The following is a 57442-nucleotide window of genomic DNA, read 5'->3' as shown; positions in this document are numbered from 1 at the left end:
AGGTCGCAGTGGGCTCCACCGGCAACCTGGGGCTGAGCATTGGCGTGGTGGCGTCGGCCTTGGGCTTCAGGGCCGCGGTGCACATGTCGGCCGATGCCAAGGAATGGAAGAAAGAGCGCCTGCGCCAGCGTGGTGTTCAGGTGGTGGAGCATGCGGGCGACTACGAGCGCGCCGTGGCTGCCGGCCGTGCGCAGGCGGGCAGCGACCCGCTGTGCCACTTTGTCGACGACGAGCAATCTTTCTCGCTGCTGCTGGGCTACAGCGCAGCGGCCCTGCACGTCCCCGCGCAGCTGGCAGAGCAGGGCATCGTGGTGGACGCCGAGCACCCGCTCATCGTGTACCTGCCCTGCGGCGTGGGCGGCGCTCCTGCAGGGATTGCGTTTGGCCTGCGGCAGGTGCTGGGGCCGCATGTGCATTGTTTCTTTGCCGAGCCGGTGCAGTCGCCGTGCTTCATGGTGCAGATGCTGGCGGATCAGGCCACGCAGTCGGGTGGTGGCCAGGCGCACCCCTCGGTCTACGACTGGGGCCTCACCAACCAGACCGAGGCCGACGGCCTGGCCGTGCCCCGTGCGTCGCTGCTGGCGGCGCAGCTGATGGGGCCGCTGCTGTCGGGCGTGTTCACCGTGGCAGACGACACCTTGTTTGCCCACCTGGTGCAGGTGCTGGACGCACTGGGCGAGCGCATCGAGCCCTCGGCGGCAGCGGGCTTCAGTGGCCCGGGCATGTTGACCGGCACCGATGCGGGCCAGGCCTGGCTGCACCGCGCGGGGGTGGGCGCAGCGCTGCCCAACGCCACCCATCTGGTGTGGACCACGGGCGGGCTGCTGGTGCCCGATGCGCAGTACGAGGGTTTTGTGCAGCGTGGGCGGGCCCTGCTTGCGGCCCGTGGCTGACGCTGCCGACGCCCGTCCATTGCACCGGCATTCCGCCTTCGCGGCCCACCGAATCCGTCCCGACAACCCCTTGAACCCTTGACCTTTGAAGAGAACGCCATGAACCGCAAGAAGCTGCTTTTGTCTGCCGTGATCTGTGCCCTGGGGGCCGCTGCGTGGTCCCCCGCCATGGCGCAGGACGGACCTTTCCCTGCCAAGCCGATCACGCTCGTGATCCCGTTTCCGCCGGGTGGCGCCACCGACGTGCTGGGCCGGCTGATCGGCAAGAAGATGGGCGACCTGCTGGGGCAAAGCGTGGTCATCGACAACCGCGCCGGGGCGGGCACTACCATCGGTGCCAGTGCAGTGGCCAAGGCGGCGCCTGATGGCTACACGCTGCTGATGAGTTCGGGCACCACCTTCACCGTGAACCCCGCGGTGCGCCCCAAGCTGCCGTACGACCCGGTCAAGAGCTTCGAGCCCATCGGCATCGCCGGGCGCACGAGCCTGATCCTGCTGGCCAACAAGGACGTGCCGGTGGCGGACGTGAAGCAGTTCGTGGCGCTGGTCAAGGCCGCGCCCGACAAGTATTCGTACGGCTCGTTCGGCGCAGGCACCACCTCGCAGTTTGCGGGCGAGATGTTCTTCCACGCGGCGGCGCTCAAGATCCAGCATGTGCCCTACAAAGGCAGTGCACCGGCGATGACGGACCTGATGGGCGGGCAGATCCCGTTCACGGTCGATACGGTGTCTGCCGCGCTGCCGCAGCTCAAGGACGGCAAGATCAAGGCCATTGCCGTCACCGCCGGCAAGCGGTCGGCCCTGCTGCCCAAGGTGCCGACGCTGGCCGAGAGCGGCTACCCGGGCCTGGAGATGGACACCTGGCTGGCCATGGTGGCGCCGCGCGGTTTGCCGCCTGCCGTCAAATCGCGGCTGGAGCTGACCCTGGCCCAGGTGGTGTCGGACCCGGACACCCGCGACAGGATGATCGCGGTGGGGTTTGAACCCGCCTATGCTTCGTCCAAGGCGGTGGCCGAGCTGATCGACAAGGAGCTGCCGCTGATGCGCGCCATTGCCCAGCGCGCCAGCATCACCGCCGACTGAGCCACCCGCGAACCAGCAGAGGAGACAAGCCTGACATGAGCACACAAAGCAACCGGAGCACCCTGGTCGAGCTGACCGCCAACGAATTGCGCCACCGCATCGGCACCCGCGAGGTATCGCCCGTCGAACTGCTCGATGCCTGCATCGACCGCATCGAAGCCCTCAACCCGCACGTGAACGCCGTCACCGCCACCTGCTACGACCGCGCCCGCACCGAGGCCCAGGCCGCCGAGCAGGCGGTGCTGCGCGGCGAGCCGCTGGGCCTGCTGCACGGCCTGCCGCTGGGTGTGAAGGACCTGGAGGCCACGGCCGGGCTGCTGACAACTTATGGTTCGGAGATCTACCGCAACCACATCCCGGCCGAAGACAACGTGCTGGTGGCCCGGCTGCGCGCGGCGGGTGCCATCGTCACGGGCAAGACCAACATCCCGGAAATGGGCGCAGGCGCCAATTCGCGCAACACGGTGTGGGGCGCCACCGGCAACCCGTTCAACCCCAACCTGAACGCGGGCGGCTCCTCGGGCGGCTCGGCCGCGGCGCTGGCCTGCGACATGCTGCCCGTGTGCACGGGGTCGGACACAGGGGGGTCGCTGCGCATTCCGGCCGCCAAATGCGGCGTGGTGGGCTTTCGGCCGTCGCCCGGCGTGGTGCCCAGTTCGCGCAAGCTGTTGGGCTTCACGCCCATCTCCGTGGTGGGGCCCATGGGCCGCACGGTCGAGGAGGCGTGCCTGCAACTGGCTGCGAGCGCCGGGATGTCGGCGGGCGATCCGCTGACCTATCCGCTCGACCCGATGGGCTTTCTACTGCCAGAAGGCGTGGACCTGGCCGGCTTGCGTGTTGCCTACACCGAAGACTTCGGTGCATGTGCCGTGGACGATGGCATCCGCGCGGTGTTCCGCCGCAAGGTGCAGGCCATGAAGCACCTGTTTGCCCGGTGCGACGCCATCGACGTGGACCTCGGCGACGTGCACCGCTGCTTCGACGTGCTGCGCGCCGAAGCCTTCGTGGCCAGCACGCGCGACGCCTACGAGCGCGACCCCGCCAGCCTGGGGCCCAACACCCGGGCCAACTATGAACTGGGCGCCACCATGAGCCTGCTGGACAGCGCCTGGGCGCAGGCCGAGCAGACGCGCATCCTGGCGCGCTTCCAGAAGCTGTTCGAGCAGTACGACGTGATCCTCGCGCCCACCACGCCGGTGTCGCCGTTTGCCTGGACGCAGTTGTACGCCAGCCACATCAACGGCGAGCCGCAGGCCAACTACTACCGCTGGCTGGCACTGACCTATGTGACCACGCTCACCACCCATCCTGCGCTCAGCCTGCCGTGCGGGCTGGACGATGCGGGCATGCCGTTCGGCCTGCAGATCGTGGGTCGCTTTCGGGCCGACCGGCACACGCTGGGCGTGGGCCACGCGCTGGAGCAGGCGTTCAAGGGCATTGCCGGCCTGCAGCGCCCCCGGCCGGACATCGACAAACTGCTGCAGACCCGCGCCGAGCCTGCGCTCACCTCCATCGTCACCGGCGCGCCCGACCCGCGCGACGCGCGCAGCCTGCCGCGCGACGGCCGGGCCGTGTCGCAGTCCGCCGTGTCCGCAGTGTGAATGGGGCGGCCGCAGACATGCAGGATGAAGGCAGCGAAGGACGGACCATGGACTCTTTGATATACGACCATGTGGTGATCGGTGCGGGCATTGCCGGCGCTTCCGTGGCCTGGCAACTGGCGGCTGCTGCCACCCTTGCAGGGGTTGCGGACGCCGCCGGCCGCGTACTGCTGCTGGAGCGCGAATCGCAACCCGGCTACCACACCACCGGCCGCTCGGCCGCGCTGTACATGGCGACCTATGGCACGCCGAACATCCAGGCGCTCACGCGTGCCAGCCGGGCGTTCTACGACGCGCCGCCGCCCGAGTTTGGCGACGCACCCATCCTGTCACCCCGGGGTGTGGTGTACGTGGCCGGCCCCAGCCATCTGGGCCTGCTGCAACAGACTTTTGAGGACACCCGCGCCACGTCACCGGGCGTGCAGTGGGTGGACCACGCCGAGCTGCTGTCCCTGCTGCCCTGCCTGAAACCCGAGGCCGTGGCGGCAGGCATGAGCGAGCCCGACGCGGCCGACATCGACGTGCACGCCCTGCACCAAGGCTACCTGCGGGGCCTGCGCCAGCGCGGCGGGCAGGTGCTGACGGGCGCCGAAGTCACGGCCCTGGCGCGGGCGGACGACCTCTGGCACATCACCCTGGCCGACGGCCGCACGCTGCAGGCCCGCACCATCGTGAACGCCGCAGGGGCCTGGGCCGACGTGGTGGCCGCTCTGGCGGGCGTGCCGCCCATCGGCCTGGAGCCTCGCCGCCGCACGGCCTTCACCTTTGCCGTGCCCGAAGGCATGGACGCGAGCCGCTGGCCTGCGGTGATCGGCATCGACGAAAGCTTTTACTTCAAGCCCGACGCGGGCCAGCTGCTCGGATCGCCCGCCAACGCCGACCCCACGCACCCCCACGATGTGGTGCCCGAGGAGCTGGATGTGGCCACCGGGATCTATCACATCGAGGAAATGACGCGTTTCCAGATCCGCCGGCCTTCGCACACCTGGGCGGGGCTGCGGTCCTTCGTGCCCGATGGCGACATGGTGATCGGCTGGGACAACCATGTGCCCCGCTTCTTCTGGCTGGCGGGGCAGGGTGGCTACGGGATCCAGAGCGCAGCAGGTGCGTCGCTGCTGGCAAGCCAGTTGCTGCGCGGCGAGCCGCTGGGTGATGAGTTGGTGCGCGAAGGGGTGGTGCCCGAGGAACTATCGCCAGCGCGCTTGCGATAGGGGGCGGCCCAGCAACTCAGGCGAAGGTGTTGACCTGGGTTCCGAGGTGGCCCGAGGTGGCCAATGCTGGCTGGGGCATGGACTGCTGCATGGCATCGAGCATGGTGGCGGCCGATACGGCCTGCATGTCGAGGGCTTTCTTGAGCACCACCATGTTCAAGGCGTCCGACGTCTTGGCGCTGGCCAGGGCCGTGGCGGTGTTGACGATGCTGTTGGCGAGGGCGACGTCCATGGCGGCTCCTTGGGTTGATGGGGTTGTATCGGCACCACGGGTTGGAACTTGAGGCCCGTTACATCGGGTTTCTTTGCTGGATGCCTATTCCAGGGCCGATACGCCCAGGCTTGCGCAGGTGGCCAGATCCGAATCCGACGCCTTGGGCAACTGGCGTGCCGCGTCGCGCAGCGCGGTGCGCAGGCCTTCTTCCAGCACCGGGTGGTAGAAAGGCATGCCCAGCAGGTCCTGCACTGTCAGCTTTTGCTGCACGGCCAGCGCCAGCAGATGGGCGAGGTGCTCTCCACCCGGGGCGCACATTTCGGCGCCTCGCAGGCGGCCAGTGGAGCGGTCGGCGTAGACATTGAGCTGGCCCTCGTTGCGCAGTGCGGCGCGGGCGCGACCCTGGTCTTCGAATCCCACGGAGCCGGTGACGACCGAGCCTGCGGGCATATCGGCCTGGCGCTCTCCCACGATGGCGATATTGGGGTCGCAAAACACGATGGACAGCGGGGCGCGGCGCTGAAAGCGCGTGGGGGACTGGGCCAAGGCGTTCATGCCCGCGATGTGGCCTTCGTCGGCGGCTTCGTGGAGCAGCGGCACCTGCGTGTTGGCATCGCCCGCCATGAACACCCGCAGATCGCCGATCTGCAGCGTCTGCGGGTCCACTTTCGGCAGTCCGCGTTTGTCCAGCGGCACGCCCAGATTTTCAAGCCCCAGGTGTTCGATGTTGGGCGTGCGGCCCATGGCGGCGATCACCTGGTCCACGACCACGCGGTTCGCGCCGCTCTTCACTTCGATGCCGCCCGCCACCTCGCGCAGCTCGGCGGGCTCGCCGATGTGCAGCACCATGTCTTTCTTGAGGGCGGTGGCCAGTTCCTGGTTGAGGCGCGGGTCGCTCAGTCCCGCCAGTGCGTCGCCGGTGCTGAATGCCGCGACCTGCAGGCCCAGCCGGGCCAGCGCCTGGGACAGTTCCACGCCAATCGCGCCCATCCCGACCACGGCAATGCGCGGGCCGAGCGTGGCTTGCTCGAACAATGTGTCGGTGGTGAGCATGCGGTCGCCGAAGGCCAGCCATTCCTCGGGGACTTTGGGGCGCGACCCGGTGGCGATGATGATGCTTTTGGCCTCGTAGGCCTTGCCGTCGATGTCCACGGCGCCACGCCCGAGCAGCGTGGCCCGGCCGGAGATGCCAGTGCTGCCCAGGTTGTCGGTGGCCTTGACCGCGCCCGCCACGAAATCGTCGCGCAGGGCCCGCACCCGCCGCAGAACGGCGGGGATGTCCGCGCTCAGCGCGTCGGCACCCCGCAGGCCGAATTCCTCGAAGGCGTGGCGGCGGTGGAAGGCATTGGCAGCTTCGATCAGGGTCTTGGATGGCATGCAGCCCACGCGCGCGCAGGTGGTGCCCCAGGGGCCTTCGTTGACGATCAGGTAGCGGGACGTGCGCTTGCGCACTTCGCGCAGGGCGGCCAGGCCAGCCGTGCCGGCGCCGATGATGATGGTGTCGAGCATGTCGCTCATGGGTTTCCTTGCTGCCCGTTGGTGCCAAGGAGTGTGCCGCCTGGCGGCTGTTTGCGGTGTAGGCGCAAAGGCAGTGTTGGGCCGCAATGGCTTGTGTCGCTCTGCCCCTCAGGAATCCATCCAGCCGACCCGGCCCTGGCCGATGTCGTTGATGCGCCGCACGAAAGCAGCCGCCTGCTGTTCGGGCAGCCTCCACTGCAGGGTGACAAGCGTGCCGTGGCCCACGCTGCCCAACTCGGCCCCGGCGGCCTCGATCTCGCGGCGCAGCAGGCCTTCCAGCGCGTACGGCACCTGGCATTGCAGGGCCGCCATGCGCTGCAGGGGTACCTTGGGCGCGGTGAGCAATGCCTGCGCCACCGCATCGGTATAGGCGCGTACCAGGCCCCCGGCGCCCAGTTTCACGCCGCCGAAGTAGCGCACGACCGTGGCAAGAACCCCCTCCAGATCCTGGTGGCGCAGCACGTCGAGCATGGGGCGCCCAGCGGTGCCGCCCGGCTCGCCGTCATCCACGGCTGCTGACTGCCCGCCCGCCAGCAAGGCCCAGCAGATGTGGGCCGCGCCAGGGTGCTGCCGCCACAGGGCGTCGACCGCTGCTTGCGCGCTGGCGCGGTCGGCCATGGGCTGCACGCAGCCGATGAAACGGCTTTTCTTGATGACGATTTCGCTGTGCGCGGGCGCAGCCAGGGTGTAGGGCATGGGGCGGTGAGTTTACGGCCCATGGTGGCCCGGGAAGGCGGTGGTGACGCCCGGCCATGGCCTGCTTGCGCTGGCGATGCGCCCGCAAACTGTCCTTGTGTGTGACGAAAGCCACACGAATGCACCGCCAGTGGGTCGCAGGGCTCCGTACCGCGCCCGAGTGTGCGTTTGGTCACACTCACAAATGGCATCTCTTCCTACACTGGTTTTTTGCGGCGGGGCTCTAAGCTCGCGCTACTGTTTTCGAAGCGCCGGGTACCTTGGGGGGCCGTCCCCCTTCAATTTCTCAGCGTTGCGTGCCGAAATCAGATCTGTCCGTCGTGTTGCTGCGTCGCCGCCCAGCCCACCGAAGAAACCAAGGAACCGCCATGTTTGCCATCCCGCTCATCGCCCCGTTGCACGAAACCCTGACCAGCCACGTGTTTGGCAGGTTCCTGTCACGGTCTTCAGTCAGCGTGGCAGGCAGTGACGCGGCCCTGCCGTCGGTGGGCGCGGTGGCCGGCGATCTGGCCATGGACGATGGGCTGCCGGATCTGGCACAGCGCGTGCGGGAGACGGGCGAGTGGTGATGCGTTCAGGGTCGATGGCGGGCTGAGTTTCAGCGCATCACAGATTCATTCAAGAGGCCGCGACATCACCACGCTGGTGTAGTTGGTCAGCGGCCTCCAGTCGCATTCACCCACTATGCGGTAGCCCCACGATTCGTACATGGCGATCAGGGCCGCGGCGGGCTGGGCGGTGTCCAGGCCCATCACCTTGGCGCCGGCGCGCTGCGCCAGTGCGGTGGCATGCGCATGCAGCTGCGCCCCGTATCCCCGGCCCTTGGCATCCGGCGAAATGCAGAACTGGCAGAAGGTCCAGACGCCGCAATCCCGGTACAGCGCCACCGGAGACTCCGGCTGGGGCGGGCGCAGCGTGATGGTCCCGACGTACTCGTTTCCCTCCAGCATCACCAGTCCGGTGCCCGATGCAAAGCGCTTTGCCGTGTCCTGCACCGATTGGTGCGTGCCCCAGTAGCGCAGGCCCTGCGCGGCATGGGGCGCGTAGGCAGAGTGGATGAGGCGGGTCAGCTGCTCCAGGTCATCGCGGGCGCTGACAGGGCGGATCAGGGGGGCGGAGCTGGCGGTCATTGCGCGGCGTGGTAGGGGGCGTGGCGCAATGATGGCACGTGTTGGCAGCACATGCGGTGCGACTGCACCCTGTGCTTGCACGATAGGTATGCGCCTGTCAGAGCCTGAGTTCCCAGTGCTCCCCCACCAATTGCTGCCCGAATCCTTCGTACGGCTCGGACTTGGCCAGCTTGAAACCCCGCTTGGCGTAGATACCGCGGGCGGCAGTCAGGCAGCTGTTGGTCCACAGCACCATCTTGCTGTAGCCCTTGCTCCTGGCAAAAGCGATGCACTCGTCGGTCAGTCGCGCGCCCAGGCCCAGTCCGCGCGCCTTGGGCGAGAGGATGAGCATGCGCAGCTGGGCCACGGTGGCGGACTTGCGCACCACGAACACGGCGCCCACGCGCTCGCCGTCCAGCTCGGCGATCCAGCAGCGCTCCCAGTCGGGCTGGAACTTGGTCAGGAATTGCGCGGCGATGTCCGCCACCAGCGCCTCGAAGCGGCCGTCCCAGCCGTATTCGCGCCAGTAGGTCTCGCCATGCTGCTGCACCACCCAGCCGATATCGCCGGGCACGGGGTCGCGCAGCACTGCCACCCTGGCGGGCGCGTTGGCTGCAGGGGACGGCTCCAGCAGCGCTTGTATGCGCTCCATCGCATCGACCACCTCCTGGCGCCGTGCCACCGGCAGGGGGGCCAGCAGGGCAGACGCTTCGTCGCGTGAACGTTGCTGCAGCGGCTCGAACGCACCGCGCCCGGCGGCGGTAAGGGTCAGTACGCTCTGGCGCGCATCCCGCTCGCTAGCGCTGCGGCTGATCCAGCCTGCGGTCTCGAAGCGGCGCAGGATGCGGCTCAGATACCCCCCGTCCAGGCCCAGGTCACGCGCCAGCTCGCTGGCCACCGGCATGTCGCGGTGGGCCAGCTCATAGAGCACGCGCACGTCGGTCAATGACAGGTCGCTGCCCAGGTAAGGGTCGAGCACGCCCACGCGGCGCGTGAAGAAGCGGTTGAACCGGCGCACGGCCTTGACGGCCTCGGGCGAAACGGGCGCGTTGGCCATGGAGGGGCTGCCTGTCGCAGGAGCATTGCTGTTCATGATTGCTTTTGTCATCTAATTAATTGACATAAGCAAGTATATGCGTGATCTCCATCAAACCTGCAAAGGTGAGGGGCAAGGGCGCATGGGCGACAAAAAGTGCCCGCTCACGTAAAATCGCGTGTTACCCACCACAGCCGCGCCCCACGAAGCCCACCCGCCAGGGCTGGCCGCGCGCCCCCTTGAATGAACGCCCCCGTCGACGTCTCCTTTTTTGCGCGCGCCGCAAAGCCACTGACCAGCTACCGCCCGTACTGGGCCAAGCGCTTTGGCACGGCCCCGTTCCTGCCGATGAGCCGCGCCGAGATGGAGAAACTGGGCTGGGACAGCTGCGACATCATCCTGGTGACGGGCGATGCGTATGTGGACCACCCGAGCTTCGGCATGGCCGTGATCGGGCGCACGCTGGAGGCCCAGGGCTTCCGGGTGGGCATCATCGCGCAGCCCGACTGGCAAAGTGCCGAGCCCTTCAAGGTGCTGGGCAAGCCCAACCTGTTCTGGGGCGTGACGGCTGGCAACATGGATTCCATGATCAACCGGTACACCGCCGACCGCAAGATCCGCAGCGACGATGCCTACACCCCCGGCGACGTGGGCGGCAAGCGTCCCGACCGTGCGGCCATCGTGTACAGCCAGCGCTGCCGCGAGGCGTTCAAGGACGTGCCTATCATCCTGGGCGGCATCGAAGGCAGCCTGCGCCGGATCGCGCACTACGACTACTGGAGCGACAAGGTGCGCCGCTCCATCGTGGTGGACGCCAAGTGCGACCTGCTGCTGTACGGCAACGCCGAGCGCGCGCTGGTCGAGGTGGCGCACCGCCTGGCAGCCCGCGAGCCGGTGGAGCAGATCACCGATGTGCGCGGCACGGCGTTCGTGCGCCGACCCGATGACGAGAGCGGCAAGGGCTGGTTTGAGATCGACTCCACCACGGTGGACGAGCCCGGCCGTGTCGAGGCGCACGTCAACCCCTACATGACGACCAGCGAGCAGGCGGCTGCACAGGGCAGCACCTGCAGCAAGGAAGATGCTCCTGAATCAATAGCTGCTGGCGTAGGTGCAGCAAGCGCTGGCGGCCAAAACAATCCCAATCAGGCCATTCAGCCCATCCAGTTCGTCGCCAACCCTGCGCTCAAGGCCAAGCTCAAGGTGCCGCCGCGCGACAAGAGCGTGATCCGCCTGCCCAGCTACGAGCAGGTGAAAAGCGACCCCGTGCTGTACGCCCATGCCAACCGCGTGCTGCACCTGGAGACCAACCCCGGCAACGCCCGCGCGCTGGTGCAGGCGCACGGGGAGGGCGTGACGGCGCGCGACGTGTGGATCAACCCGCCGCCCATCCCGCTCACCACGGCCGAGATGGACCACGTGTTCGACCTGAGCTACGCGCGCGGCCCGCACCCGAGCTACGCCGATGAGAACGGCAGCCACGACGGAGCGACCAAGATCCCGGCCTGGGAGATGATCCGCTTTTCGATCAACATCATGCGCGGCTGCTTTGGCGGCTGCACCTTCTGCTCCATCACCGAGCATGAGGGCCGGATCATCCAGAGCCGCTCCGAGGATTCGATCATCCAGGAGATCGAGGACATCCGCGACAAGGTCAAGGGCTTCACAGGCACCATCAGCGACCTGGGCGGGCCGACTGCCAACATGTACCGCCTGGGCTGCAAGAGCCCCGAGATCGAAGCCGCCTGCCGAAAGCCCAGCTGCGTCTATCCCGGCATCTGCCAGAACCTCACCACCGACCACGGCCCGCTCATCAAGATCTACCGCCGTGGCCGGGCCTTGAAGGGCATCAAGAAGATCCTCATCGGATCGGGCCTGCGCTACGACCTGGCCGTGAAGTCGCCCGAGTATGTGAAGGAACTGGTGCAGCACCATGTGGGCGGCTACCTCAAGATCGCTCCCGAGCATACCGAGCAGGGCCCGCTCACCAAGATGATGAAACCGGGGATCGGCAGCTATGACAAGTTCAAGCAGATGTTCGAGAAGTTCAGCGAAGAGGCGGGCAAGAAGCAGTTCCTGATCCCGTACTTCATCGCTGCGCACCCGGGCACCAGCGACGAGGACATGATGAACCTCGCCATCTGGCTCAAGAAGAATGGTTTTCGCGCCGACCAGGTGCAGACCTTCTACCCGAGCCCCATGGCCACGGCCACGGCCATGTACCACTCGGGCAAGAATCCGCTGCGCAAGATCGGCCGGGACAGCGAGGCGGTGGACATCGTTCGCGGCGAAAAGCGCCGTCGCCTGCACAAGGCCTTCCTGCGCTACCACGACCCGAACAACTGGCCGCTGCTGCGCGATGCGCTCAAGGCGATGGGCCGCGCGGACCTGATCGGCAATGGCAAGCATCACCTGATCCCGACCTTCCAGCCGCTCACCGACGGCGGCTACCAGAGCGCGCGGCGCAAGAACTCGACACCTGCGGGCTCGTCGGCCAAGCCAGCCGCCGCACCCGCCTCGCGCAGCGTGCAGCAGCCCACCAAGGGCCGCATCCTGACCCAGCACACGGGCTTGCCGCCGCGCGTGACCGGGTCCGGGCAGAGCGTTGCAGGCCGGCCGGCGCAGGGGGGCGCGGGCAAGGGTGGCAACAAGCCTTTCAAGAAGGCGCGGTAGGGCCACGGGGCGCTGCACCTGGGCGTTGTCTGACCGCTATCGGCCATGCCCCAGCAGCGCACCCTGTTGCAAGCGGATGCGGCATGGACCGTGGAGCGGGTGCGCAAGCATGCCGTGCCTGTGCAGTGGAGCGCCCCCTATGAAGCTGCTTCCGGGCGGTGGGTGCTGCCCACGGACGGCCTGCTGGAGTTCCAGCTGGCCGGTGTGGTGGTCCTGCTCGATGGCCTGACGGCGCTGTGCCTGCCCCAGGGTCTGGCGTACCAGATGCGCCCCCTGCAGCACAAGGACCAGACCAGCATCGTGGCCAGCGAAGGCGCCCCGAAGCCCGGTGCACTTGCATCTGCCGGCCCGCAGGTCAGGGCACTGTCCCCGCGCGCCATGTGGCATGTGCGCACGCAGTGGCGCGTGGGCGGCGGCACAGGCCCTGAGGGCACGTCGCAAGCGCTGAGCGCCGTGCTAGGGCTTGGGGTGCGTGCCGTGCCGCTGCCGCTCTTGGCTACGCCCGCCAGCGTGGCGTGCGCGCGCAGGTTCATGGCGCTGCAGGTCAGCTCTGCGTCCGGGGAGCGCTGGTCGCTGCACGACGTGGCGGATGTGGCCGGCTGCTCTGCATTCCATCTGGCGCACCTCTTTCGGCGGTACCTGGGGCAGAGCCTTCATGGCTACCGCCAGCGCTTGCGCATGGTGTCGGCCTTGCAGCGGCTGGAAGAAGGCGAGGCTGATCTGGCCGCGCTGGCCCATGACCTGGGGTACTGCAGCCAGAGCCACCTGGGCGCCGTCTTCCGGCGCGAGGTGGGGGTCACGCTGGCCCAGGCCCGGTCGGCGCTGCGGGCTTGCTGATGTCCGGTGCGGCGCTGCTTGTGGCCGCGAGCGCAGGAATTTGATAGCCCATGGGCGGGGCTCGGCGCCAGACTCGGGCCCATGTCTTCTTCACCGCCTCGCGATGCTTCGGCTTGCACCACTTCATCCCGCCACGACGCGGCGGCCCGCCCGTTGGCAGCGGTCTCGGAGAGGCGGCAGACCGCTGTTGCGGGTACTCCGGCAGGTTCACGCGCCGACTTGGTCACAGGGGCGCTCGCGGCCCTTGCGGCGGCGCTGATCGGCAGCGGCTGGCAGATCGCCTCGCGCCACGGCGTGACCACCTCGCTCGGGCCCGTGGAGCTGGCGGTACTGCGCTACGGGGTTCCCGCGCTGTTGCTGGCGCCGCTGTGGTGCCGGCGTGCCGGCTGGCCCGCGTCGGTTTCCAGGAGCAGGCTCATGCTGCTGGTCATGTGTGGCGGGTTGCCGTTCGGCCTGGTGGTGTTGGCCGGGGTGCAGTGGGCGCCTGCCGCGCACATGGGCATTTTCATGGCCGCCAGCATGCCGCTGTTTGTCGCGCTGGCCGGTGGTGTGGTGCAGGGGCAGTGGCCCGGACGGGTGAGCGCGCTGGGCCTGGTGCTGATGCTGGCGGGCGTGGGGGTGCTGGGCATGGGGGCGTGGCGCGACGGACTGGCCGCCTGGCGCGGCGACCTGCTGTTCGTGCTGGCAGCGGCGATGTGGGCCGTGTACACCCTGGCGTTTCGCGGTAGCGGCCTGTCGCCGTGGCAGGGGGCTGCACTGGTCAACCTGGGGTCGGCCCTGGCATTGCTGCCGGTGGTGGCGGTGTGGGGCGCTCCCCGGCTGGTGTCTGCGCCCTGGCGCGATGTGGCCGTCCAGGCGCTGGGGCAAGGGGCGATGGCTGGTGTGCTGGGCCTGGTGGCCTATTCGGCCGCCATTGCCCGGCTGGGCGCAGCCCGTGCGGCGCTGTCGGCGGCACTGGTGCCTGTGTTCACGGCGCTGGGTGCTGCATGGCTGCTGGCGGAACCGCTGGACCGCCATGGCTGGGCTGCACTGGCCTTGGTCGTGCCCGGTGTGGTGTTGGCCAGCGGCGCAGCGGGCCTGGGGGTCAGGTGGCTGTGGAAGGGGCGCCAAGCGTAGCGGACGCCTGTGCTCCCAGGCACTCCGCCAGTGGAACGGGCTTTGCCACCGCGTAGCCCTGGGCGTAGTTCACGCCGATGATGCGCAGTGCATCCACGATGGCCTCGGATTCAGCAAATTCGGCAATGGTCTCCTTGCCCATCACATGGCCGATGCGGTGGATCATCTCCACCATGGCGTGGCTGGTCGGGTCGTGCAGCAGGTCCTTCACGAAGGCCCCGTCGATCTTGAGGTAGTTGACCGGCAGGTGCTTGAGGTAGGTGAAGGATGACATCCCCGCACCGAAATCATCCAGCGCGAACCGGCAGCCCAGCTGCTGCAGCTCCTTCATCAGGCGTACCGCGTTGGGCAGATGCGAGATGGCGCTGGTCTCGGTGATCTCGAAGCACAGCACCGCCGGGTCCTGCCCAGATTCGGCAAGTGCGGTCCGGATGTACTTGAGCAGGCTGTCGTCTCCCAGGCTGGTGCCCGACAGATTGATGGCACAGGTGTGCAGCGGCAGCGCGCCGGGGGCGCACTGGTGCTGTGCCAGGGCGAGCAGGGTGTGCCGGATCACCCAACGGTCGATGGACGGCATCATGCCGTAGTGCTCTGCGGCCGGTATGAAGGTGCCGGGCGCGACCAGTTCGCCATCTTCGCTGCGCAGGCGCAGAAGCACTTCCATATGCAGGCCTTCGCCGCCGCCAGACTGCAGGGATCGTATGGATTGCGCATGCAGCTCGAACCGGTCGTGCTCCAGGGCCAGGCGCAGGCGGCGGACCCAGTCCATGTCTCCTTCGCGCCGGGTCATCTCGATGTCTTCGGGCTGGTAGATGAACACCCGGTTGCGGCCACCTTCCTTGGCGCGGTAGCAGGCCATGTCCGCCACGCGCATGGCCTCCTGGATCGATGTGAGTGCTGGAATGAGCTGCACCATGCCGATGGACAGGCCCGTGGTGAGCTCCTGGCCTTCCCAGTGCAGGCGCAGGTCCTGGCCTGCCTGGCGCAACTGCTCGGCAATGCGTGCCGATGGCCCGGCCGGGCAGTCCTTGAGCAGGATCCCGAATTCGTCGCCGCCCAGACGCGCGAGCGTGTCTCCCTCGCGCAGGTGGCTTTGCAGCATGCGGCAGACCTCGCGGAGCATCTCGTCGCCGGCCTGGTGGCCGCAGGTGTCGTTGATGAGCTTGAACTGGTCCATGTCTACGTACAGCAGCGAGCCCTCGCGGCCCGGCTGGCGCGGTCGGCTCAGCAGGGCTTCGAGCCGCAGCTCGAACTCGCGCCGGTTCACCAGCCCCGTCAGAGCATCGTGGCTCGCTTGCCAGGACAATTGCTCCACGTAGTGCTGCTCGCGCGTGACGTCGTGCAGCACCAGCACCGCGCCGGTCACCCCACCCAGGTGGCGCAGCGCCGACCCCATCAGCTTGACGGGCACGACCGAGTGGTCGGGGCGCACCACGATGCGGTGGACAGGGTCGCTCGCGGGACCCGGGGAACCTTCGTGGCGCAGGATGTTTTCCACCAGCGCCGTCGCGGCCGGGGCGTCGGTGCCGTCTCCTTCGAACCGCAGGATTTCCTGCAGCGGACATCCAGCCGCGTGCTGCGCGCGGTGGTCCAGCAGCAGCTCGGCTGCAGGGTTCATGTACACGACCTCGCCGCGGATGTTGGTGGTGACCACCGCGTCGCCGATGGCCGTGAGAGTGGTGCGGGCCTGTTCTCGCTCGGCGCCCAGGGCCTGCTCGATGCGCCGGCGCTGGGCCAGCAGGGTGTGGGTATGCCACAGGGTCAGCAGGATCAGCGCGGCAGCCATGCCGGCGTTGAGCCACATCAGTACCTGCACGATGTGGCGCGAGCTGTCGCCCAGCGCCTCGCTGAAGCTGCGCGCGACGGGGGTCACGCCGGCGTTGATGTCGCGGATCGTGGCCTGCCAATGCACGCGCGTGATCTCGTCCACCTGGCCCAGTTCCGTCTCGTGGCGGATCTCGTGCGAGAGATCGCGCAGCGCGCTGATGTACTCATCGCCCACCAGCCAGAACTCCATGGGCCTTTGCACGATGTCGAAGCGGTGAAAGTAGCGCAGCAGCCAGACGAGGTTGTCGATGTCGTCGGGGTGGTTGCCGCCGCGCAGGAAACCCTCCCGCGCCAGGTGCACCTGCACCTGGCCGGGCTGCAGCGCCAGGCGGGCCGAGCGATCGCCCAGCGGAATCTCCATGGCTTGCGTGAACCGATCGAACGCCTGGGGAGACCCGTTGGCCGCGTATTGGCCCAGGTAATAGATGGCGTCCTTTTGCCCCTTGGTCCACAGGCTCTCGCCCGCCACGAAGGCGCGCACGGTGGACAGTACATACAGGCTGGCGGTGGCGCAGGCGGCCAGAAGCAGCACCATCGCGATGAAGGGCCAGGTCAGCCGCAGGGTCAGCTGCAGGGGACTCCGCTCAACAGGCTGCGACACATCCATGGATTGATCTCCCACCGGGTGCCAAGGTGCCGACGATTCTTCGCCCCGCCTCGCGCAGCAGGGGAGCAAAGCAGTGCTGGCCGCACCTTCGCAAGGCTTCCTGGCGCATGGCATGCCCGTGCTCGGGTGCACCGCCAGGAGGTCTCGACGCACTATATAGCGATCAAGCGGCCAATGCATGCAAAGCTTGGCAGGCCCGGCGTTGCAGCTGTGGTTGCGCCCCTGCGGGCCGGGAGAGCGGATGGGTGCGCACGAAGAAACGGCCCAGGGCAGGGGACTGCCATGGGCCGGTGGGAGAGTGCTGAAGGCGCGATGCCTTCGCCCCCAATCAGGCTGGAGCGAGCATTCAGGGCGCGGGCGACGCGGCGCGTGTGCCCACCAGCACGGACTGCTGGTCCTCGGGGAGCGATGGCGTGATCAGGTCTTCGATGATGAAGGTGCGATAGTAGAAGGCGGCGACCGCGCCCTCGGGCGCAATGGCCGATACCAGTGTGTCGGCACTGTCCTTGTCGGCCATCTTCACCAGCAGGCCATGGTGGCCCGTGCCCGCCAGGTCGGCGATGCGACGGACCATGTCGCCTTCGGCGCCCACGGACGGCAAGGGCGCGTCCGCCGTGCCCAGCGTACGCACGATGTCCTGCAGGATGACTTCAGGGCTGGCATAGGCCACGTCTCCGGCGTGGCCCGCGGCCTGCAGGGCGGCGGCGGCCTGGCGCACGCAGTCTTCGTCGGGGAACAGCGCAAATACATGGCCGGTGGGATAGAAGGTGCCGCCCATGTTGGTCATGGACGAATCGAGAATGAGGGGTTTCATGGCCATCTCCCGGTGGTGTTTGAACGCCCTCGATTGAAATGCCAGCCGGGGCCGGGCCGTGTAGGTCGGCGGGCCTTCTTGCCGTCAGCACGGCGAGTGCCGTCGTCTGCCGGGTGGAACCGTCCCTGCTGATTGATAGTTATCGGTTGCTTGCTATTTTTCATGTAGCAATGTGCAAGCCATGCAAAGCATGCAAGTGGCTTGCGCTGCGGGTCCGGCTAGCGTCCCACGCGGGCCACCCATGCGGCCAGCACCGCGCAGTGCACCACCACGGTCAGCCAGTAAACGGCGCGGAATTCCTGTTTGCTCGACTTGTGCCGCATGGCCTGCTGGGCCAGCCATGCGGCCGGCCAGCCGCCCGCCAGGCTGAGCATGTGCAGATGGCTTTCCTGTGTGCGCCAGCGGCCATGGATGGCAGCGCTCTTGTCGGCTGCATAGGCAATGAATGTGACCAGGTTGATCGCCAACACCGCCGCGAGGGTCCAGCCCAGTGGCAACTGGCGCGTCCAGATCCCCGAGCCCAGCAAGATGAGCCAGCCAGCAACGAGTGCAAGGGCCAAGGAGGCGGAGGCCGTGCCCGCACGGGCCTCGCGCCGGACACGGCCCGCAGGCCGGCCTTGCGGGCCCTGCCGGCGCTTGCGCGGGCTGGGCGGCGGGGCTCTGCCGGGAGCACTGCGATGGTTGCGCGGTGCGTTATTTGCGCCGCTGCGGGACGGGGCTGCGCTCGCCGTGCTGACACCGGCGAAGGCAGGCGATGCCCCCGTCGCCGGTTGAACGGCCATGGCGCGCGGGCCTTTGCCGCCCACGTGGATTTCTTCGTACACGACGGCCAGCCCTTCACGCGGCTGGGAGCTGCCGCGAAAGTCGCGCACATGAAAGAACACATCCGCCGACGTGCCCGGGGTACGGATGAAGCCGAATGCGCGTGTGGCGTCCCAGCGGATGACCGTTCCTTGTTTTTGCATGGGCTGCAGGCCGCCAGTCAGGCCAGGGTGTGCAGGGGAATGTCTTGCGCGGCGGCCAGCGCATCGAGCTGGGCACGCGTCTGCCCGGCCAGGAAGGCCGCCACGGCCTGGTGCGTGGCGGGGGCGCGCAGTACCTCGGCATCGCCCGTGGCGGGCAGGCCTGCCGCCGCGCACAGGCTCGCGGCAAAGTGGGGCTCCAGCGCGGCCACGGCCACGCGGCCGTCGGCGCAGGGGTAGACGCGGTAGCCTGCGTGGTTGCCGCCCACATCGCCCTGGGGGGTGGTGAGGCCCCAGTCGCGCGGCTGGGCCAGCCACGCAGCAGCATCGGCCAGGGCGACTTCGATGCACACACCGCTGCCGGTATGGGCGCGCTCGAGCAGCGCCTGCAACACCGCTTCGCTGGCCATGAGCGCGCCGCCCATGTCGGCGTACAGCGTGGGGGGCATTTCGGTGCCGGTCACCAGGCCCGCGTCGGCCAGGTAGGTCAGGTCGTGGCCGGGCTCCTCGGCACGTTCGGCCGCAGCGCCCACGATGCGCACGAGAGACAGGCGCGGGTAGCGTGCATGCAGCGACTCCCAGGAGAGGCCGAGCTTGGCGAGTGCCGAGGGGCGAAACGAGGTGATCAGAACGTCGGTGCGCGCAAGCTCTTCGTGCAGCGAGGCCTGCCCCTCGGGCGTCTTCAGGTGGGCATGCACCACGCGCACGCCGGCATGCAGCGTGGCGTAAGCCGCCGGGCTGTAGATGCCCATGGGGTCGGCGCTGGGCAAGCCGGGCGCGGGCGGCGGTTCAAGTTTCGTGCACTGTGCGCCCAGGCGGGCGCAGCGCATCAGGGCCGCGGGGCCTGGCAGGTTGAGCGCCAGGCTCAGGAGGCGGGTGTTGCGCAGAGGCTGGGGCGCGGCAGCGATGGTGAGGGTGGCAGGGGCGGTCATCGGCGGTGGCGTGGGTTGAAGCTGGCCTCGGCTGAGAAGGCGGTGTACATCCAAGCCGAAACCGCTTGGAACTTTGGTGGGGGCGGGCGCTCCCTCCCTGCGTTATACATAATTTGTTACGCTCCCCGATCCATGCAACGCAGAACCTCCATGGCCGCCTTGGCGGGCCTGGCCACCTTCCCGGGAGCCTTTTCCATGACATCCCTGAGCAGCGCCGCTACCTTGCCTGCGCTGCAGGCGCTCAAGCCGTCGCCGCGCATGCCGGTGCTTTTCGTGGGGCATGGGAGTCCGATGAATGCCATCGAGGACAACGCATGGCGCCGCAGCTGGCAGGCGATGGGCGGCGAACTGCTGGCGCGCGCCGCGCAGCCGCAGCTGATCCTGTGTGTATCGGCCCATTGGCTGACGCGCGGCGGGTGGCAGATCACGGGGATGGCGCAGCCCAGGACCATCCATGATTTCGGCGGCTTTCCGCAGGCGCTGTTCGACCAGCAGTACCCCGCGCCCGGTGCTCCGGCCGTGGCGCGCAGCCTGGCCAGGGAAATCAAATCTCCGGCCACGGGCGGTATGCTGGGCGTGGATGAGGGCGAATGGGGCTTGGACCACGGTACCTGGTCGGTGCTCAAGCCCATGTTCCCCAAGGCGGACATCCCGGTGCTGCAGCTGTCGATGGACTACAGCCGGGCCCCTGCGGAGCACTATGCGCTGGGCCAGCAGCTCAGGGCCCTGCGCGAGCGCGGGGTGTTGATCGTGGGCAGCGGCAACGTCGTGCACAACCTGCGCGCGTCGCGCCGGGGCTCTGCCCCCAACGAGGCCTACGATTGGGCCGCCGAGTTCGACGCGGTGGTGCAGGACCAGATCAAGAAAGGGCAGTTGGGCGCGTTGCAGCACTTTCAGAAGCTGGGCACCGTGGCCCAGCAGGCCCACCCCACCCATGAGCACTACCTGCCGCTGCTGTACGCGGCGGGCGCAGTGGAGGCCAGCGAGATGCCTCGCTTCTTCAACACGGGATATCAGTCGGCATCGATTTCGATGCGGTCGGTGCTGTGGGGTTGACACCCATGCTGGCAGTTTGCTCATTTTTTGATAGCTTTCTGCGCTTGCAGACTGGGCGTCAGAGGCAAAAAAGACTCTGAAATGGGGACTTGTCAGCCTGGGTGCGCTCTGCCCCGGGCGGCCGCGCTCAGCGTGGCGAGCCGGCCATCTCCCGGATCTGCAGCCAGTTCCACCGTTTCCGGTAACTCTCGGCCTTGGCCTGAAAGAGCGGCAGGTGCGGGCACTGCGGATTGGGCCGCAGGATGCCGGCATACAGTTCCTGCAGCCCGTACGGTGCATACAGAGTCGGCCCGAGGGCCTGTTCACCGGGATGCACTCCCACACAGGTGCACGGCACCAGAAACCGCTCGATCCCATCGCGGGCCGACTGCAGCGCCTGGTACGGAAAGCCGAACCACTGCTCGTACCACAGGTGCACGCGGGCCTGGTTCTTGGCTTCCACGGTGATTGGCAGATCCGCGAAGAGCGCGTTGGCGCGCGCCTGGACTTCTTGTTCCGCAGCTTCCGACAGGTCGGCTGCGTCGAAGTAGAACAGGTCGTAGTCCTTGATGCGGGCGGTGGGCGCCATGCCGGAATGCAGGTTCCACACGGTCTGGAACAGGCAACCGGCGACCAGCCACGCATCGGGCAGGCCCAGAAGCGGCAAACGCTCCAGAATGGCCGCGTTGTACGGGTTCTGGAGCGCTTCGCTCACGAAGCGGCGCGCGAGCGCCGCTTCACCATCGTGCTCAGACGACCTTTGCAATCGACTGGCAGACGTAGTCGATGTTCTTGCTGTTCAGTGCGGCAACGCACATGCGGCCGGTATCCGTGCCGTACACGCCGAACTCATTGCGCAGGCGCACCATCTGGTCCTTGGAGAGGCCCGAGTAGCTGAACATGCCGATCTGCGTGGTGATGAAGCTCATGTCCTGCTTGACGCCAGCGGCCTTGAGACCGTCGACGAGTTTCTGGCGCATGGCCTTGATGCGCACGCGCATTTCGGCCAGCTCGCCTTCCCATTGGGCGCGCAGCTCGGGGTTGTTCAACACGGCCGCCACCACCGCGCCGCCGTGGATGGGCGGGTTGGAGTAGTTGGTGCGGATCACGATCTTGAGCTGGCTCAGCACGCGCGAGGCTTCTTCCTTGTCCGTGCACAGCACCGACAGGCCGCCCACGCGCTCGCCGTACAGGCTGAAGCTCTTGGAGAACGAGGTGGAAACGAAGAAGGTCAGGCCGGCGGCCACGAACTTGCCGATCACGGCGCCGTCTTCGGCGATGCCGTGGCCGAAGCCCTGGTAGGCCATGTCCAGGAAGGGTGTCAGGCCCTTGGCCTTGACGGCGGCGATGACCTGGTCCCACTGCGCGGGGGTGATGTCGTAGCCTGTGGGGTTGTGGCAGCAGGCGTGCAGCACGACGATGGTGCCGGCAGCGGCGGCGTTCAGGCTGGCCAGGAAGCCTTCGAAGTTCACGCCGCGCTTTTCGGCGTCGTAGTATGCGTAAGTGTCGACTTCGAAGCCGGCGTTGGTGAACAGCGCGCGGTGGTTTTCCCAGCTGGGGTCGGAAATCAGCACCTTGGCATTGGGGCTGACCTTCTTCAGGAAGTCGGCGCCGATCTTCAGGCCGCCGGTGCCGCCGATGGCCTGCACCGTGGCCACGCGGCCAGACTTCACGGGTTCGCTGTCGGCGCCGAACACCAGGCCCTTGACGGCGTTGTCATAGGCCACGATGCCGTCGATGGGCAGGTAGCCCCGGGCGGTGGGGGCGGACATCATGGTCTTTTCGGCCGCCTGGACGCACTGCAGCAGGGGCAGCTTGCCGTTGTCGTCGAAATAAACGCCCACGCCCAGGTTGACCTTGTTGGGGTTGGTGTCTGCGGCAAATTGCTCATTCAGACCCAGGATCGGGTCGCGGGGGGCCATTTCGACGGCGGTGAACAGAGACATGAAAATCCTTGGAAAGAGGTTGTCAGTAGCGAGGAATCCGGGCGTGGTGTACCGTGCCGGGTTCCGCCGATTTTAACGGCCCGCCCCCACCCCACGTTGACTGCACCCATGCCGGATATCACACAGGTCATAACGGAAAAGCAAGACGGCGAATTCGTCAGCTTCCCCGATTCACCCTTCGAACTGTTCCAGCCGTACCCACCCGCAGGCGACCAGCCCGAGGCCATCGGCAAGCTGGTCGAAGGCCTGAACGATGGCGAGGCGTTCCAGACGCTTTTGGGGGTGACGGGCTCTGGCAAGACCTTCACCATGGCCAACGTCATTGCCCGCATGGGGCGCCCGGCCATCATCTTTGCGCCCAACAAGACGCTGGCCGCGCAGCTGTACAGCGAGTTCCGCGAGTTCTTCCCCAAGAACGCCGTGGAGTACTTCGTGAGCTACTACGACTACTACCAACCCGAAGCCTATGTGCCGCAGCGCGACCTTTTCATCGAGAAAGACAGCGCGATCAACGAGCACATCGAGCAGATGCGGCTGTCGTGCACGAAGAGCCTGATGGAGCGGCGCGACGTGGTCATCGTGGCCACCGTCTCGGCCATCTACGGCATTGGCGAGCCCGAGAGCTACCACCGCATGGTGATGACGCTGCGCGTGGGAGACAAGCTGGGCCAGCGGGACGTGATCGGCCAGCTCATCCGCATGCAGTACCAGCGCAACGAGGCTGATTTCTCGCGCGGCAAGTTCCGTGTGCGGGGCGACACCATCGACGTGTTCCCGGCCGAACATTCCGAGCTGGCCATCCGCATCGAGCTTTTCGATGACGAAGTGGAGAGCCTGCAGCTGTTCGACCCGCTCACGGGGCGGGTCAAGCAGAAGATCCCGCGCTTCACGGTCTACCCCAGCAGCCACTACGTGACGCCGCGCGACAAGGTGCTTGCGGCTGTGGAAACGATCAAGCTCGAGCTGGCCGAACGCCTGCAGCAACTGTTGGCCGACGGCAAGCTGGTGGAGGCCCAGCGGCTGGAGCAGCGCACCCGGTTCGATCTGGAGATGCTCAGCGAAGTGGGGCACTGCAAAGGCATTGAGAACTACACGCGCCACTTGTCGGGTTCGGCGCCGGGTGACCCGCCCAGCACGCTGACGGACTACATGCCCAAGGACGCGCTGATGTTCCTGGACGAGAGCCACCAGATGATCGGCCAGCTCAACGCCATGTACAGCGGTGACCGTTCGCGCAAGACCACGCTTGTGGAGTACGGCTTTCGACTGCCTTCGGCATTGGATAACCGCCCGCTCAAGTTCGAAGAGTTCGAGCACCGCATGCGGCAGGTGATCTTTGTCACGGCCACGCCAGCGGACTACGAACGCACGCACTCCGGGCAGATCGTGGACCAGGTCGTGCGTCCGACGGGGTTGGTGGACCCCGAGGTGGAAGTGCGCCCTGCCACCCACCAGGTCGATGATGTGCTACAGGAAATACGCATTCGTGTAGAAAAGCGCGAACGCATACTCATCACCACGTTGACCAAGCGCATGGCGGAGCAGTTGACGGACTACCTGACCGACAACGGTGTGAAGGTGCGCTACCTGCACAGCGACGTGGACACCGTCGAGCGGGTGGAGATCATCCGCGACCTGCGCCTGGGCGCGTTTGATGTGCTGGTGGGCATCAACCTGTTGCGAGAGGGCCTGGACATTCCGGAAGTGTCGCTGGTCGCCATCCTGGACGCGGACAAGGAAGGCTTTTTGCGCGCTGAGCGTAGCCTGATCCAGACCATAGGCCGCGCGGCGCGCAACCTGAACGGCAAGGCCATTCTGTATGCCGACCGGATCACCGATTCCATGAAAAAAGCCATGGGCGAGACGGAACGACGCCGCATCAAACAGATCGCACACAACGAGGAACACGGAATCACTCCGCGCAGCATTGTCAAGCGGGTAAGAGACCTGATTGACGGCGTGTACAGCGAAAAAGCAGGCAAGGACGCAGAACGGCTGGAGCAGGAAGCCATGCGCCGGGCACAGGTGGAAGACATGTCCGAAAAGGACGTGGCGCGCGAGATCAAGCGCCTGGAAAAGCTGATGCTGGAGCACGCACGCAACCTGGAATTCGAGCAAGCAGCCCGGGTCAGGGACCAGCTCACGAGGCTCAAGGACCAGGCATTCGGCGCACACGGAGGCGATTCTGTGGGCCTGTAGGCGGGCGTTGAAAGAGTCGGGTAAGACATCACTGATCAAATTGCGACCAGTTGGTTTTTTATCCCGACCAATTCAATAGGGATTTGTGTTATACTTGCACAAAACACTCAAGAAAACAGCCCAGCGATGAAGGGCTCCGTGCAGGCCTTAACGGGCGACTGCGCGGAGAAGGGGCGGAGACGGTGCCTCACTGGCCATCAGCCAGTGGCGGCGGTTTCTACAACGAACAAGCCTTAGCACAAGGAGCTTGCGATGCGTCTCACAACCAAAGGCCGTTTTGCGGTCACTGCCATGATTGACCTGGCCCTGCGCCAGAACAATGGCCCTGTCACCCTGGCCGCGATCAGCCAGCGCCAGCAAATCTCTTTGTCGTACCTCGAGCAGCTGTTCGGCAAACTGCGCCGTCATGAACTGGTGGAGTCCACCCGTGGTCCCGGCGGTGGTTACACCCTGGCCCGCAAGGCCGGCGATATCACCGTGGCGGACATCATCGTGTCTGTGGATGAGCCCATCGACGCCACACAGTGCGGTGGCAAGGAGAACTGCCTGGGCGAAGCCGGCCGTTGCATGACGCACGAGTTGTGGGCATCGCTGAACCAGCGCATGGTGGAGTTCCTTGATTCCGTCACGTTGCAAAAGCTGGTGGAAGAGCAGCTCGCCAAGGGCGTGCAGATCGAGGACAAGCCCGTGGTCCGCCGCGCCATTTCCACGACGCCGGTGGTCAAGCCCATCCGCGTGAACGCCCCGAATTCCGTTTTTGCTCTGGGCAACGTCTTCGCGAAGTCCTGAGTGGTGGCGCGCCGTGCCGGCCCTGGGGTCGGCAGCGCCCTGAACGATTTTTGTGCACCGACCTTCCTTCTTGCAAATCTGCCAGCCAGAAACCTTTACTGAGCCAGCCATGGACATGACCCCGCATTTCCCCATCTATCTCGACTATGGCGCCACGACCCCGGTGGATCCGCGCGTGGTGGACGCCATGATCCCCTGGCTGCGCGAGCATTTCGGCAACGCGGCGTCGCGCAGCCATGCCTGGGGCTGGGAGGCGGAAGAGGCGGTGGAAAATGCCCGTGGCCAGGTGGCCGACCTGATCGGCGCCGACCCGCGCGAGATCGTCTGGACCAGCGGCGCAACCGAATCCATCAACCTGGCCCTGAAAGGCGCAGCCCAGTTCTACAAGGGCAAGGGCAAGCACCTCATCACGCTCAAGACCGAGCACAAGGCCGTGCTGGACACCATGCGCGAGCTGGAGCGCCAGGGCTTCGAGGTGACCTACCTTGACGTGCAGGAAGACGGGCTGGTCAATATGGACGCTCTCAAGGCTGCCATCCGCCCCGACACCATCCTGATCAGCGTACTCTTCGTGAACAACGAGATCGGTGTGATCCAGGACATCCCCGCCATCGGCGCGCTGTGCCGCGAAAAGGGCATCCTGTTCCATGTGGATGCTGCCCAGGCCACCGGCCGCGTCGCCATCGACATGGCGACGCTGCCTGTCGACCTGATGAGCATGACGGCCCACAAGACCTACGGCCCCAAGGGCATCGGCGCGCTGTTCGTGCGCCGCAAGCCCCGCGTGCGACTTGAAGCGCAGATGCACGGTGGCGGCCACGAGCGCGGCATGCGCTCTGGCACGCTGCCCACGCACCAGATCGTGGGCATGGGCGAAGCCTTCCGCATTGCCAAGGAAGAAATGGCCGAAAGCAATGCCAAGGCGCATGCGCTGCAGCAGCGCCTGCTGGAAGGCCTGAAGGACATCGAGCAGGTGTTCATCAACGGCAGCATGGAGCGCCGCGTGCCCCAGAACCTGAACATGAGCTTCAACTACGTCGAAGGCGAGTCGCTCATCATGGGCATCAAGGGCCTGGCTGTGTCGTCCGGCTCCGCCTGTACGTCCGCCAGCCTGGAGCCCAGCTACGTGCTTCGCGCTCTGGGCCGCAGCGACGAGCTGGCGCACAGCAGCCTGCGCATGACCATTGGCCGCTTCACCACCGAAGAAGAGATCGACTACGCGATCTCCACCATTCGTGAGAACGTCGCGCGCCTGCGTGAGCTGAGCCCGCTGTGGGAGATGTACAAGGACGGCATCGACATCAGCACCATCCAATGGGCTGCGCACTGATCCCCATTTCTGAAGATTCAAGAGGTACACATCATGGCTTACTCAGACAAAGTGGTTGACCATTACGAGAACCCCCGCAACGTGGGTTCGTTCGACAAGGGTGATGATTCGGTGGGCACCGGAATGGTGGGCGCGCCTGCCTGCGGTGACGTGATGAAGCTGCAGATCAAGGTGAACCCTGCCACCGGCGTGATCGAAGACGCGCGTTTCAAGACCTACGGCTGCGGCTCTGCGATTGCCTCGTCGTCGCTCGTGACCGAGTGGGTCAAGGGCAAGACGCTGGACGAAGCCGCCGCTCTCAAGAACAGCGAAATCGCTGAAGAACTGGCCCTGCCGCCCGTGAAGGTGCACTGCTCCATCCTCGCCGAAGACGCCATCAAGGCGGCCGTGCTGGACTACAAGACCAAACACGCGGCTGCAGCCACCGCAGCCTGAGCACCATGGCCATTACCCTGACAGAAGCCGCTGCCCGGCATGTGAACCGCTACCTTGCCCGCCGGGGCAAGGGGTTGGGTGTGCGCCTGGGCGTCAAGACGACAGGGTGCTCCGGCCTGGCCTACAAGCTGGAGTATGTGGACGACACCGAGCCCGAAGACATCGTTTTCGAGAACCACGGCGTCAAGGTCCTCATCGACCCCAAGAGCCTGGCCTATATCGACGGCACCGAACTCGACTTCGTGCGGGAAGGCCTCAACGAGGGCTTCAGGTTCAATAACCCCAACGAACGCGACCGCTGCGGATGCGGAGAGAGCTTCCGCGTCTGAGGCTGCTCTGGCCCGGTGCCTGCCCAACCGCCACCGCGCACCCTGCGTGCTGGCGGTTTTTTGTTGACCTGCCCACTCGATTCCTGACGACCGACCGCGCATGAACCTGCAATCCGACGACTTCGAACTCTTTGGCTTGGCACGCAATTTTGCGCAGGACCGCAGCGCCATCGATACGCGCTGGAAGGAGCTGCAGCGCGAAGCCCACCCGGACAAGTTCGCCGCCCAGGGCGCAGCGGCGCAGCGAGTGGCCATGCAATGGTCGGTGCGAATCAATGAAGCCTACCAGCGCCTGAAGGACCCGATGCGCCGGGCCGCGTACCTGAGCGAGCTTCACGGCGCGCCCATCCGCGCCGAGGACAACACGGCGATGCCCGCCGCGTTCCTGATGCAGCAGATGGAGTGGCGCGAAGCGCTGGAAGAGGCGCAGTCCGACTCCGAGCTGGATGCGCTGGACAATGCCGTCGCTCAGGCGCGCCAGGCGGCCCTTGCCGAATGCGAAGCGCTGATCGACCGCCAGCACGACTATGCGGGTGCCGCGCGGCAGGTCAGAGCCCTCATGTTCATTGCGCGATTTGCCGACGACATCGAGCGTCGGCGAGAGCAACTGGGACAATAGCCGCTGTTCCTTGTGTTTCCCCTCCAGGGAGCAGGCGGTGATCCTGGCCTGCTTTCTTCGTTAGAGATACCGAATTCCATGGCGCTTTTGCAGATTTCCGAGCCCGGCCAGTCCCCCGACCCGCACCAGCGGCGCATTGCCGTCGGCATTGATTTGGGCACCACGCATTCGCTGGTCGCCGCCGTGCGCAATGGCGTTGCCGAATGCCTGCCCGACGCGCAGGGCAGGGTGCTGCTGCCTTCGGTGGTGCGCTACCTGGGCAACGGCGGGCGCCAGATCGGCCACGACGCCGTGGCAGCGCAGGCTCAGGACGCCCGCAACACGATCGCGTCGGTCAAACGCTTCATGGGCCGCGGATTGCAGGACGTGGTGGACGCCGGCAAGCTGCCGTATGAGTTCGTGTCGGGCAGCGAGCCGCAGTCTGGCGGCATGGTGAGCCTGGCCACGGCCGATGGCGTCAAGTCGCCGGTGGAGGTCAGTGCGGAGATCCTCGCCACCTTGCGCTACCGGGCGGAAGACACTTTCAACGACGACCTGTACGGTGCCGTGATCACCGTGCCCGCCTACTTCGACGACGCCCAGCGGCAGGCGACCAAGGATGCCGCCAAGCTCGCGGGCATCCACCTGCTGCGTCTCATCAACGAACCCACCGCCGCTGCCATCGCCTACGGGCTGGACAATGCCAGCGAGGGTGTCTATGCGGTCTATGACCTGGGCGGTGGTACGTTCGACATCTCCATCCTGCGCCTCACGCAAGGCGTGTTCGAAGTCATCGCCACGGGCGGGGACTCGGCCCTGGGGGGGGATGACTACGATGCGGCGCTGGCGGACTGGGTGCTGCTGCAACTGAATCGACAGGTGAGCACCCCTGCCGACAAGACGGCGGTGCGCATGGCCGCCCGAGCTTGCAAGGAGGCGTTGACTGCTACTGATTTGGTAGCATTCAGCGCCGATCTGTCGGGTGAAATCGTGCATTTTGATGTCAAAAAATCGGACTTCGAGGCGGCCACTGCTCACCTGACTGCCCGCTCCATGGCTGCTGTACGCCGTGCCCTTCGGGATGCGCACCTGGCGCGTGACGAGGTGCAGGGTGTGGTGATGGTGGGTGGATCCACGCGCATGCCCCAGGTACAGCAAGCCGTGGCGGAGTTCTTCGGCAAGGAGCCTCTGAACAATCTCAACCCCGATGAAGTTGTGGCTCTGGGGGCGTCGGTCCAGGCCAACCAGCTCGCGGGCAACAACACGGCGGGCGACCTGCTGCTGCTTGATGTGACGCCGCTGTCGCTTGGCATCGAGACCATGGGTGGACTGGTCGAGCGCATCGTGGCCCGCAACGAAACCATCCCCACCGCCAAGGCCCAGGACTTCACCACGTACAAGGACGGCCAGACGGCCTTGGCGATCCATGTGGTGCAGGGCGAGCGCGACCTGGTGCAGGATTGCCGCAGCCTGGCGCGCTTCGAGTTGCGCGGCATTCCGCCCATGGCGGCAGGCGCCGCCCGCATCCGCGTGACCTTCACGGTCGATGCTGATGGCCTTCTGAGCGTGAGCGCGAAGGAGCAAGGTAGTGGCGTGGAGGCGCGCATCGACGTGAAGCCGTCGTACGGCCTGTCTGACGACGACATCGCGCGCATGCTGCAGGAAGGTTTTGCCACCGCCGCGCAGGATATGAAGGCGCGCGCCGTGGTCGAAGCCCGCGTGGATGCCGACCGCATGCTCATCGCAACGCAAAGTGCCTTGGATGCCGACGCCGACGTGCTGCTGCCGGCGGAGCTTGCGCGCATTCGTGCGCTGATGGCTGCGCTGCGCGAGCAGCGCGACGTGGGCGATGCCCCCGCTATCGAGGCCGCCACCGAAGCACTGGCCAAGGGTACCGAGGCCTTTGCAGCCCAGCGCATGAACCTTGGCATCCAGCAGGCGCTGGCGGGCAAGAACGTTCAGACGCTCTGAGCTTTCGACAAAACAGCACAACGACAAGAAGACACCGACCCCATGCCCGTCATCAAGATACTTCCGCACCCTGAATACTGTCCCGCCGGCACCGAGATCACTGCGCCTGCGGGCACGTCGATCTGCGAAGCGCTGCTCGAGAACCACATCAACATCGAGCATGCCTGCGACATGAGCTGTGCCTGCACCACCTGTCACGTCATCGTGCGCCAGGGGCTGAATTCTCTCAACGACGCCGAAGAGGAAGAGGAAGATCTGCTCGACCGCGCCTGGGGCCTGGAGCCGCAGTCGCGCCTGTCGTGCCAGACCATCCTTGCGCAGCAGGACCTGGTGGTGGAGATTCCCAAATACACCATCAACCACGCCAAGGAGAACCACTGATGAGTGCTTCGACAGGCCGCTCCAAGCGAGCTCGCGCCGCCTTCCTGGGCAGCGAGGACACGAAGTGCCGAGCATGGAGGCACGTATGACGCGCCAGATCGTTCTCGACACCGAAACCACGGGCCTGTCGGCCGACAGCGGCGACCGCATCATCGAACTGGGTTGCGTGGAGTTGCTCAACCGCAAGCTCACCGGCAACAATCTGCACCTGTACTTCAACCCGGGGCGCGACAGCCATGAAGATGCGCTCAAGGTGCACGGCATCAGCAACGAGTTCCTGAAGGACAAGCCCAAGTTTGCGGAAGTGGCCGATGAGATCCTGCAGTACCTGCAGGGCGCTGAAATCATCATCCACAACGCCGCGTTCGACGTGGGTTTCCTGAACAAGGAGCTGGAGCTGATCGGCCGGCCCGCGTTTCGCACCTACGTGGAAAGCGTCACCGACACGCTGGCGATGGCCAAGGAGATGTACCCTGGCAAGCGCAATTCACTGGACGCGCTGTGCGACCGCCTGGGAGTGGACAACTCCAGCCGCACCCTGCACGGCGCGCTGCTGGACGCCGAACTGCTGGCCGATGTGTACATCAACCTCACTCGGGGCCAGGATGCGCTGCTCATATCCGACGACGCGCAAGAAGGCGCCGACGGGCTTGCCGTGGCGGCTGTGGACCTGCGCACTTTCGTGCTGCCCGTGCTCAGCGCCAGCGAGCCGGAAAACGTGGCCCACGAAGAGGTGCTCGCGCAGATCGACAAGGCCAGTGGCGGCAAAACAATTTGGCGAGTTGCCCAGGCAGCCTGAAAACCTGTGCCATAATAGAAGGCTGTCGCAGCGACAAGGGTGATTAGCTCAGCGGTAGAGCACTGCCTTCACACGGCAGGGGTCACATGTTCGATCCATGTATCACCCACCAGCGCTTGCACAGACTTTCGCGTCGCACTTTGGCCATATGGCTGGGGTGCTTGCGACGGGTGATTAGCTCAGCGGTAGAGCACTGCCTTCACACGGCAGGGGTCACATGTTCGATCCATGTATCACCCACCAATTCAAACCCCTGCAGGCTGCGGCCTTCAGGGGTTTTTCATTGGCGCGGCAGCATGGACGTGCCCCACTTGCGTGCACGAAGGACGATGCCCGGTGCAGACACGCGCGCCATTGCATGAACTTCGCTTCCTGTGCGGCGTCCATGGCGCGGTCGCATGTTCATCTCGGTGCTCCAGGTGCCGCTAAAGTGTCAGGTGTTCGTGCTGCTCGTGCAGCGCGAGATCGGATCGACGACGCAACACCTCCGCCATGCTCACCTTTCACAACCCTCTGCACCAGGGCCACGCGCCCATCCATGAGTTCTACCGCGGCGAGCGCGTGCCCTGCTTTGAGAAGCCGTCGCGCGTGGACTACGTGGAAGAAGCGCTGCGGCGTCGAGGGCATCCGCTGGTCCCCCCCGCCGTGGACAGCGCTGCGGTGCTGTCCCAAATCCACGCACCGCGTTACCTCGCCTTCCTGAAGTCCGCATGGCAGCAATGGGTGGGCCTCGACCCGGCCAATGCAGCGGTGCAGCCGTTTCCCTCGGTGTGGCCCGTGCGTACCCTGCGCAGCGATGTGGAGCCGGAGAACTTCGTCGCCCGCCTCGGGCTGTACTCCATGGACAACGGCACGCCGATGGCGGCCGGCACGTGGGCAGCTGCCAAGGCGGGTGCCGATGCTGCTGCCAGCGCTGCAGCCCATGTGGCCCAGGGCGCTCGCGCAGCCTTTTGCTGCACGCGGCCCCCAGGCCACCATGCAGGACCAGACTTCATGGGGGGCTACTGCTTCCTGAACAATGCGGCCGTGGCTGCGCAGGTGCTGCGCACCCAGGGAGCATCGCGCGTTGCGCTGCTGGATGTGGACTACCACCATGGCAACGGCACCCAAAGCATTTTTTATGAGCGCTCTGACGTGCTCTTCATCAGCATCCATGGCGACCCACGCACTGAGTATCCCTTCTATCTCGGGCATGCCGACGAAACGGGAGCGGGGCAGGGGGCGGGCTTCAATCTCAACCTTCCGTTGCCAGCGGGCACCAGTGCAGCCGGGTGGTTCGGTGCGCTGGAGGCCGCCTGCCAGCGGATAGCGGCCGACGGCACCGAGGCGCTCGTGATATCTCTGGGACTGGACGCCTTCGAAGGCGATCCGATCTCCCGCTTTGCGCTGGCCTCCGATGATTTCACGCGCCTGGGTGAACGCCTGGCTCGCCTTGGTCTGCCCACCGTGCTGGTGTTGGAGGGCGGCTATGCCGCTGCCGAACTGGGGACCAACGCCGTCAATGTGCTTGATGGCTTCGAGCAGGCTTGATGGGACATGTGCGGCGGGGAAGTTGCAGTCGCAACCGCCCGCCGCTGACGACGGAACGGAACCAGGAGGACATGGATGACCGACAAGGTGGATTGCGTGGTGGTGGGGGCTGGTGTTGTGGGGCTGGCGGTGGCGCGCTCGCTGGCACTGATGGGGCGCGAGGTGATGGTGCTGGAGGCGGCAGATGCCATCGGAACGGGGATCAGCTCCCGCAACAGCGAAGTGATTCATGCCGGCCTGTACTACCCCACAGGCTCATTGAAGGCCCGCCTTTGTGTGCAAGGCCGCGACATGCTCTATGCCTACTGCGCGCAGCGCGCCGTACCCCATCGCCGCTGCGGCAAGCTGCTGGTCGCCACTTCAGAGGCCCAACTGCCGGGCCTGGAGTCCCTGCGTGCACGCGCACAGGCCAACGGTGTGCGCGATCTGCAGTGGCTCACGCGTGCGCAGGCACAGGCGCTGGAGCCTGCGCTGGAGTGCGTGGCGGCCCTGTATTCGCCCAGTACGGGCATCGTCGATAGCCATGCGTTGATGCTGGCATTGCAGGGCGATCTGGAGCATGCGGGCGGGATCGTGGCGTTGAATTCGCCCCTTTCGTCCGCCCACCTTACGCCGAATGCTATCGTGTTGATAGCATCTGACGGCACGCAGATCGAGGCGCGCACGGTGGTCAACGCCGCCGGTCTCCATGCCCCCGGGCTGGCTGCACGCTTTGCGGGCCTGGACCCTGCGCATGTGCCCACGGCCCACTATGCCAAGGGCAGCTACTTCACGCTGGCGGGCAAGGCGCCGTTCACCCATCTGATCTACCCGGTCCCCGAGGCTGCGGGCCTGGGTGTGCACCTCACGCTCGACCTCGGCGGACAGGCCAAGTTCGGACCGGATGTGCAGTGGGTCGATTCTGCGGATGACCTGCTCGTGGATCCGGCACGTGCTCAGGCCTTCTACGCCGAGGTCCGCAAGTACTGGCCCGCTCTGCGAGACGGAGCGCTGTCGCCCGGCTATGCGGGTATCCGCCCCAAGATCCACGATGCGCACGCACCCGCTGCCGATTTCGTGATCCAGGGCGCTGTGGTGCATGGCGTGCCCGGCCTGGTCAATCTCTTCGGCATCGAATCGCCCGGCTTGACAAGTGCTCTCGCCATTGGCGAGCATGTGGCCGCGTTGGCCTGATGTGGCGCAAGCTCCTTGCAATCCGTAACCTCTTGGGTCCCCGTCCTACGAAGGGGTTTGACGCAGGTGGCTAAGATGAATGCGGTGCCTCCATTCACGAGGCTCGCCAGTTTTTTGTTGCTCTTAAGAAAGGCTTGTATGACTGCTTCCGACACCACCACCACGACCCAGGGCGAACTGGAAAAACTGGTGTCCGACCTGCGCGGGCTGCTGGCCAGCAAGGACCTGGATGCCGTGCCTGAGATCAGGCTGTTGCGTCAGAAGTTGGATGACGGCATACACAATGCGCGCGAGTCTGCCATCCGTGCTGCGCAGGACGCAGCCCGCCAGGCCAAGGATGCGGCGCTGGCCGCAGACCGCTACGCTCACGACGAGCCATGGCGCGTGGCGGGTGCAGCGCTGGCAGTGGGTGCGCTGGTAGGTTTCCTGCTTGCACGCCGTTGATCCCGGAACGTCTGGCATGACGCCACTGTTCGGAGTTTGCGCATGAACTGGCTGTCCATTCTGGGTTTGGAAGGCCTGGTGGCCCGTTGGCGTGCCAACGTCATCGAGGCCGCCATCGCTGCCGAAGACCGCATGGATCTTGCGCGGCTGGAATGGCAGGATCAAAAGCAGCGCCTGCAGAACATGCTGGTGCTGACGATACTCGTTGCGGGCTTGACCGTGGTGGCCCTGATCATGCTGTCGCTGGCCGTGCTGGTTCATTTCTGGGACACGCCCCAGCGCACGCTGGTGGCGTGGTCAGTGGCGGGTGTCTGGCTTGCCGGCTGGGCTGCCGCCTTGCTGTCTCTCGTGTCCGTGGCCCAGCGTGCGCGCAATGGTTTCGCCCTGACCCGCCGTGAACTGGCGCAGGACTGGCGCGACATCAAGGAGCGTTTGTAATGCCCTCTGCTTCCACCTCCGCACCGGCGGCGACCCACACCGCCCCTGACATCATGGAGCCGAGTCCCGCGCAGCAAAAGGTGCTGGACAGCATTGCCTCTCAGCGCAGCCGCCTTCGTGCGCGCCGTGCCGCCCGTGCCCAGTCGCTGGCCCTGACGCGGCAGCCAGGCCCGGTCGGAGGCATCGACGAGTCCCTTGTCTTGCGCGCGGCCGGTTTCGCGCGGGAGCACCCCCTGGCCGTGGTGGCCATGGCGGGTGTCGGTCTGCTCGCCGGCCCCCGCAGGCTGGTCCGCTGGGCAGGCGTGTTGCTGCCCATGCTGATGCGCCTGCGCCGCTGACTGGCACTGCCAAACGGCAGGGTGTGCAGCACAGACCATGGAAGGGACTGCGTTCCCCGAAAAAAAGCCGCTGTGGTACAGCGGCTTTTTTGTGCACTCCATCTGCGTGTCCCCCACAACCTGCCAGTTGTCGGGGTTGAGACTGCGAAGTTCAGTTGTGGACTACCTGGGCATGGACTTGATGGCCCTGGCGGCCTTGACGACCAGGGCAGGGCCTTCGTAGATGAGGCCGGTGTAGATCTGCACGACGTCGGCGCCCGCGCGGATCTTGCTTACCGCGTCTTCGGCACTCATGACGCCGCCAACGCCAATGATCGGAAACTGGCTCCCCAGTACCGCACGCAGTTGGCGGATCACCTGGTTGCTGGCCTCCAGCACGGGGGCGCCGCTCAGGCCGCCGGTCTCATCGGCGTGCCGTAGTCCCTGCACTGCGCTGCGGCCGATGGTGGTGTTGGTGGCGATGACGCCATCCATGCCGTGGCGCTTCAGGGTTGCTGCGATGACCGCGACCTGGGCTTCGTCCAGGTCGGGCGCGATCTTCACGAACACGGGCACGCGCTTGGCGTGCCGGGTGGCGAGTACTTCGCGGCGCTCGGCGATCGCGGAGAGCAAGGCGTCCAGCGCGGCGTCGCTTTGCAGCGCGCGCAGGTTCTGGGTGTTGGGCGAACTGATGTTGACCGTGACGTAGTCTGCGTGGGGATACACGCCTTCCAGGCAGGCCAGGTAGTCGCTGGTCGCGTTCTCTATGGGAGTGGTGGCGTTCTTGCCGATGTTCAAGCCGAGCAGCAAGGGGTGGCGGCGCGCCTGTGTACGAAATCGCGCCTGCTGCACGTTGTGCAGGAATGCATCCAGCCCTTCGTTGTTGAAGCCCAGGCGGTTGATGAGGGCTCGGGCCTCCGGAAGGCGGAACATGCGCGGTTTGGGGTTGCCCGGCTGCGCCTTGGGCGTGACCGTGCCCACCTCGACGAAGCCAAAGCCCATCGCGCCCAGGGCATCGATGCAGCGGGCGTTCTTGTCCAGGCCTGCGGCCATGCCTACGCGGTTGGGGAATGTCAGCCCCGCGAGCTGCACCGGGTCGTCCACCGTCTCGTTGCACCAGGCCCATTGCAGCGGCGTGCGCTGCCCGCGGGACAGCATGTCCATCGTGAGTTCATGCGCGGCTTCGGCATCCAGGCCGAACAGGAAAGGGCGGGTGAGGGCGTAGGGGATCAAGGACATGGGGGAATCACGGGGGATAATTGCGCAACAAGCTCCGATTTTCCCTCATGACGACCACTCCCACCCCTCAGACCCAAGACGAACTCAAGACCCTGGTTGGCCAAGCCGCGCTGCAGTATGTTGTGCGCGGCGAGATTGTGGGGGTCGGCACGGGCTCCACAGTCAACAAGTTCATCGATGCGCTTGCGACGATCAAAGGGGATATCAAGGGTGCCGTGTCGAGCTCGGTGGCCAGCACCGAGCGCCTGAAGGCGCTGGGCATTCCCGTCTTCGATGCGAACGAGGTCGAGTCCCTCGCCGTCTACATCGACGGTGCCGACGAGATCGATGGCAGCGGCTACATGGTCAAGGGCGGCGGCGCGGCGCTGACGCGCGAGAAGATCGTTGCGGCGCTGGCGAGCCGGTTCGTCTGCATTGCCGATGAGTCCAAGCTGGTACCTGCCCTGGGAGGGTTTCCGCTTCCAGTTGAGGTCATCCCCATGGCGGCACAGCACGTCACCCGCCGGTTTGCCGCAATGGGCGGCTCAGCCAGCCTGCGCCAGAAGGATGGTCAGCCGCTTGTCACCGACAACGGTCAGCACATCCTGGATGTCACGGGCCTGTCCATCACAGACCCTCTGGCGTTCGAGTCAGAGATCAACCAGTGGCCCGGCGTGGTGACGGTGGGTGTGTTTGCGCACCAGAAAGCATCCGTGTGTCTGCTGGGCACTGCCCACGGCGTCAAAACCCTGGCGTATTGATCAGAACCGAATGCCCGCAGGATTGCTCGGCGCCGAGCCGTCGTTGGCTGGCACGGCTGGCCGTACCCGGGCGTTGGCTGGCGCCGTGGCAGGGGTGGACGCAGGTGCCGCAGCTGGCTCTGCGGCCTTGACCGCAACCAGCGGCGTCGGCGCCGGCTGGCGGTAGTTGCGCGGCAGTTGCGACTGCTGAGGGTAGCCTGCAGCGTCAAGGTACTGCGACCATTCGGCCTCCGAGAACCCGACGAGGTGCTGGCTTCCAACCGTGCCAAACGGCAGGCTGGTGCTGTTGCTCAGCTTCTGGAGCGCGGCGAGGTCTTCATTGCTCGAGATCGTGCGTTCGGTGAACGGAATGCCGCGAGAGGTCAGGAAGTTCCGTGCGGATGTGCAAGGGGTGCAGTCGTTGCTGGTGTACAGCGTGACCGGAAAGCGCCCTGACACCTGGCGCAATGCAAAGGGAAGGTTGTCGGTTGCCGAGGTGGCCGCTGCGCCTGCTGCGCGCGCGGGTTGCGCGTTGCCATCGGCCGGTGGGCGGTCGGAAAACGTCACCTTGCCGTCCGGCCCGACGATGCGGTAGACGCCCTGCGCGTGGGCGCTGCCGCAGGCCAGAGTCATCAGCAGGGACGCCAGCAGGGGGGCGGTCAGTGGCTTGTGCATGTTCAATTCTCCTCACTCGTGGGTGTCAGCGGCCCGTCACGCGGCATCGCGGTGCTGGGCGCCTGGGGCCTTCCTTTACGCGGCGGGTGCTTCTGCCATGCCCTGGTGGCGCAGCAAGGCATCCAGATTGGGCTCGCGACCCCTGAATGCCTTGAACGAGTCCATGGCAGGGCGGCTGCCGCCGGCCTCCAGGATGGCCTCCCGGTAGCGGCGGCCGGTTTCGGTGCTGGGCAGGCCATCGCTGCCGGCAGTTTCTTCAAAAGCGGCGTAGGCGTCCGCGCTCAGCACTTCAGCCCACTTGTAGCTGTAGTAGCCTGCAGCGTAGCCACCTGCAAAGATGTGGCTGAACGTGTGGGCGGTGCGGCTGAAGGCGGGTGGGTTCAGCACCGAGACTTCGTCTCGCACCTGGGCCAACAGGGGCATGAAGTCCTTGGCCGGGTCGTGCTCGGTGTGCAGCAGCATGTCGAAGAGCGAGAACTCGATCTGGCGCAGTGTCTGCATGCCGCTCTGGAAGTTCTTGGCCGCGATCATCTTGTCGAACAGTGCCCGGGGCAGCGGAGCCCCGGTGTCCACGTGGGCCGTCATGTGCTTGAGCACATCCCACTCCCAGCAGAAATTTTCCATGAACTGGCTGGGCAGCTCGACCGCATCCCATTCCACACCGCCGATGCCCGATACATCACGCTCGTTCACCTGGGTCAGCATGTGGTGCAGCCCGTGGCCGAATTCGTGGAACAGCGTGATCACGTCGTCGTGCGTCAGCAGCGGCGGCTTGCCGTCCACGCCGCTGGCGAAGTTGCAGACCAGGTGCGCCACGGGGGTTTGCAGCAGGCCGGTGTCGGGGCGCAGCCAGCGAGCGCGCACGTCGTCCATCCAGGCTCCGCCGCGCTTGCCGGTGCGGGCCGGCTGGTCCAGGTAGAACTGGCCGACCAGCGTGTTGCCACGCTCGATGCGATAGAACTCCACGGCCGGGTTCCAGACCGGGGCGCTGTCGCGGCGGATGGAGACCTCGAACAGGGTTTCGATGATCTTGAAGAGGCCTGCCAGCACCTTGGGTGCCGTGAAATACTCCTTGACCTCCTGCTCGCTGAAGGCATAGCGGGCCTCCTTGAGTTTTTCGGAGATGTAGGGCCAGTCCCAGGCCTGGGGGTCGGTCAGCGACAGCTTTTCTGCGGCAAATGTGCGCAGGTCTGCAATGTCCTTTTCAGCATAGGGGCGAGCGCGGCGGGCCAGGTCGCGCAGGAAACCAATCACCTGCGCGGGCGACTGCGCCATCTTGGGCACCACGGACACTTCGCCAAAGTTGGCGTAGCCCAGCAGCCGGGCTTCTTCGCTGCGCAGGGCCAGGATTTCGCCAATCAGCGCGGTGTTGTCGAACTTGCGGGCATCGCCTTCGGCCTGATCGGAAGCGCGTGTCACATAGGCGCGGTACAGCTTTTCGCGCAGGTCGCTGCGCGTGGCGAACTGCATCACCGGCAGGTAGCACGGCATCTTCAACGTGAGCTTGTAGCCGTCCTTGCCGTCGGCCTGGGCGGCTGCCAGCGCAGCCTGCTGCACGTCGGCCGGGATGCCGTCCAGTTCGTCGGCGGTGGCGTAGTAGGCGTACGCGTCGGTTGCGTCGAGCGCGTTTTCGCTGAACTTCTGGGAGAGTTCGGCCTGGCGCTCCTGGATTTGAGCGAAGCGCTCCTTGGCGGGGCCGGTCAGCTCTGCGCCTGAAAGAACAAAGTTGCGCACGGCGTTGCGGTGAGCCTGGCGCTGCTCGGCCGTGAGGGTGGCCGGGTCGATGGCCTTGTACTTGGCGTACAGGCGTTCGTCAGCGCCCAGGCGGGTCCAGAATTCGGTCACCCGGGGCAGGGCGGCGTTGTATGCAGCGCGCAGCTCCGGCGTGTCGGCCACGCTGTTGAGGTGGCTGACAGCGCCCCAGGCCATTCCCAACTGCTCGGTCGCCACATCCAGCACCTTGGCGATGGCATCCCAGCGGGCGGGGAAGTCGGGTGCGGTGACGGTTTCCAGCGCCACGCTGGCCCGTTCCAGCAACACGTCCATGGCGGGCGCGACGTCCTCGGGGCGGACGCTGTCGAAGGGGGGAAGGCCAGAGAAGTCGAGAAGGGCGTTGCTCATGCGAAGGTAGATGGCGCCGGGAGGCGTTGGTTCAAGTTGCAAGGCAGCCAGCGCAGTCGCAGACAGTCGCCAGGGCTTTTCGGCCAGCGGCGCTCAGTGCTCGGCGGTGCGTTCGGCTGCCTCGATGGTGTTCACCAGCAGCATGGTAATGGTCATGGGCCCGACCCCGCCAGGGACGGGGGTGATCCAGCCGGCGACTTCCTTCACGCCGTCGAAGTCGACGTCGCCGCAGAGCTTGCCGTCCGCCTTGCGGTTGATGCCGACGTCAATGACGATGGCACCAGGCTTGACCATGTCGGCTGTCAGTGTGTTGGCGCGGCCCACGGCTGCCACCACGATGTCCGCCTGGCGGGTGTGGTAGCCCAGGTCGGGCGTGCCGCTGTGGGTGATGGTCACGGTGGCGTTGGCCTGCAGCAGCAGCAGCGCCATGGGCTTGCCCACGGTGTTGCTGCGGCCGATGACGACAGCGTGCTTGCCCTTGATCGACTGACCCGTGGACTCGATCAGCTTCATGCTGCCGTAGGGCGTGCAGGGGCGGAACCCGTCCAGGCCCGCCATGAGCTCTCCGGCGGAGAGCACGGAATAGCCATCCACATCCTTGGCCGTTGCGATGGCTTCAATCACCTTGTGGGGGTCGATGTGCTTGGGCAGCGGCATCTGGACCAGGATGCCATGCACGGCAGGGTCGGCATTCAAGGCCGCAATGCGTTCGAGCAGCGCAGCTTCCGTCAGGTCGGCATCGTACTTTTCAAAGATCGACCGCACGCCGCTGTCTTCGCAGGCCTTGATCTTGTTGCGGACATAGACAGCCGACGCTGGATCTTCACCCACCAGGATGACCGCCAGGCCAGGCTGGTGGCCCCGTGCGGTGAGCGCGGCGGCGCGCTGGGCGACCTCGCTGCGCAGTTGGCGGGAGAGGGCGTTGCCGTCGATGAGCTGTGCTGTCATGTCAAAAATACCGAGTCAAAATGGCTGCTGGCGCTTTGTGGTCAAGCGCAAGTAGCTATGAGAATGTGAGCAATCTGCTGCCCGTTCAACCCTTGGGGGCGTTCTGGCCCAGTGCGATCTTGAGCAGGTCGGCCACGGTGTTGGCGTTGAGCTTTTCCATGATGTTGGCACGGTGCGCCTCCACCGTCTTGATGCTGATGCCGAGGTCGTCGGCGATCTGCTTGTTCAGGCGGCCGGCGACTATGCGTTCGAGCACCTGGGCTTCGCGGCTGGTCAGCTTGGAGAGCAGGGCGTCGCGGCTGGCGGCCTGCTGGTAGCCGGCGAAGGCTTCCCGGGCGTGGTCCAGCATGCGCTCGACCAGTCCCACCAGTTCTTCTTCATTGAAGGGCTTCTGGATGAAATCCAGCGCGCCCTTCTTCATGGTGTTCACGGCCATGGGTACGTCTCCATGGCCGGTGATGAAGACGATGGGCAGGGGCGACTTGCGCTCGATGAGGCGGTCCTGCAGCTCCAGGCCCGTCATGCCGCCCATGCGGATGTCGACGATCAGGCACGCCACTTCGCGCGGGTCGTAGCGCGAGAGGAAAGTCTCGGCCGAATCAAAGCAGCGCACCCGGTAGTCCTTGCCTTCCAGCAGCCACTGCAGGGAGTCGCGAACCGCCTCGTCGTCATCCACAACGTAGACGGTGCCTTTTTTCGGAATCAAGCTCATGCAATTGTCCTTGGGGTTTGTACGTTTGCTACAGAATTTGTAGTGGCATCCGCAGGTTTGGCGAGCGGCAGCCAGAAGAAGAACCTGCAGCCAATGACCTCCGGGCCATTGTAGAGGTTCTCCGCCTGCATCCGGCCCTGGTGCGACTCGACGATGCTGCGGCACAAATTGAGGCCCATGCCCATGCCTTCGGCCTTGGTGGAGAAGAACGCTTCGAACAGTCGTTCGAGTACCTCCGGCGCCAGGCCCTTGCCGGTGTCCTGCACCGAGAACTCCACCCCCTGGCGGTCTTCCACGTGCTTGGGTACCACGCGTAGCTCCACGCTGCGGCCCGCCGCGGGGCGGTTGGCCTGCTGGATGGACTCTGCGCCGTTCTTCATCAGGTTGACCAGCACCTGCTCGATCAGGATGGTGTCGGCCATCACGGGTGGAAGGCGGGCTGCCACGTAGTGCGTGAGCCGCACGTTGTGCCGGCGCAGTTCGATGTCGGCCAGCTCCACGGCTTCGTTCACCATCGAGTGCACATCGGCCAGCGTGCGGTTGGGCTCGCTCTTTTTCACAAAGGCGCGGATGCGCTGGATGATCTGGCCGGCCCGTTGGGCCTGGTGGGCCGTCTTCTGCAATGCGGTCAGCAGTGCTTCTTCGGTCAACTGGCCGCTCTGGATGCGCGAGACCATGCCGCTGCAGTAATTGTTGATGGCGGTGAGTGGCTGGTTGAGCTCGTGGGCCACGCTGGAGGCCATCTCGCCCATGGTGATCAGGCGGCTCACGGACTGGGCACGTTCGGCCTGGCGCGACGCCTGTTCCTCCGCTTGGCGGCGCGGCGTGATGTCGGTGGCGATCACCATCTGCGCCAGGCGCCCGTCCACCCAATTCAGGTAACGCGAGCGCACTTCCAGCCACTTGCCCAGGTCGGGCAGGTAGATCTCGGCGTTCTCGGTGCGGGCGCTGGTGAGCGGGTCGGTCGGCAGGCCCATCAGCCCGTCCTCGTCGTCCATGCCCGTGGGGTTGTTGCCGGCCACGGGCACCACGCCGGCCTGCGCCACCAGCTGCAGGTGGCCGCCGGTCTGCGAGCCGAACCATTGGCGGTAGAGCTTGTTGGCGAACAGCAGTTCCTCGCTGCCCAGAGGGGCCACCGACACCGAGGCGTCCAGCGACTCCAGCACGATGGTGAAGCGCTCGTGCGAGGCCGACAGCTGCTCGCGGATGCGGTTGGGCTCGGTGATGTCCGTCATCGACGTCATCCAGCCGGTCTGGTGGCCGCGCGCATCGATCAACGGCGACACGTACAGCCGCGCGTCGAACAGCGTGCCGCTCTTGCGCCGCACCCGCACCTGAAAGCCGCCCACGATGGTCTTGCCGGAGAGCTCGTCGCGCAGCTTGGCGTGCAGCGCCTCGTGGTCGGAGTCGGGCCAGTAGGGGAAGGGCGCTTTCAGGCCCACGAGCTCGGCCTCGCTCCAGCCCGTCATCTGGCAGAAGGCGGCGTTCACATAGGTGATGCGGCCTTCCATGTCGAGGGCGCGCATGCCGGTGAGAATGGAGTTCTCCATCGCGCGGCGGAAATTGGTCTCTGCCACCAGGGCCTGCTGCGCCTGCATGCGCCGGCGCGTGTGCCGCCAGGTGGCGATCAGCATCCACGCGGTCATGGCCGAGAGCGTGCCCACCAGCCAGAACAGCCCGCTGCCCACCACGCCCAGGGACGTGCGATAGGCCTGTGCCTTCAGCACCAGGCCGTTGCCCACGGGCGATACGGGCACTTCATATTCGTTGGCACGCGATGCCCACGGCAGAAACTGTGTGGCGGTATTGCGCGGCCCCAACGGCGTGCCGGCCAGCACCTGGTTCTTGCCGTCCAGCAGCGTCACGGCATAGCGTGCCAGCACCTCGGTGGGGGTGCCGTAGCGCAGCAGGCTGTCGATGGAATATTCGCCGAGCACCACGCCGCTGAACTTGCCCTGGTTGTTCAGCGGGACTTGCAGCTGCAGCAGGGGCGTGGAGTCGCCCGCCGTCGCCGCCGGCTGGGCGTACACGGGTTGCTGCAGGTCGCGCGCCAGTCCGAAGGTGTCGGCCGTGTCGCCGGGCTTGAGAACTTCGCCGGCGATACGCAGGTCGCTGCTGGCCAGGGTGGGCGCGGCATGGCTTGCGCGGATGCGGCGGCGCTCGTCGATCCAGGTGATGGCCTGCAACTCGGGGTACTGGCTGATCAGCGTTTCGGCACGGCTCACGAACTCGGAGCGCTCCAGCTCCTGGTTGGAGAGGTCGCGGGCGATGCGCATGAGCTGTTCCTGCCGCTCCAGCAGACGCAGGCGCACGCGCTGTTGGGCGTATTCCACGTCGCGGCGCAGGGCTTCCTGTTCCCGCTCCGCCTCTTCGGCCCTCAAATACCAGAACGCCGCCACGATGGCGGCCAGAAACATCAGGACGGCGGCCAGGGGCGCCAGTGCCGCAAACCGGTCCTGCCGGGTGGGCGAGAGTCCGCGCCACCACTTGCGCCACCAGCGGATAGGCGCGGCCACGGCCGGGGCCGTGGGAGGGGGGGCGGAGGGCAGGGAGTCCATACTGCGAGTGTAGGGGAGCCGAGGGTGCATGCCTGTTCGCTGGATTTTGTGCGATTGCAGCATTTTCTTGCAATATGAAATGCAAAGGCACCATTTGAAATTGTAGAAAAATATGCGAAACTAGAGCCAACGACCTAAATTTGCTGCCACACCTACAGGAGACAAGCATGTCAGCTCAGCCCGACCAAGAGGCCGGTTTCGGCATCGGCACGGATGCCGATCAGCAGGAAACCCGTGAATGGATGGACGCCCTGTCCGCCGTCATCGACAAGGAGGGCCCTGAGCGCGCCCATTTCCTGCTCGAGCAACTTCTCGAACACGCCCGCCAGAGCAGCATCGACATGCCGTTCTCCGCCAATACGGGCTACGTCAACACCATCGAAGCCGACCAGGAAGCCCACTGCCCCGGCAACATCGCCATCGAAAAGCGCCTGCGCGCCTACATGCGCTGGAACGCCATGGCCATGGTCGTGCGCGCCAACCGCCTGAACCCCGCCGACGGCGGTGACCTGGGCGGCCACATCGGCTCCTTCGCCTCGGTGGCCAGCATGTTCGGCGCGGGCTTCAATCACTTCTGGCACGCCGCCAGCGAAAAGCACGGCGGCGACCTGCTCTACATCCAGGGCCACAGCTCGCCCGGCATCTACGCCCGCGCCTACCTTGAAGGCCGCCTGACCGAAGAGCAGCTCGACAGCTTCCGCCAGGAAGTGGACGGCAAAGGCCTCTCGAGCTACCCGCACCCCAAGCTCATGCCCGAGTTCTGGCAGTTCCCCACCGTCTCGATGGGCCTGGGCCCGCTGATGGCCATCTACCAGGCACGCTTCCTCAAGTACCTGCACGCCCGTGGCATTGCCGACACCGCCAACCGCAAGGTCTGGGTGTTCTGCGGCGACGGTGAAATGGACGAGCCCGAATCGCTGGGCGCCATCGGCCTGGCGGCACGCGAGAACCTCGACAACCTGGTCTTCGTGATCAACTGCAACCTGCAGCGCCTGGACGGCCCGGTGCGCGGCAACGGCAAGATCGTGCAGGAGCTCGAGAGCGAATTCCGCGGCAGCGGCTGGAACGTCATCAAGCTTCTGTGGGGCAACGGCTGGGACACGCTGCTGGCCCGCGACAAGACCGGCAAGCTCAAGCAGCTGATGATGGAGACGCTGGACGGCGACTACCAGGCCATGAAGGCCAACGACGGTGCCTTCGTGCGCAAGAACTTCTTCGGCCGCTACCCCGAGACGCTCAAGCTCGTCGAGCACATGACCGACGAAGAGATCTTCGAGCTGCGCCGCGGCGGCCACGAGCCCGCCAAGGTCTACGCAGCCTTCCACGCCGCCAACGAGCACAAGGACCAGCCCACCGTGCTGCTGGTCAAGACCGTCAAGGGCTACGGCATGGGCAAGGCCGGTGAAGGCAAGAACACCGTGCACCAGACCAAGAAGCTCTCGGACGAAGACATCAAGTACATCCGCGACCGCTTCAACATCCCGATCCCGGACAGCCAGCTGGCCGACATCCCGTACTACAAGCCGGCCGACGACACGCCCGAAATGCAGTACCTGCACGAGCGCCGCAAGGCCCTGGGCGGCTACCTGCCCAAGCGCCTGCCCAAGGCCGAAGAGAGCTTCACCGTGCCCTCGCTCGACACCTTCAAGGCCGTGCTGGAGCCCACCGCCGAAGGCCGTGAAATCTCCACCACCCAGGCGTACGTGCGCTTCTTGACGCAGCTGCTGCGCGACCAGGCCCTGGGCCCGCGCGTCGTGCCCATCCTGGTGGACGAAGCCCGTACCTTCGGCATGGAAGGCCTGTTCCGCCAGATCGGCATCTACAACCCCAAGGGCCAGCTGTACACCCCGGTCGACCGCGACCAGGTCATGTACTACAAGGAAGACAAGGCCGGCCAGATCCTGCAGGAAGGCATCAACGAAGCCGGCGGCATGGCCAGCTGGATCGCCGCTGCCACCAGCTACAGCACGAACAACCGGATCATGATCCCGTTCTACGTGTACTACTCGATGTTCGGCTTCCAGCGCATCGGCGACCTGGCCTGGGCGGCGGGCGACATGCAGGCCCGCGGCTTCCTGCTGGGCGGAACTTCGGGCCGCACGACGCTCAACGGCGAAGGCCTGCAGCACGAAGACGGCCACAGCCACATCCTGGCCGGCACCATCCCCAACTGCGTGAGCTACGACCCCACCTTCGCTCACGAAGTCGGCGTGATCATGCACCATGGCCTGAAGCGCATGGTCGAGCGTCAGGAGAACGTCTTCTATTACCTGACGCTGCTCAACGAGAACTACGCCATGCCCGGCCTGCAGCCCGGCACGGAAGAGCAGATCATCAAGGGCATGTACCTGTGCAAGCAGGCCCCCACACTGGCCGCAGACGCACCCACCGTGCAACTGCTGGGCAGCGGCACCATCCTGCGCGAATCCTTCTTCGCCCAGGAGCTGCTCGAAAAGGACTGGGGCGTGGCCGCCAGCATCTGGAGCTGCCCGAGCTTCAACGAACTGGCCCGCGACGGCCAGGACGCCGAGCGCTGGAACCTGCTGCACCCCACCGACACGCCGCGCACGTCGTTCGTGGCCGAGCAACTGGGCAAGACCACCGGCCCGGTGATCGCCTCCACTGACTACATGAAGAACTACGCGGACCAGATCCGCTCGTTCATCCCCGCCGGCCGCACGTACAAGGTGCTGGGCACCGACGGTTTTGGCCGCAGCGACTTCCGCAGCAAGCTGCGCGAGCACTTCGAGATCAACCGCCATTACATCGTCGTGGCCGCGCTCAAGGCCCTGTCCGAAGAAGGCAAGGTGCCCGCTGCCAAGGTGGCAGAGGCCATCGCCAAGTACGGCATCAATGCCGACAAGGTCAACCCGCTCTACGCATAAATCGAACCGGAGACAACAATGGCATTGGTCAACATTCAAGTCCCGGACATCGGCGACTTCGACGAAGTCGGCGTGATCGAGCTGCTCGTCAAGCCTGGCGACACCGTCAAGGCCGAGCAGTCGCTCATCACCGTCGAATCCGACAAGGCATCGATGGAAATCCCGTCGAGCCACGCGGGCACCATCAAGGAGATCAAGGTCGCGCTGGGCGACAAGGTCAAGCAGGGCTCCGTCATCGTCGTGCTCGAATCGGCAGACGCTGGCGCGCCTGCGGCTGCCCCGGCTGCGGCTGCTCCGGCGCCCGCCGCCGCAGCGCCCAAGGCACAAGCCCCCGCTGCGGCGCCTGCCGCACCAGCGGGAGCTGCGGCAGCAGCCTCCGGCCCGCTGGAAGTGCGCGTTCCCGACATCGGCGACTTCAAGGACGTGGCCGTCATCGAGCTGCTGGTCAAGGTGGGCGACACGGTGAAGCTGGAGCAATCGCTCTTCACCGTCGAGTCCGACAAGGCCTCCATGGAGATCCCATCGCCCGCAGCCGGCGTGATCAAGGAACTCAAGGTCAAGATCGGCGACACCGTCAACATCGGTGACCTGGTTGCTGTTCTTGAAGGCGCGGCTGCACCCGAAGCGTCCGCTCCAGCTCCGGCCGCTGCGCCTGCAGCCCCGGTGGCTGCGGCGCCTGCCCCGGCGCAAGCCGCAGCGGCACCAGCACCTGCAACGGCTTCCGTTCCGGCCCACCAGCCCGGCACGCCCGCGCCAGGCCTGCCCCATGCATCGCCTTCGGTGCGCAAGTTCGCCCGCGAACTCGGTGTGCCGCTCGAAGAAGTCAAGGGCACCGGACCCAAGGGCCGCATCAGCCAGGACGACGTGCAGGCTTTCACCAAGCAGGTGATGAGCGGTGCCACGCAGACCAAGGCCCAGGCAGCGAAAGCTCCGGCAGGCGGTGGTGGTTCCGGCGTTGGCCTGGACCTGCTGCCCTGGCCCAAGGTCGACTTCACGAAGTTCGGCACGGTCGAGCGCAAGGACCTCTCGCGCATCAAGAAGATCAGCGGCGCCAACCTGCACCGCAACTGGGTCGTCATTCCCCACGTCACCAACCACGACGATGCGGACATCACCGATCTGGAAGCCTTCCGCGTGCAGTTCAACAAGGAAAACGAGAAGAGTGGCGTGAAGGTCACCATGCTCGCCTTCATGATCAAGGCCGCCGTGGCCGCGCTCAAGAAGTTCCCTGAGTTCAACAGCTCACTCGACGGCGACCAGCTGGTGCTCAAGCAGTACTTCCACATCGGCTTTGCGGCCGACACGCCCAACGGACTCGTCGTGCCCGTCATCCGTGACGCCGACAAGAAGGGCATCGTGCAGATCTCGCAAGAGATGGGCGACCTGGCCAAGAAGGCCCGCGACGGCAAGCTCGGCCCGGCCGACATGACCGGCGGCTGCTTCTCCATCAGCTCGCTGGGCGGCATTGGCGGGCGGTACTTCACGCCCATCATCAACGCTCCTGAAGTTGCCATCATGGGCGTGTGCAAGAGCAGCCTGGAGCCCAAGTGGGATGGCAAGCAGTTCGCGCCGCGCCTCATGCTGCCCCTGTCGCTCAGCTGGGACCACCGCGTGATCGACGGCGCCGCCGCTGCGCGCTTCAACGTGTACTTTGCCTCGCTGCTGGCGGACTTCCGCCGCATCGTGATGTAACGCGAGGGCAACACACATGGCAATCATCGACATCAAGGTGCCCGACATCGGCGACTTCGCCGAAGTGGCCATCATCGAAGTGCTGGTCAAGCCCGGCGACACCATCAAGGCAGAGCAGAGCCTGATCACCGTGGAGTCCGACAAGGCCTCCATGGAGATCCCGTCCAGCCATGCCGGCGTGGTCAAGGAGCTCAAGGTCAAGCTCGGCGACAAGATCGCCGAAGGCTCGGTGGTGCTCACGCTCGAAACGTCGGATGCAGCGTCCGCTGCGCCGGCACCCGCGCCTGCTGCAGTACCTGCTGCTTCTGTGCAAAAATCGGCTACAGCGCCCGCCGCGCAAGCGCCAGTAGCTCCTAAAATAGAAGCATCCAGTTTCGGCGGCACTGCGGACCTGGACTGCGACGTGCTCGTGCTCGGCGGCGGCCCTGGCGGCTACAGCGCCGCTTTCCGCGCGGCCGATCTGGGCCTCAAGGTCGTCATCGTCGAGCGTTACGCCACCCTGGGCGGCGTGTGCCTGAACGTGGGCTGCATCCCGTCCAAGGCCCTGCTGCACGTGGCAGCCGTCATGGACGAGGTCAGCCACATGGCCGACCTGGGCGTGGACTTTGGCGCGCCCGCAGTCAACATCGACAAGCTGCGCGGCCACAAGGAAAAGGTCATCGGCAAGCTCACCGGCGGCCTGGCCGCCATGGCCAAGATGCGCAAGGTGACCACCGTGCGCGGCTACGGCAGCTTCGTCGGCGCCAACCACCTCGAAGTGGAAGAGACCAGCGGCACCGCGCAGGAGAAGACGGGCAGCAAGAAGGTCATCGCCTTCAAGAAGGCCATCATCGCCGCCGGCAGCCAGGCCGTGCGCCTGCCCTTCATGCCCGACGATCCCCGCGTGGTCGATTCCACCGGCGCCCTGGCGCTCAAGGAAGTGCCCAAGCGCATGCTGATTTTGGGCGGCGGCATCATCGGCCTGGAAATGGGCACTGTCTACAGCACCCTGGGCGCACGCCTGGATGTGGTGGAAATGATGGACGGCCTGATGCAGGGCGCTGACCGCGACCTCGTCAAGATCTGGCAGAAGATGAACGCCAAGCGCTTCGACAACATCATGTTGAAGACGAAAACCGTCGGCGCCGAGGCCACACCCGAAGGCATCAAGGTCACCTTCGCGCCAGCGGAAGAGGGCGGCACCGCCCCCGAACCGCAGGTGTATGACCTGGTGCTGCAGGCCGTGGGCCGCACGCCCAACGGCAAGAAGATCGCCGCCGAAAAGGCTGGCGTCGCCGTGACGGACCGTGGCTTCATCAACGTCGACATCCAGATGCGCACCAACGTGCCGCACATCTTCGCCATCGGCGACATCGTGGGCCAGCCCATGCTGGCGCACAAGGCGGTGCATGAGGCCCACGTCGCGGCTGAAGTCATCGCGGGTGAGCTGCAGGGCAACAAGGAGCTGGCAGCAGCCGCCTTCAACGCCCGCGTGATCCCGAGCGTGGCCTACACCGACCCCGAAGTGGCATGGGTGGGCCTGACCGAAGACCAAGCCAAGGCCCAGGGCATCAAGGTCAAGAAGGGCCTGTTTCCATGGACTGCGTCCGGCCGCGCCATTGCCAATGGCCGCGACGAAGGCGTGACCAAGCTGCTGTTCGACGACTCGCCCGAAGCCCACGGCCACGGCAAGATCCTGGGCGGCGGCATGGTCGGCACCCATGCGGGCGACATGATTGGCGAGATCGCTCTGGCCATCGAGATGGGTGCCGATGCGGTGGACATCGGCAAGACCGTCCACCCGCATCCCACGCTGGGCGAGAGCATCGGCATGGCGGCGGAGATTGCGCACGGCAGCTGCACGGATGTGCCGCCGCAGAAGAAGTAAGCCCGGCTCACTGCTGATAAACAAAAGCCCGAACTGGCAACAGTTCGGGCTTTGTGCTTTGAAGGCCTGCGCCGGGGTGGCCAATTCGCCCCGATCCCGTGCAATACGTTCTCACGTTCGGTTAAAACCGCCGTGCCTCGTTAGCCCCGTTCGTCTCGTTCGTGATACACGACCCAAGAAACCAATAACCCGCCGCCGAACTACGCCTACACCATCCGCGACAAGGTGGGCGAGAACGCCAAGGTGATCAAGCAGATCGAGAACAACTCTCCCGAACAGGCCCTGCTGGGCGACTTCTCCAAGGCGATAGACGATGCCATCATTGACTGCAGTGAAGCCCACCAGAACCAGATATGCAGTTGCTGGCCGACCCCAGCAAAGCCGCCCACCTTGCGCGGATTGTGTTTGACCTGCTGGTGCAGGGGCAGGCGAAGAACTATGGATGCCAGGGCTGCTAGTCATCACCATGGCAGCAGAAATTGGCCACTGGAGTTGCACGGATGTGCCGCCGCAAAAAGAAGTTAGCCATGAGCGAGTCGTTGAGATGCTACTAATTTGGTAGCTATCCGCGACGATTTCATAAGGTCTACGCGGCTTTTTATTGACTGTGCTCGGCAGGCCAGCGAATGCGGCGGGGTTTGGCCCAGCCTGCATGGGCTACCGGTGGTTGTGACTTTTTGTTACTGCGGGCATCAAGTTTGCTTAGGGTCCACCACGAATCACTCCTTTGGTGAGACCCTGCATGAAACCCAAAGCCTCCCTCGGTTCACATTTTTTCGTCTGGGGCCTTGTCTGCGCGTTCAGCTTTTTGGTGCTGGCTGCCAGTGCCTGGAGCTTGCACGGTGATCTGCAATCGGCTCCCCGCGCCTCGCAAGCAGCCTGGCAGCGCTTGATGTGGCTTTTGCTGGTGGCGGCGGTAGTGGTCGGCGTTGCCCTGATTCGTCTGCACAGGTCGGTAGCCCGGCAGTTCGGTGCCAGCCCCAACACATTGAGCGAACACATTGCCCACCTGAGCGCTGGTAAGTTGACACCCTCCGCTTTGATGCCAACAAGCGATTCAAACAGTGCATTGGCGGCTATCCACGGCCTGCGTGACTCGCTCGCCGAGAAGATCGGGATGGTCCGGCAAGAGGCCGAAACTGTGGCCCATGAATCGGTCACGTTTTCCTCCAACAATCTCAATCTGGCCTCCAACATGTCGCAGCAGACCGAGTTGCTGCAACAAAGCCGGTCGCACATCGGCAGCCTGCTCGACACCATCCAGCAGGCGGGCAGCAAGACAGCAGATTCTCAAAAGTCGGTGCGTTTTGCATCCGACATAGCGACCCAGGGCAATGCGGTGGTCAGCAAGATGACCCACACCATGGACGCCCTGAGCGAATCCTCGGGGAAGATCGAGGAGATCATTGGCGTCATTGATGGCATTGCCTTTCAGACCAACATTCTGGCGCTCAATGCCGCCGTGGAAGCAGCACGGGCGGGCGAGCAGGGCAAGGGTTTCGCGGTGGTGGCTTCAGAGGTGCGCACGCTGGCCCAGCGCTCTGCCAGCGCTGCCAAAGAGATCAAGACGCTGATTGCTGGTTCGGTGGAAAAGATTGCGCAGTCGGCCAAGCTGGCCGACCAGGTGGCCAATTCCATGGACGAGATCAACGCCAGCTCGCAGCAAGTCACCCACATGATGGAAGAGATCGCCGCCGTCACCCAGCAGCAGGAGCGCGACATTTCCCAGCTGAGCAGCTCGCTGGACCACCTGGATGCCGTGACGGGGCGCTACGCCGAACTCCTGCACGACGCCAGCGTTCATGCGGAAACCTTGCAGACCCGCGCCGACCGGCTGCGCTATGCGGCAGCAGCGTTCCACGTGCCCGGTCTTCCTCCTGCCGATGCGCTGCCGGAACTGCCCATTGCGCGCGCCAGCGAGAAGCAAGTGGCGCGTCCTGCCGCAGCTCTGCGCGTTCGGCAAGGGCCCGGCGCCTCGGCCGCGCAACTGGCGCACAGCGTTCAGCTCGTCGTCGGCACGGCCCACGAACCCCCGCTGAACTACACCGATGCCCCCAACAAGCACGATGCGAGCGGTGCGGACGTCAAAGGCTTTTCTCCCGACGTGGTGCGAGAAATTCTGGCCCGGACCGGGCACCAGGCAGAGGTCCGCATCACCTCCTGGGAGCGCAGCTATGCCGCGCTGCAGACCGAGCCCAATGCCGTGCTGTTCACCATGGCACGCACACCCAGCCGCGAAAACCAGTTCCACTGGGTTGGCCCGCTGGTGCACAGCAATGCCGTGCTGTTTGTGAAAAGAGGGAGCGGCATCAGCGTCAAGAGCCTGTATGAAGCGCGCAAGCTGCCCAGCATCGCGGTCATCAAGGGGGATTCCAAAGAGGAGTTCCTCAAAGGCAAGGACTTCCACAACCTGGATTACTCGCCCGACTGGGCGACCGCGTTCCGCAAGCTGCTCGAAGGCAAGGTCACCGCGTTGGTCATGACGGACATGGACCTGCCCACCACCGCCAGCGATGCAGGCCTGAACCCGGCCGACTTCGAGCCGGTCTATGAGCTGTTCGTCAACCGCCTCTACATCGGCATGTCCAAGCGCACCGATCAGGCGGTGGTGCGCAGCTGGCAGGAAGCGCTGGACGCCATGAAGCGCGACAGCAGCTTCAACCGCCTAGCACAACAGTGGTCAAAGCACTGGGGCGCCCAGTGGGTGGTGCGCGACGGGGCGGTGCAGGCACAGTGAGTTGGCACCGGGTTGGGCTCAGACGTTTTCCATCCATCGGGCAAGCGCTGCGGCGCCATCAGTGGACCCGCGGTTTTCTGCATGCTGCAGCGAAGGTGTTGGGCCCTGGCTATCGTACTGATAGCTTTTGGCGCTTCTGGGATAGCCGCTAGAGCCAAAAGCACTTGAAGGCGTCGCAGGAGCGCACGCGGCACACCGCCCAGACTCTCTTTCCTTTTGTGCCATCTCTCACGTGTTTCAGTAGCCGCCTGCGCTCTGCGCACTGCCTGCGCTGGCGGCGTAAATCGAGGCCGTGGATGACAACAGAGTCAGAGGATGGGGACGCGGCCCCGATGAACACCGGCTGAAACTGAAGCACTCGCATCTGCGCAAAGGTGCTTCTTTTCTCAGTTTCAAGGAGGTGGTCATGGGTATCGCATCACTCGTCGGTCAATTCGCCATGGAATCCTTTGCCAAAGCCTTGCCCGCCATGGGCGACACCGAGCGCGCAGCGCTGGAAGCCGGGACCATCGGTTTTGAAGGCCAGTTGTTCGCGGGCACCCCCGACTTCGATGCATTGCTTGCCACCGGCCCGAACAAGCTGACCGTTGAAGAACAGGCGTTTCTCGACAACGAGGTGCGGACTTTGTGCGGCATGCTCGACGACTTTGCCATCGACACGGCGCGCGACCTGCCGCCCGAGGTGTGGCAGTACCTGCGCGACAAGCGCTTCTTCGGAATGATCATTCCCAAGGAATGGGGCGGGCTGGGGTTTGGGCACTTTGCCCATGCGGCCGTGGTCACGCGGCTGGCCACGGTCAACGTGTCGGCCGCGGTGACGGCCATGGTGCCCAACTCGCTGGGGCCTGCGGAGTTGCTGCTGCATTACGGCACCGATGCGCAGAAGCAGCATTACCTGCCGCGCCTGGCCGATGGCCGTGACCTGCCGTGTTTTGGTCTCACATCGCCGTACGCAGGTTCCGACGCCGCTTCGATTCCAGACATCGGCATTTTGACCACGCGCGAGATCGACGGCCAGCCAGTGCGCGGTTTCAGCGTGACCTTCTCCAAGCGCTACATCACCCTGGCGCCCGTGGCCACCGTGGTGGGCCTGGCCTTCAATGCCCGGGATGAGAGCCGCCCCGAAGGCCAGCGTGACCTGGGCATCACCTGCGCGCTGATTCCCGTGCCCACGCCGGGCATGCAGATCGGCCGCCGCCATCGCCCCATGGACAGTGCCTTCATGAATGGCCCGATCGTGGGTGAGGACGTGTTCGTGCCCATGGACTGGGTCATTGGCGGCGAGGAGCAGGTCGGGCAGGGCTGGCGCATGCTGATGGAGTGCCTGGCCACCGGGCGCGCGATTTCGCTGCCGGCGCTGGGGGCCGCTACGCAGCAAAGCTCGGTGTTCGTCGCCAATGGCTACGGCAAGGTGCGTGAGCAGTTCGGTTTGCCCATCGGCAAATTCGATGCGGTAGCGGGCATCATCGCGGGCATGGCGGTCGAGCTCTATGCCACCGATGCGGCACGCCGCTTCACCGCCGCCGCGCTGGACAAAGGGGAGCAGCCCAGCGTGGCCAGCGCCATCCTCAAAGTGCACCTGACCGAGGCCGGGCGAACCGCCATCAACCACGCCATGGACATCCTGGGCGGCAAGGGCATCATCAACGGGCCGTCCAATCTGCTGTCGGTGGCGTACCGGCACATGCCGGTGGCCATCACGGTAGAGGGCGCCAACATCCTCACGCGATCGCTCATCATTTTTGGCCAGGGGGCCGTGCGCTGTCACCCGTATGTGATGGCCGAGATGCAGGCGGTCGAGCGCAAGGACCATGAAGCACTGGGCCAGGCCCTGCTGGGCCACGCCGGGCACGTGGCCCGCAACCTCTGGCGCAGCCTGTTCGGTGCGCCGGTGGTCGGCGTACCGCCGCAAGATCTGTCCAAGGAAGCCGCCATGTTGGCCCGCCTGAGCGCCAAATATGCGCTGACCTGCGACCTGGCCATGGGCCTGCTTGGCGGCAAGCTCAAGCGCATGGAGTTGCTGTCGTCGCGCCTGGGCGACTGCCTGGCGCACCTTTACATGGCCAGCTCCACCCTCTGGCGTTATGCGGTGGAAGGCGACCCGCAGATGCTGCCGCTGGCCCAGGCCGCGCTGCGTGCGCAGCTGGATGCGGCCGAGGAGGTGCTGAGCGACCTCTATGCCAACCTCCCCACCCCGGGGCGGCGCCTGATCGGCCAGCTGGTGCTGAGCCGCACGGCCCACCTGGCGCCCCCGCGCGACGTGCAGATGCTGGCCTTGGCCAAGCTGTTGCGCGAAAACCCATCTGTGGTGCGGCGCCTGTGCCCCGACATGAGCCTGCCCAAGAGTGGCGGGTTGGTCGATCTGACGAAAGCGCTGGAGCTGGCGGCCCAGCTGGGTGACGATGCAACCATGCAGCTCAACAAGCTGGTGCGGCGCTCGGGTTCCTTCGATGTGGCGGCTGCAGGCATGCCCCAGCCCGCCCTGGCACTGGCCTACCTGCAGGCTGCGGACAAGGTCATTCAGGTGGATGACTTCGCGCCCTGAGCTGGGTGGGGCCATGCATCTCCAGACGCCATGGTGAACTGGCCAAAAACTGGAAAAGGCGAATCCGCGAAAGTGATGGAAAATACCAGGTTTGCTGCTGCCCTCCCGGGGTTGGCGCACTGGTCCGGTTTGTCCATTTGTTCGCTCCCCTGAGCCTGTCAGTCCATGCAAGACGTTCAAAACTCCAAGATCTCTGTCGAGAAGATCGGCGGCACTTCCATGACCGCCTTTGGCGATGTGCTGCGCCACATCGTGCTGCACGATCCCAAGCGCATTTATGGCCGGATCTACGTGGTGTCCGCCTATTCCGGCGTGACCAACCAGCTGCTGGAGCACAAGAAGACGGGCGAGCGTGGCATCTATGCGCTGTTTGCCGAAGGCAAGGGCTATCAGGATGCGCTGGCGGCTTTGTCCACCAGCCTGAAGAAGCTCAATGCGGGCTATGCCGACCTGGGCCTGCCGCTGGATGTGGCCGATGCCTTCATCGACCAGCGCATCAGCCACGCCGGCGAATACCTGAACGCAATGCACCATGTGCTCTCAAGCGGCTACCTCAGCCGCAAGGATGTGCTGCTGGCCGCCCGCGAGGTGCTCGCCTCCATCGGCGAATCGCACAGCGCGTTCAACTCGGTCGAGATCCTCAAGGCCAACGGCGTGAACGCGGTCCTCATGGATCTGGCGGGTTTTGACGACAACGAGGCCTGGACGATCGACGAGCGCATCGCCCACAGCTTCAAGAACCTGGATCTGAGCGACAAGGTCGTCGTGGCCACGGGCTACACCAAGGGCACCGAAGGCATCATGCGCGAGTTCGACCGTGGCTACTCCGAGGTCACCTTCAGCAAGATCGCGGTGGAAGTGCGCCCCGCCGAGGCCGTGATCCACAAGGAATTCCACCTCTCGTCGGCCGATCCCAACCTGGTGGGCCTGGAAAACGCCATCGTGGTGGGCGCCACCAACTACGACGTGGCCGATCAACTGGCCGACGTGGGCATGGAAGCCATCCACCCCAAGGCCGCCAAGCCCATGGAACTGGCCGGCATTCCGATCCGCCTGAAGAATACGTTTGAGCCCGACCACCCGGGCACGCTGATCACCAAAGACTTCGTGGGCGAGCGCGCGCGCGTGGAGATCGTCACCGGCACCGACAAGGTCACGCTGATCGAGATCCACGACCCCAGCATGGTGGGCACCGTGGGCTTCGATGCCGGCCTGATGAACGTCTTCTGCAAGCACGATGTGAGCTACATCCTGAAGGCGACCAACGCCAACTCCATCGCGCACCTGGTGTGGGACAACCAGCTCACGCCTGCGTTCGTCGAAGAGCTGCAGGAGCTCTACCAGATCGTGACGATCAAGCCCAGCGCGATCGTGTGCACCATCGGCTCCAACATCGGCATTCCCGGCGTGCTGGCCAAGGCGGCGCAGGCACTGGCCGATGCCCAGGTCAACGTGAACTGCGTGTCGCAGACGCTGCGCCAGGTGAACATGCAGTTCGTGATCGAACGCGAGGACTACAAGACCGCGGTCAAGGCGCTGAACATGGAGCTGTGCGTCAACTCCGGCGCCCCCGTTCCGCGCGCCTGAGGCGGCACTGTGGCATCCGCCACAGTGCTCCAGCCGGCCCGTCGGCAAGCCCGCTTCGTTGCGGGCTTTTTTTTGCCCTTGTGCGGCAGCCGTTTCCTGCACGCACCTCGCCGGGGCGCAGGGGTCTCGCTAGCGTTTCAAAGGCAGCAATGCCTTGCCCGCCCAGCGCAGGAAACCTGTGTCCATGCCGACCTTGCTGATCAGCATGACCCCCGCGAGCACCAGTCCCGCGCCGCCGAGTTGCCAGGCGGACAGAGGCTCGCCCAGCAGCCAGGCACCGAAGAAGATCGTCAGTATCGGCCCCAGCGTGCCGA

At 65.6% G+C, this 57442-nt stretch carries 48 protein-coding genes and 2 tRNA genes (2 of these 50 running past the window's edge); 32 read left to right on the top strand and 18 right to left on the bottom strand.

Annotated features, from left to right (window positions below):
* The 4 genes from KW835_RS05465 to KW835_RS05450 form a co-directional block, all read left to right on the top strand.
* Nucleotides 1–893: the 3' portion of a D-serine ammonia-lyase gene (locus KW835_RS05465; RefSeq protein ID WP_218381541.1), read on the top strand. 481 nt of this gene lie to the left of the window's left edge; only the last 893 of its 1374 coding nucleotides appear in the window; its start codon lies beyond the left edge, outside the window; its stop codon occupies nt 891–893.
* 99 nt (nt 894–992) lie between these two features.
* On the top strand, nt 993–1976 hold the full coding sequence (locus KW835_RS05460) for a tripartite tricarboxylate transporter substrate binding protein (RefSeq protein WP_218381280.1): 984 nt from the start codon (nt 993–995) through the stop codon (nt 1974–1976).
* A 35-nt stretch (nt 1977–2011) separates the two neighbouring features.
* Nucleotides 2012–3577 (top strand): amidase, encoded by a 1566-nt coding sequence (locus tag KW835_RS05455; RefSeq protein ID WP_218381279.1) that lies wholly within the window; start codon nt 2012–2014, stop codon nt 3575–3577.
* Between the two features lie 47 nt (nt 3578–3624).
* Entirely contained in the window at nt 3625–4788 is a 1164-nt protein-coding gene (locus tag KW835_RS05450; RefSeq protein ID WP_218381278.1) for an FAD-binding oxidoreductase, read from the top strand.
* A 16-nt stretch (nt 4789–4804) separates the two neighbouring features.
* On the opposite strand, the gene KW835_RS05445 is transcribed toward KW835_RS05450, so the two are convergent.
* From KW835_RS05445 to KW835_RS05435, 3 genes are all read right to left on the bottom strand, one after another.
* Nucleotides 4805–5020 carry a YjfB family protein gene (locus KW835_RS05445; protein ID WP_218381277.1) on the bottom strand — a complete coding sequence of 72 codons (216 nt, stop codon included), beginning with the start codon at nt 5018–5020 and terminating at the stop codon, nt 4805–4807.
* Nucleotides 5021–5104: 84 nt separating this feature from the next.
* Nucleotides 5105–6520 (bottom strand): dihydrolipoyl dehydrogenase, encoded by a 1416-nt coding sequence (locus KW835_RS05440; RefSeq protein WP_218381276.1) that lies wholly within the window; start codon nt 6518–6520, stop codon nt 5105–5107.
* Between the two features lie 108 nt (nt 6521–6628).
* Nucleotides 6629–7216 carry a YigZ family protein gene (locus KW835_RS05435; protein ID WP_218381275.1) on the bottom strand — a complete coding sequence of 196 codons (588 nt, stop codon included), beginning with the start codon at nt 7214–7216 and terminating at the stop codon, nt 6629–6631.
* A gap of 368 nt (nt 7217–7584) precedes the next feature.
* Between KW835_RS05435 and KW835_RS05430 the strand changes: the two genes are divergently transcribed.
* Entirely contained in the window at nt 7585–7785 is a 201-nt protein-coding gene (locus KW835_RS05430; protein ID WP_218381274.1) for a hypothetical protein, read from the top strand.
* A gap of 45 nt (nt 7786–7830) precedes the next feature.
* On the opposite strand, the gene KW835_RS05425 is transcribed toward KW835_RS05430, so the two are convergent.
* Nucleotides 7831–8346: a GNAT family N-acetyltransferase gene (locus KW835_RS05425; protein ID WP_218381273.1), complete on the bottom strand. Its 516-nt coding sequence runs from the start codon at nt 8344–8346 to the stop codon at nt 7831–7833.
* Nucleotides 8347–8443: 97 nt separating this feature from the next.
* Nucleotides 8444–9418 (bottom strand): helix-turn-helix domain-containing GNAT family N-acetyltransferase, encoded by a 975-nt coding sequence (locus tag KW835_RS05420; protein WP_255593299.1) that lies wholly within the window; start codon nt 9416–9418, stop codon nt 8444–8446.
* Nucleotides 9419–9604: 186 nt separating this feature from the next.
* Between KW835_RS05420 and KW835_RS05415 the strand changes: the two genes are divergently transcribed.
* The 3 genes from KW835_RS05415 (at nt 9605) to KW835_RS05405 (ending at nt 13987) form a co-directional block, all read left to right on the top strand.
* Nucleotides 9605–12034: a YgiQ family radical SAM protein gene (locus KW835_RS05415; protein WP_218381271.1), complete on the top strand. Its 2430-nt coding sequence runs from the start codon at nt 9605–9607 to the stop codon at nt 12032–12034.
* 45 nt (nt 12035–12079) lie between these two features.
* Entirely contained in the window at nt 12080–12871 is a 792-nt protein-coding gene (locus tag KW835_RS05410) for a helix-turn-helix transcriptional regulator (protein WP_218381270.1), read from the top strand.
* Between the two features lie 81 nt (nt 12872–12952).
* On the top strand, nt 12953–13987 hold the full coding sequence (locus KW835_RS05405; protein WP_218381269.1) for a DMT family transporter: 1035 nt from the start codon (nt 12953–12955) through the stop codon (nt 13985–13987).
* Here KW835_RS05405 and KW835_RS05400 read toward each other — a convergent pair.
* The 4 genes from KW835_RS05400 to KW835_RS05385 form a co-directional block, all read right to left on the bottom strand.
* Complete coding sequence (locus KW835_RS05400; protein ID WP_255593298.1) at nt 13956–16421, bottom strand: EAL domain-containing protein; 2466 nt, start codon at nt 16419–16421, stop codon at nt 13956–13958. The two genes, KW835_RS05405 and KW835_RS05400, sit on opposite strands and share 32 nt — an antisense overlap.
* A 346-nt stretch (nt 16422–16767) precedes the next feature.
* The gene (locus KW835_RS05395) at nt 16768–17235 is read right to left on the bottom strand and encodes a hypothetical protein (RefSeq protein WP_218381268.1); all 468 of its coding nucleotides are present in this window, start codon (nt 17233–17235) and stop codon (nt 16768–16770) included.
* A 218-nt stretch (nt 17236–17453) separates the two neighbouring features.
* Complete coding sequence (locus tag KW835_RS05390) at nt 17454–18200, bottom strand: cold shock and DUF1294 domain-containing protein (RefSeq protein WP_218381267.1); 747 nt, start codon at nt 18198–18200, stop codon at nt 17454–17456.
* Nucleotides 18201–18217: 17 nt separating this feature from the next.
* Complete coding sequence (locus tag KW835_RS05385) at nt 18218–19129, bottom strand: CoA transferase (protein WP_218381266.1); 912 nt, start codon at nt 19127–19129, stop codon at nt 18218–18220.
* Nucleotides 19130–19279: 150 nt separating this feature from the next.
* Here KW835_RS05385 and ygiD point away from each other — a divergent pair, with 150 nt between their 5' ends.
* On the top strand, nt 19280–20185 hold the full coding sequence (gene ygiD / locus KW835_RS05380) for a 4,5-DOPA dioxygenase extradiol (protein ID WP_218381539.1): 906 nt from the start codon (nt 19280–19282) through the stop codon (nt 20183–20185).
* Nucleotides 20186–20312: 127 nt separating this feature from the next.
* Here the strand turns inward: ygiD and KW835_RS05375 are convergent, their stop codons facing one another.
* Both KW835_RS05375 and KW835_RS05370 read right to left on the bottom strand, forming a co-directional pair.
* Nucleotides 20313–20879 carry a nucleotidyltransferase family protein gene (locus KW835_RS05375; protein WP_370633585.1) on the bottom strand — a complete coding sequence of 189 codons (567 nt, stop codon included), beginning with the start codon at nt 20877–20879 and terminating at the stop codon, nt 20313–20315.
* Between the two features lie 34 nt (nt 20880–20913).
* Nucleotides 20914–22110, bottom strand: a complete 1197-nt coding sequence (locus KW835_RS05370) for an amino acid aminotransferase (RefSeq protein WP_218381264.1) — start codon at nt 22108–22110, stop codon at nt 20914–20916.
* Between the two features lie 108 nt (nt 22111–22218).
* Between KW835_RS05370 and uvrB the strand changes: the two genes are divergently transcribed.
* The 16 genes from uvrB to KW835_RS05290 all read left to right on the top strand — a co-directional run bounded on the left by uvrB (nt 22219) and on the right by KW835_RS05290 (nt 34864).
* The gene (gene uvrB, locus KW835_RS05365) at nt 22219–24309 is read left to right on the top strand and encodes an excinuclease ABC subunit UvrB (protein ID WP_255593297.1); all 2091 of its coding nucleotides are present in this window, start codon (nt 22219–22221) and stop codon (nt 24307–24309) included.
* 252 nt (nt 24310–24561) lie between these two features.
* Nucleotides 24562–25098 (top strand): Fe-S cluster assembly transcriptional regulator IscR, encoded by a 537-nt coding sequence (iscR, locus tag KW835_RS05360; RefSeq protein ID WP_007851285.1) that lies wholly within the window; start codon nt 24562–24564, stop codon nt 25096–25098.
* A 109-nt stretch (nt 25099–25207) separates the two neighbouring features.
* Entirely contained in the window at nt 25208–26428 is a 1221-nt protein-coding gene (locus tag KW835_RS05355) for an IscS subfamily cysteine desulfurase (RefSeq protein ID WP_218381263.1), read from the top strand.
* Between the two features lie 33 nt (nt 26429–26461).
* On the top strand, nt 26462–26863 hold the full coding sequence (gene iscU / locus KW835_RS05350) for a Fe-S cluster assembly scaffold IscU (protein ID WP_218381262.1): 402 nt from the start codon (nt 26462–26464) through the stop codon (nt 26861–26863).
* A gap of 5 nt (nt 26864–26868) precedes the next feature.
* Nucleotides 26869–27192 (top strand): iron-sulfur cluster assembly protein IscA, encoded by a 324-nt coding sequence (gene iscA, locus KW835_RS05345; RefSeq protein WP_218381261.1) that lies wholly within the window; start codon nt 26869–26871, stop codon nt 27190–27192.
* Nucleotides 27193–27292: 100 nt separating this feature from the next.
* Complete coding sequence (gene hscB, locus KW835_RS05340; RefSeq protein WP_218381260.1) at nt 27293–27811, top strand: Fe-S protein assembly co-chaperone HscB; 519 nt, start codon at nt 27293–27295, stop codon at nt 27809–27811.
* A 78-nt stretch (nt 27812–27889) separates the two neighbouring features.
* Complete coding sequence (gene hscA / locus KW835_RS05335; protein WP_218381259.1) at nt 27890–29761, top strand: Fe-S protein assembly chaperone HscA; 1872 nt, start codon at nt 27890–27892, stop codon at nt 29759–29761.
* 42 nt (nt 29762–29803) lie between these two features.
* Nucleotides 29804–30142, top strand: a complete 339-nt coding sequence (gene fdx, locus KW835_RS05330; protein WP_218381258.1) for an ISC system 2Fe-2S type ferredoxin — start codon at nt 29804–29806, stop codon at nt 30140–30142.
* A gap of 85 nt (nt 30143–30227) precedes the next feature.
* Entirely contained in the window at nt 30228–30941 is a 714-nt protein-coding gene (gene dnaQ, locus KW835_RS05325) for a DNA polymerase III subunit epsilon (protein ID WP_218381257.1), read from the top strand.
* A 37-nt stretch (nt 30942–30978) separates the two neighbouring features.
* Nucleotides 30979–31053: transfer RNA gene (locus KW835_RS05320), tRNA-Val, on the top strand.
* 56 nt (nt 31054–31109) lie between these two features.
* A tRNA-Val gene (locus tag KW835_RS05315) sits at nt 31110–31184 on the top strand.
* Nucleotides 31185–31433: 249 nt separating this feature from the next.
* A complete protein-coding gene (locus tag KW835_RS05310) occupies nt 31434–32471 on the top strand; it encodes a histone deacetylase family protein (protein WP_218381256.1) in 1038 nt (345 codons plus the stop codon).
* A gap of 75 nt (nt 32472–32546) precedes the next feature.
* A complete protein-coding gene (locus tag KW835_RS05305; protein ID WP_218381255.1) occupies nt 32547–33644 on the top strand; it encodes an NAD(P)/FAD-dependent oxidoreductase in 1098 nt (365 codons plus the stop codon).
* A gap of 138 nt (nt 33645–33782) precedes the next feature.
* Nucleotides 33783–34088 (top strand): DUF883 family protein, encoded by a 306-nt coding sequence (locus KW835_RS05300; protein ID WP_218381254.1) that lies wholly within the window; start codon nt 33783–33785, stop codon nt 34086–34088.
* Between the two features lie 42 nt (nt 34089–34130).
* Nucleotides 34131–34526, top strand: a complete 396-nt coding sequence (locus tag KW835_RS05295; RefSeq protein ID WP_218381253.1) for a phage holin family protein — start codon at nt 34131–34133, stop codon at nt 34524–34526.
* Complete coding sequence (locus KW835_RS05290; RefSeq protein ID WP_218381252.1) at nt 34526–34864, top strand: hypothetical protein; 339 nt, start codon at nt 34526–34528, stop codon at nt 34862–34864. Before KW835_RS05295 ends, KW835_RS05290 begins: the two co-directional genes overlap by 1 nt.
* A 162-nt stretch (nt 34865–35026) precedes the next feature.
* Here KW835_RS05290 and KW835_RS05285 read toward each other — a convergent pair whose 3' ends face one another.
* Nucleotides 35027–36082, bottom strand: coding sequence for a quinone-dependent dihydroorotate dehydrogenase (locus KW835_RS05285; RefSeq protein ID WP_218381251.1), 1056 nt, complete (start codon nt 36080–36082; stop codon nt 35027–35029).
* A gap of 47 nt (nt 36083–36129) precedes the next feature.
* Between KW835_RS05285 and rpiA the strand changes: the two genes are divergently transcribed.
* Nucleotides 36130–36822 carry a ribose-5-phosphate isomerase RpiA gene (gene rpiA, locus KW835_RS05280; RefSeq protein ID WP_218381250.1) on the top strand — a complete coding sequence of 231 codons (693 nt, stop codon included), beginning with the start codon at nt 36130–36132 and terminating at the stop codon, nt 36820–36822.
* Here rpiA and KW835_RS05275 read toward each other — a convergent pair whose 3' ends face one another.
* The 5 genes from KW835_RS05275 to KW835_RS05255 all read right to left on the bottom strand — a co-directional run bounded on the left by KW835_RS05275 (nt 36823) and on the right by KW835_RS05255 (nt 43815).
* Nucleotides 36823–37476, bottom strand: a complete 654-nt coding sequence (locus tag KW835_RS05275; RefSeq protein ID WP_218381249.1) for a glutaredoxin family protein — start codon at nt 37474–37476, stop codon at nt 36823–36825.
* Between the two features lie 75 nt (nt 37477–37551).
* Nucleotides 37552–39597, bottom strand: a complete 2046-nt coding sequence (locus tag KW835_RS05270) for a M3 family metallopeptidase (RefSeq protein ID WP_218381248.1) — start codon at nt 39595–39597, stop codon at nt 37552–37554.
* 93 nt (nt 39598–39690) lie between these two features.
* Nucleotides 39691–40545, bottom strand: coding sequence for a bifunctional methylenetetrahydrofolate dehydrogenase/methenyltetrahydrofolate cyclohydrolase FolD (gene folD, locus KW835_RS05265; protein ID WP_218381247.1), 855 nt, complete (start codon nt 40543–40545; stop codon nt 39691–39693).
* 85 nt (nt 40546–40630) lie between these two features.
* Nucleotides 40631–41257, bottom strand: a complete 627-nt coding sequence (locus KW835_RS05260) for a response regulator transcription factor (RefSeq protein ID WP_056168907.1) — start codon at nt 41255–41257, stop codon at nt 40631–40633.
* Nucleotides 41254–43815: a PAS domain S-box protein gene (locus tag KW835_RS05255; RefSeq protein ID WP_218381246.1), complete on the bottom strand. Its 2562-nt coding sequence runs from the start codon at nt 43813–43815 to the stop codon at nt 41254–41256. Before KW835_RS05255 ends, KW835_RS05260 begins: the two co-directional genes overlap by 4 nt.
* 167 nt (nt 43816–43982) lie before the next feature.
* Here KW835_RS05255 and aceE point away from each other — a divergent pair, with 167 nt between their 5' ends.
* The 6 genes from aceE (at nt 43983) to KW835_RS05225 (ending at nt 57128) form a co-directional block, all read left to right on the top strand.
* On the top strand, nt 43983–46700 hold the full coding sequence (gene aceE / locus KW835_RS05250; protein ID WP_218381245.1) for a pyruvate dehydrogenase (acetyl-transferring), homodimeric type: 2718 nt from the start codon (nt 43983–43985) through the stop codon (nt 46698–46700).
* Nucleotides 46701–46718: 18 nt separating this feature from the next.
* The gene (gene aceF, locus KW835_RS05245; RefSeq protein WP_218381244.1) at nt 46719–48392 is read left to right on the top strand and encodes a dihydrolipoyllysine-residue acetyltransferase; all 1674 of its coding nucleotides are present in this window, start codon (nt 46719–46721) and stop codon (nt 48390–48392) included.
* Nucleotides 48393–48408: 16 nt separating this feature from the next.
* On the top strand, nt 48409–50259 hold the full coding sequence (gene lpdA, locus KW835_RS05240; protein ID WP_218381243.1) for a dihydrolipoyl dehydrogenase: 1851 nt from the start codon (nt 48409–48411) through the stop codon (nt 50257–50259).
* A gap of 1069 nt (nt 50260–51328) precedes the next feature.
* Nucleotides 51329–52996: a methyl-accepting chemotaxis protein gene (locus KW835_RS05235; protein ID WP_218381242.1), complete on the top strand. Its 1668-nt coding sequence runs from the start codon at nt 51329–51331 to the stop codon at nt 52994–52996.
* 406 nt (nt 52997–53402) lie between these two features.
* Nucleotides 53403–55541: an acyl-CoA dehydrogenase gene (locus tag KW835_RS05230; RefSeq protein WP_218381241.1), complete on the top strand. Its 2139-nt coding sequence runs from the start codon at nt 53403–53405 to the stop codon at nt 55539–55541.
* Nucleotides 55542–55706: 165 nt separating this feature from the next.
* Nucleotides 55707–57128, top strand: a complete 1422-nt coding sequence (locus KW835_RS05225) for an aspartate kinase (RefSeq protein ID WP_218381240.1) — start codon at nt 55707–55709, stop codon at nt 57126–57128.
* Nucleotides 57129–57257: 129 nt separating this feature from the next.
* Here KW835_RS05225 and KW835_RS05220 read toward each other — a convergent pair whose 3' ends face one another.
* Nucleotides 57258–57442, bottom strand: partial view of a DMT family transporter gene (locus KW835_RS05220; protein WP_218381239.1) — the end only. Its footprint extends 781 nt past the window's final position; only the last 185 of its 966 coding nucleotides appear in the window; its start codon lies beyond the right edge, outside the window; its stop codon occupies nt 57258–57260.

This window comes from Acidovorax sp. sic0104 (assembly GCF_019219095.1).
GTDB lineage: Bacteria > Pseudomonadota > Gammaproteobacteria > Burkholderiales > Burkholderiaceae_C > Acidovorax.
This window is presented reverse-complemented; position numbering and strand designations above follow the sequence as displayed.

Bases quoted from the DNA above. Each gene is read 5' to 3' on its own strand.
- KW835_RS05445 (WP_218381277.1), bottom strand. From the start codon at position 5,020: ATGGACGTCGCCCTCGCCAACAGCATCGTCAACACCGCCACGGCCCTG.
- KW835_RS05435 (WP_218381275.1), bottom strand. From the start codon at position 7,216: ATGCCCTACACCCTGGCTGCGCCCGCGCACAGCGAAATCGTCATCAAG.
- aceF (WP_218381244.1), top strand. From the start codon at position 46,719: ATGGCATTGGTCAACATTCAAGTCCCGGACATCGGCGACTTCGACGAA.
- iscA (WP_218381261.1), top strand. From the start codon at position 26,869: ATGGCCATTACCCTGACAGAAGCCGCTGCCCGGCATGTGAACCGCTAC.
- KW835_RS05295 (WP_218381253.1), top strand. From the start codon at position 34,131: ATGAACTGGCTGTCCATTCTGGGTTTGGAAGGCCTGGTGGCCCGTTGG.
- KW835_RS05370 (WP_218381264.1), bottom strand. From the start codon at position 22,110: ATGTCTCTGTTCACCGCCGTCGAAATGGCCCCCCGCGACCCGATCCTG.
- KW835_RS05430 (WP_218381274.1), top strand. From the start codon at position 7,585: ATGTTTGCCATCCCGCTCATCGCCCCGTTGCACGAAACCCTGACCAGC.
- KW835_RS05270 (WP_218381248.1), bottom strand. From the start codon at position 39,597: ATGAGCAACGCCCTTCTCGACTTCTCTGGCCTTCCCCCCTTCGACAGC.
- fdx (WP_218381258.1), top strand. From the start codon at position 29,804: ATGCCCGTCATCAAGATACTTCCGCACCCTGAATACTGTCCCGCCGGC.
- KW835_RS05415 (WP_218381271.1), top strand. From the start codon at position 9,605: ATGAACGCCCCCGTCGACGTCTCCTTTTTTGCGCGCGCCGCAAAGCCA.
- folD (WP_218381247.1), bottom strand. From the start codon at position 40,545: ATGACAGCACAGCTCATCGACGGCAACGCCCTCTCCCGCCAACTGCGC.
- KW835_RS05410 (WP_218381270.1), top strand. From the start codon at position 12,080: ATGCCCCAGCAGCGCACCCTGTTGCAAGCGGATGCGGCATGGACCGTG.
- KW835_RS05355 (WP_218381263.1), top strand. From the start codon at position 25,208: ATGGACATGACCCCGCATTTCCCCATCTATCTCGACTATGGCGCCACG.
- KW835_RS05225 (WP_218381240.1), top strand. From the start codon at position 55,707: ATGCAAGACGTTCAAAACTCCAAGATCTCTGTCGAGAAGATCGGCGGC.
- KW835_RS05455 (WP_218381279.1), top strand. From the start codon at position 2,012: ATGAGCACACAAAGCAACCGGAGCACCCTGGTCGAGCTGACCGCCAAC.
- hscA (WP_218381259.1), top strand. From the start codon at position 27,890: ATGGCGCTTTTGCAGATTTCCGAGCCCGGCCAGTCCCCCGACCCGCAC.
- KW835_RS05310 (WP_218381256.1), top strand. From the start codon at position 31,434: ATGCTCACCTTTCACAACCCTCTGCACCAGGGCCACGCGCCCATCCAT.
- dnaQ (WP_218381257.1), top strand. From the start codon at position 30,228: ATGACGCGCCAGATCGTTCTCGACACCGAAACCACGGGCCTGTCGGCC.
- KW835_RS05390 (WP_218381267.1), bottom strand. From the start codon at position 18,200: ATGCAAAAACAAGGAACGGTCATCCGCTGGGACGCCACACGCGCATTC.
- KW835_RS05460 (WP_218381280.1), top strand. From the start codon at position 993: ATGAACCGCAAGAAGCTGCTTTTGTCTGCCGTGATCTGTGCCCTGGGG.
- iscU (WP_218381262.1), top strand. From the start codon at position 26,462: ATGGCTTACTCAGACAAAGTGGTTGACCATTACGAGAACCCCCGCAAC.
- uvrB (WP_255593297.1), top strand. From the start codon at position 22,219: ATGCCGGATATCACACAGGTCATAACGGAAAAGCAAGACGGCGAATTC.
- KW835_RS05400 (WP_255593298.1), bottom strand. From the start codon at position 16,421: ATGGATGTGTCGCAGCCTGTTGAGCGGAGTCCCCTGCAGCTGACCCTG.
- KW835_RS05300 (WP_218381254.1), top strand. From the start codon at position 33,783: ATGACTGCTTCCGACACCACCACCACGACCCAGGGCGAACTGGAAAAA.
- KW835_RS05290 (WP_218381252.1), top strand. From the start codon at position 34,526: ATGCCCTCTGCTTCCACCTCCGCACCGGCGGCGACCCACACCGCCCCT.
- KW835_RS05260 (WP_056168907.1), bottom strand. From the start codon at position 41,257: ATGAGCTTGATTCCGAAAAAAGGCACCGTCTACGTTGTGGATGACGAC.
- KW835_RS05405 (WP_218381269.1), top strand. From the start codon at position 12,953: ATGTCTTCTTCACCGCCTCGCGATGCTTCGGCTTGCACCACTTCATCC.
- iscR (WP_007851285.1), top strand. From the start codon at position 24,562: ATGCGTCTCACAACCAAAGGCCGTTTTGCGGTCACTGCCATGATTGAC.
- KW835_RS05305 (WP_218381255.1), top strand. From the start codon at position 32,547: ATGACCGACAAGGTGGATTGCGTGGTGGTGGGGGCTGGTGTTGTGGGG.
- KW835_RS05275 (WP_218381249.1), bottom strand. From the start codon at position 37,476: ATGCACAAGCCACTGACCGCCCCCCTGCTGGCGTCCCTGCTGATGACT.
- KW835_RS05285 (WP_218381251.1), bottom strand. From the start codon at position 36,082: ATGTCCTTGATCCCCTACGCCCTCACCCGCCCTTTCCTGTTCGGCCTG.
- KW835_RS05255 (WP_218381246.1), bottom strand. From the start codon at position 43,815: ATGGACTCCCTGCCCTCCGCCCCCCCTCCCACGGCCCCGGCCGTGGCC.
- KW835_RS05420 (WP_255593299.1), bottom strand. From the start codon at position 9,418: ATGAACAGCAATGCTCCTGCGACAGGCAGCCCCTCCATGGCCAACGCG.
- KW835_RS05395 (WP_218381268.1), bottom strand. From the start codon at position 17,235: ATGAAACCCCTCATTCTCGATTCGTCCATGACCAACATGGGCGGCACC.
- ygiD (WP_218381539.1), top strand. From the start codon at position 19,280: ATGGCCGCCTTGGCGGGCCTGGCCACCTTCCCGGGAGCCTTTTCCATG.
- lpdA (WP_218381243.1), top strand. From the start codon at position 48,409: ATGGCAATCATCGACATCAAGGTGCCCGACATCGGCGACTTCGCCGAA.
- KW835_RS05440 (WP_218381276.1), bottom strand. From the start codon at position 6,520: ATGAGCGACATGCTCGACACCATCATCATCGGCGCCGGCACGGCTGGC.
- KW835_RS05450 (WP_218381278.1), top strand. From the start codon at position 3,625: ATGGACTCTTTGATATACGACCATGTGGTGATCGGTGCGGGCATTGCC.
- aceE (WP_218381245.1), top strand. From the start codon at position 43,983: ATGTCAGCTCAGCCCGACCAAGAGGCCGGTTTCGGCATCGGCACGGAT.
- KW835_RS05425 (WP_218381273.1), bottom strand. From the start codon at position 8,346: ATGACCGCCAGCTCCGCCCCCCTGATCCGCCCTGTCAGCGCCCGCGAT.
- hscB (WP_218381260.1), top strand. From the start codon at position 27,293: ATGAACCTGCAATCCGACGACTTCGAACTCTTTGGCTTGGCACGCAAT.
- rpiA (WP_218381250.1), top strand. From the start codon at position 36,130: ATGACGACCACTCCCACCCCTCAGACCCAAGACGAACTCAAGACCCTG.
- KW835_RS05385 (WP_218381266.1), bottom strand. From the start codon at position 19,129: ATGACCGCCCCTGCCACCCTCACCATCGCTGCCGCGCCCCAGCCTCTG.
- KW835_RS05230 (WP_218381241.1), top strand. From the start codon at position 53,403: ATGGGTATCGCATCACTCGTCGGTCAATTCGCCATGGAATCCTTTGCC.